Raw genomic sequence first — 56,994 nt, forward strand, 5'->3', positions numbered from 1 at the left:
ATTGTCGCGATCAACGATCTGGCCGACATGGCCAGCATCGAATACCTGACACGCTTTGACTCCACCCACGGCCGCTTCCCCGGCGAAGTGCGGGTCGATGGCGATTGTCTGCATATCAATGGCGACTGCGTAAAAGTCCTGCGCAGTGCCACCCCCGAGGGCATCGACTGGGCGGCGTTGGGCGTCGACCTGGTGTTGGAATGCTCCGGTGCCTACCACACCCGTGCCGATGGCCAGCGTTTTCTCGACGCCGGCGCACCGCGTGTGCTGTTTTCCCAGCCGATGGCCAGCGAGGCGGATGTGGACGCCACCATCGTCTACGGCATCAACCAGGATTGCCTGACCGGTGCTGAGCTGCTGGTGTCCAACGCCTCGTGCACCACCAACTGCAGCGTGCCGTTGTTGCGCCTGCTGGATCAGGCGATCGGCCTGGATTACGTGTCGATCACCACGATTCACTCGGCAATGAACGACCAGCCGGTAATCGACGCCTATCATCATGAAGACCTGCGCCGTACGCGTTCGGCATTCCAGTCGGTGATTCCGGTGTCCACCGGCCTGGCCCGCGGCATCGAGCGACTGTTGCCGGAACTTGCCGGACGAATCCAGGCCAAAGCCGTACGGGTGCCGACGGTGAATGTGTCTTGCCTGGATATCACCATGCAAACCGTCAGCGACACCGATGCGACGGAGGTCAACCGGATCCTGCGCGACGCCGCCAGCAGCGGCCCGCTCAAAGGCTTGCTGGCCTACACCGAATTGCCCCATGCCAGTTGCGATTTCAACCATGATCCGCATTCGGCGATTGTCGATGCCAGCCAGACCCGCGTTTCCGGCCCGAGGCTGGTGAACATACTGGCCTGGTTCGATAACGAATGGGGCTTTGCCAACCGAATGCTCGACGTTGCAGAACATTATCTGCAAGTGGCCTCCAAACAACCTCAACAGTAACTCAGGAACTGCGACCCATGACCGTGTTGAAGATGACCGACCTCGATCTGCAAGGTAAGCGCGTACTGATTCGCGAAGACCTCAACGTCCCAGTCAAGGACGGTGTTGTCACCAGCGATGCGCGAATCCTGGCCTCGCTGCCGACCATCAAGCTGGCCCTGGAAAAAGGCGCGGCCGTGATGGTCTGCTCCCACCTGGGCCGCCCGACCGAAGGTGAATTTTCCGCCGAAAACAGCCTCAAGCCGGTCGCCGAGTACCTGAGCAAGGCCCTGGGCCGTGACGTGCCGTTGGTCGCAGATTACCTGGGTGGCGTGGACGTGAAAGCTGGCGACATCGTGCTGTTCGAAAACGTGCGCTTCAACAAGGGCGAGAAAAAGAACAGCGACGAACTGGCCCAGCAGTACGCAGCCTTGTGCGACGTGTTCGTGATGGACGCTTTCGGCACCGCCCACCGCGCCGAAGGCTCGACCCACGGCGTGGCCAAGTTCGCCAAGGTCGCCGCGGCCGGCCCGCTGCTGGCCGCCGAGCTGGACGCGTTGGGCAAGGCCCTGGGCGCTCCGGCGCAACCGATGGCCGCCATCGTCGCGGGTTCCAAGGTCTCCACCAAGTTGGACGTGCTCAACAGCCTCAGCCAGATCTGCAACCAGTTGATCGTCGGCGGCGGCATTGCCAACACCTTCCTGGCTGCAGCGGGTCACCCGGTGGGCAAGTCGCTGTACGAGCCGGACCTGCTGGACACCGCCCGTGCCATCGCCGCCAAAGTCAGCGTGCCGCTGCCGGTGGACGTGGTGGTCGCCAAGGAATTCGCTGAAAGCGCTGAGGCGACCGTCAAGCTGATCGCTGACGTGGCCGACGACGACATGATCCTGGACATCGGCCCGCAAACCGCAGCCAACTTCGCTGAACTGTTGAAAGCATCCCAGACCATCCTGTGGAATGGCCCGGTCGGCGTATTCGAGTTCGATCAGTTTGGCAACGGTACCCAGGTGCTGGCCAAAGCCATCGCGCAAAGCTCCGCATTTTCCATCGCCGGCGGCGGCGATACCCTGGCGGCCATCGATAAATATGGCGTTGCTGAGCAGATCTCCTACATTTCTACCGGTGGCGGTGCGTTCCTCGAGTTCGTCGAGGGCAAGGTACTGCCGGCCGTGGAAGTGCTGGAAACCCGGGCCAAGGGTTAAGGCGCGCGTGATCAGGAAAAGGAGCGTTCCCATGGTCAAGTCGTTGGCACTGGTGATCGCAGCGGGCCTGTTGGCCGGCTGCGGCAGCACGCCAAGTGCGGCGCCGGAGGCGGATAAGGCCTCGGCACCGCTTAAAAAAAGCTGCTACCAGGCTGACTGGCAAGCCGAGACCATGCCGGTGATCAACAAGCGCATCGGCAACGAACGGCTGGAGAAATACGACTCCGCGCCCAACGGTCAGGAACAGGGTTGCCCTTAACGGGTCTGATCCACTAACCCACAGCCATGGTGGCCCCAGGTCGCCCTGCGAGGATTGGCAATGAAAGGCGTTTTCGCCCTGGTAACCCTGGCGCTGTTGGCCGGTTGCAGCAGCATGAGCATGTTCGACAAGGCAGAGCCTGCCGACACGTGGACCACCTGGACCTGCGACAGCAAGGCCGAGGTCAACTGGCGCTTTGCCAATGCGGCCCGTTCCGAAGTGGATGTACGCCTTGGCGGTTCGGATCAGGTCTACCGCCTCAAGCAGGACGTGGCGGCATCGGGCGTGCTGTACAGCGATGGCCAACTGGCCTTTCACACCAAGGGTGAGGAAGGCCTGGTGTACTGGGTGGCCACGGATGACCTGATTGGGCGCGGCTGCAAGGCCAACTGAGATCTGTCATGAGATGAGATCCAAATGTGGGAGGGGGCTTGCCCCCGATTGCGGTGTGTCAGTCAGCACTTGGGTGTCAGGCTGACCGCTATCGGGAGCAAGCCCCCTCCCACATTGATTCGGTTTCAACTTGGAATTTGAGTCGGCTACACCAGCAATAACGATTCAGCAGCACAAGGCTCAACCCCTTGATCTGCAATAACTTGAATAGCAGCCGCCGCTACGGCAGGCTTGCACGATTAACGACCCTCGACCGGGAGAGACAACACAATGGCACTTATCAGCATGCGTCAAATGCTGGACCACGCAGCCGAGTTCGGCTACGGCGTTCCAGCCTTTAACGTCAACAACCTTGAGCAGATGCGCGCCATCATGGAAGCCGCTGACAAGACCGACTCCCCCGTGATCGTCCAGGCTTCGGCCGGTGCCCGCAAATACGCTGGCGCGCCGTTCCTGCGCCACCTGATCCTTGCCGCCATCGAAGAATTCCCGCACATCCCGGTGTGCATGCACCAGGACCACGGCACCAGCCCTGACGTGTGCCAGCGCTCCATCCAACTGGGCTTCAGCTCGGTGATGATGGACGGCTCCCTGGGTGAAGACGGCAAGACCCCAACCGATTACGAGTACAACGTACGCGTGACCCAGCAAACCGTGGCCATGGCTCACGCCTGCGGCGTGTCGGTTGAAGGCGAACTGGGCTGCCTGGGCTCCCTGGAAACCGGCATGGCCGGTGAAGAAGACGGCATCGGCGCCGAAGGCGTGCTGGATCACAGCCAGATGCTGACCGACCCGGAAGAAGCGGCCGACTTCGTCAAGAAAACCCAGGTCGACGCCCTGGCCATCGCCATCGGCACCAGCCACGGCGCCTACAAGTTCACCAAGCCGCCTACCGGCGACGTGTTGGCGATTGATCGCATCAAGGAAATTCACAAACGCATCCCCAACACCCACCTGGTGATGCACGGCTCTTCCTCGGTACCGCAAGAGTGGCTGGCGATCATCAACCAGTACGGCGGCGACATCAAGGAAACCTACGGCGTACCGGTTGAAGAAATCGTCGAAGGCATCAAGTACGGCGTGCGCAAGGTCAACATCGACACCGACCTGCGCCTGGCCTCCACCGGTGCGATGCGTCGCCTGATGGCCACCAACCCGAGCGAATTTGACCCGCGTAAATTCTTCGGTGCCACCGTGACCGCCATGCGTGACGTATGTATTGCTCGCTACGAAGCGTTCGGTACTGCCGGTAATGCTTCGAAGATCAAACCGATCTCGTTGGAAGCGATGTACCAGCGGTATTTGAAAGGTGAGTTGAACGCCAAGGTCAACTGAGCCTCAGGCGTTTGAAAAGAAGCCCGCAGCGATGCGGGCTTTTTTTTGCCTTGGTTTTGATCAGGCGGCGTGGGGCGTATCGAAACCACGGTGTTCGATCACGCGGAACACATCACTGACATCCTGCACCAGAATGCGCGCGGTATTGGCCACATGGTTCAGGTCGCGCTCGGCGAAGTCCGGCAGGCTGGAGCAGGCCATGAGGTTGAGGTGTTCGAGGGCAGCGTTGAGGCGTTCGCGCAGGCAGGCGTGGAGGTCTAGCAGGGGGGCGTTGCTGTCGATCAAGAGAACGGGCGAATCGGTCGCGGACTCAGTGCAGGGATAAAAACGGCGGGGCGGAAGTTGGTTGTTCATGGCAAATCCTTAACTCGAAAGAAGAATAGCCACCGTTTGCTGCGAAACAAATTGGGTGGCAGCTGTACGCGGGTTCGCAGACCGAGGAGTTAAGACCCGGCAGACCCGAAGGTCTCCCACGCACAGCCGCCATAACAAAGACGACCTTCGGCTGGGAGCCTGGGCTGTTTTTGACGGGTGCGGAATTAACTCTGTAGGGCTGCGAAACCCTGTCACCGATCAATGCCAGCGACGGAGCGAACTATAAGCGGCCATCTGTCTGGCCGCAACGGTGCTGTAGGACGAACACCAGCCCCTAAGGCCAGGCAGGACAACTGTGGGAGGGGGCTTGCCCCCGATTGCGGTGTGTCAGCATGCACAGTCGGCGGCTGGCCCTCCGCTATCGGGGGCAAGCCCCCTCCCACAGGTGGACTGCAGTGGGTTCAAGGGCTGGGAACGGTCCCTGGGTTTATCGGACCTTGCCTACATAAGCTGGGCCGATCCGTTTTACTCGTGATCAATATCCAACTTGGCAAACGTCACCCGTGCGCCTTCCTTGCTATCCCCACTGTTGTCCTGCACATAGACCCCCGCCTTGAAGTACAGCGGTTTGTCGCCCCAGGCAGCGCCGATGCGATCATTCCACTCGCTGTCGGCCGCGTTCACGCTGAGCAACCCCGCCTTGTTGAGATTGATCACATAGGTAAAGCTCTTCTCCAGGGGTACGTTGGAGGCGACTGTGATAACCCTGCTTTCTGATTCATCCGGGCGCATGCGCACTTTGGCGACGATGTTGCCGGTCTGGGTTTTTTCCTTGAATTGGTACTCCAGCTTGATCAGTGGTTTCTGGCTGTCATAGGCATGGATCTGGCCGATCACGACCTTGCCGCTGGACGGCACCTGGTTGACGGTGAGCGTGGCGCGCAGGAAGTTGTCGGCCTCGGGGTAGGTCCAGTTGCGCAGGCGCCCGTCGGCGTAGGTTTCGCGCAGTTCGCTGCGCGGGTAGATGGCGTTTTCGGTGCGGGTGCCGGTAACGGGAGTCCAGAACTGCACATCGCTGCCTTCGGCCTGGAAGTACTGGTCATTGAAGCCGCTGAGCAGCTTCGGGGTTTCGATGGTCGTGGGCGGGGAGCCGACCGGAATGCTCAGGTTCCAGGTGGAAAGGTCGATCATGGTGTTGGCCTTTTGACGAGGGGTGAACGCTTTAGCCCGAGGGCTGCACAGGTTCTTTATAGGTGGTGTTAACCAAGTTGTTAAACACTGGCTGGCAATTTATTGGCGTCAGAGGAATGCCAAAAAGCCATGTTGCCCACGGTACGCGGGCTGCAGGGCCTTACCGTTAGTCGGCTTCCCGGGCTTTGGTGCGATGATGGCATCGACGTGACTTCTGCTTTTTTATAACCGGGGCTAGAGTGAGGCCTCATTATTTGTCCGGTTTTAAGTACCCGAAGTGACCGGTGCAGTTCCTTAAGGAAGAGACGTAGCATGGATTGCGCTCCAAACCTCGGCGACGGTCATTCAGTTCTCCTGGTGGTCGATGACTACCCGGAAAATCTTCTCAGCATCTGTGCCGTGTTGCAGCGCGAAGACTGGCAGGTGATTACCGCAACTTCCGGTTTGCAAGCCCTGGAATTGCTGCTGGTGCATGACGTCGATCTGGTGTTGCTGGACGTGCGGATGCCCGGTATGGATGGCTTCGAGGTGGCGCGCCTGATGCGCGGCAGCCAGCGCACGAGCATGACGCCGATCATCTTTCTGTCGGCCGATGCGCAGTCTCACGACGCGGTGCTCCAGGGCTATGCCAGCGGTGCGATCGACTACCTGTTCAAGCCCTTCGACCCGCATGTGCTCAAGCCCAAAGTGCAGGCGCTGCTGGAACATCAGCGTAATCGCCGTGCCCTGCAGCGCTTGAGCCATGACCTGGAGGTCGCCCGCGCCTTCAATGCCTCGGTATTGGACAACGCCGCCGAAGGGATTCTGGTGGTGGGCGAGGGCAGTGTGATCCAGTACGCCAACCCGGCTATCTCCAGGCTGCTCAATGCCACGATGGCCGAGTTGCAGGGCGAGAGTTTCCTGAGTTTCCTGCAAAAGCCCCATGTGCCGGCCTGGTTGGGGTTCCCGATGTACGAGGCCTATTGCAAAGGCCAAACGTGGCGCTTGCACGACGCCATTTTGCGCACCAGTCGCGGGCAACAGGTGCCGGTGGCGTTGTCCTGCGCACCCTTGCCCGCAGAGCAGAAGGCAATGGTCGTGACGGTGCTGGACATGTCCGAGGTGCGCCACCTGCACCAGCAGTTGGAGTTCCAGGCGGTGACTGACCCGTTGACCGGGCTGCTCAATCGTCGAGGCTTCTACCAGACGGTGGAGAACATGTTGTCGCGCAGCGAGCGCAATGAGCAGTCGCTGGTGTTGCTGTACCTGGACTTGGATGGCTTCAAGCGAGTCAACGACACCCTGGGCCACGACGCCGGTGATCGCGTGCTGCGCTGGGTTTCCGAGCAGATGCAGGCGTGCTTGCGCTCCTACGACATTCTTGGGCGCATGGGCGGGGATGAGTTCACGGCATTGCTGGAGCTGGAATTCCCGGAGCAGGCGGCGAAAATTGCGGAAAAACTGATCGAAAGGGTGTCTGTGTGCCAGCAGGTCGACGGTCTGGAAGTGATGCTCGGCGTCAGCATCGGTATCGCGACCTTCCCGGACTGCGGCTCGGACCTGAGCGGCCTGTTGCGCGCGGCGGACATCGCCATGTACGAAGCCAAGCGCGCTGGCCGTCAGCAATATCGCTATTACGACCAGGAAATGAACGGTCGAGCCCGCTCACGGCTGATGCTTGAAGACAGTGTGCGCACCGCGATTCAAAACAAGGATTTCGTCCTGGTGTACCAGCCTCAGGTGTCGCTGGTGGATGGGCGCTTGCGGGGTGTCGAGGCACTGCTGCGCTGGCAGCACCCGAGCGTCGGTGACGTGCCGCCGGGTTTGTTCCTGCCCTTGCTGGAAGAGGCGCGGCTGATCAGCCAGTTGAGCAGCTGGATTTACCAGCAGGTCGCCGCCCAGTGCCAGGTCTGGCAAGCGTCTTTCGATGATGAGCTGGTGTTGAGCGTGAGCCTGAGCAGCAGCCAGTTCAATACGCCTAACCTGGTCAGCCAACTGCGGCAGGTTCTCGAACGTCACGGTTTGCACGGGCGGCAACTGGAGGTGGAAATCAGTGAGGACTGCCTGATGAGTAACCTTGAGGAATCGACCAAGCAACTCAAATTGTTGCGTGAGCTTGGGGTGCGTATCGCCCTGGATGACTTTGGCGCGGGTCGCTGTTCCCTGGCCCATCTGCGCGACCTGGCGTTCGACACCCTCAAGCTTGACCCGCAATTGGTGGCCCGTTTGCCAGGCTCTGCGCGGGACGCTGCAATGGCGCGCAGCATCATCGAGCTGTGCGGGCATTTTGAGGTGCTGGTGATCGCCGAAGGCGTGGAAACCCTTGAGCAGGCGCAGTGGCTCAAGGCCAATGGTTGTTCATTCATCCAGGGCACCTGGGCGGCGGCGCCGCTGATGGCCGAGGACGTTGTCGGTTGGTCGCACCCTCACGCGCTGTGAATTCGCTACACTGGCGGCCGTCCGAATCACATTGCAGCCCCCATGACCGCGTTGAAATACCTTCAGGCCTATCCCGCCTTCCTTCAGGAACACGTGCGCCAATTGATCGCCAAGGACCAGTTGGGCGCCTACCTGGAGCAGCGGTACCCCGAGCGCCATGGCGTGCAGAGCGACAAGGCCCTGTACAGCTACGCCCTGGCCTTGAAGCAGGAACATCTGCGCAATGCACCGTCGATCGACAAGGTGCTGTTCGATAACCGCCTGGACCTGACCCACCGCGCCCTGGGTTTGCACACCACGATTTCCCGGGTGCAGGGCGGCAATCTGAAGTCCAAGAAAGAGATCCGCATCGCCTCGCTGTTCAAGGAGGCGGCCCCCGAGTTTCTGCGCATGATCGTGGTGCATGAACTGGCGCACTTCAAGGAATCGGACCACAACAAGGCGTTCTATAAACTCTGTGAACACATGATGCCGGGCTACCATCAGGTGGAATTCGACCTGCGGGTGTACCTCACCTGGCGCGATTTGCAGGGCAAGCCCCAAGCACAAGGCGATTGACCATGGATGTGAGCAAGACCAAGAGCAGCTTTTACCGTCGCCTGTATGTGGCGTACCTGATCGACAGCGGGCTGGCCAGCAGCGTCCCGGCGCTGACTGAAGCGACCGGTATGCCCCGGCGCACGGCGCAGGACACGATTGCGGCGTTGGCTGACCTGGATATTGTGTGTGAGTTCGAGCAGGAAGAGGGTGCGCGCAATCACGCCGGGGGTTATCGGATTCGTGAGTGGGGGGCGATTGATCGGGGGTGGATCGAGGCCAATCTTGCGGCGATCAAGCAGGTGTTGGGTTATCCCTGAGGCAGGGGCTGGCTGGACTGGCGCCATCGGGGGCAAGCCCCTCCCACATTTTGACGGTGTTCACCAATCAACAGTGTGGGAGGGGGCTTGCCCCCGATGAGGCCCTCAAGCCCGCCGCATACCAATATGTGGAATATCGTCCTCCAGATATTCCTCACCCTCCACCACAAACCCATACCGCCCGTAATACCCCTGCAAATGCGCCTGGGCCGACAAAAATACCGGCGTGTCCGGCCAAATTTTTTCAACCTGCCCAAGTGCCTCGATCATCATCAAATGCCCCAGCCCGGTGCCGCGCGCCGACGGCGCAACGATCACCCGGCCAATCACCACATCGCCGCCCTGTGACTCCGGGTCCAGCAGCCGCAGATAGGCCACCAGCTCATCCTCTTTCCAGGCCATCAGGTGGTGGGTATCGCCGGACAGGTCCTGCCCGTCGATGTCCTGGTAAACACACTGTTGCTCAACCACGAACACCTCGCTGCGCAGGCGCAGGATGGCGTACAGCTGTTCCTTGCCCAGATCGTCGTGATGCTTGCAGACCCAATCAACCGTCATGATGTGCGCTCTTGTCGAAGGCTTGGCAGGGATAGTAAGTGCGATGGGCGCGGCTGTCCAAAAGCGGCCATTTTGTGAATGGCGTCAATTTGCCATCATCCAGTGCATGCATGCCTGACTTCTTTGTGTAATAAGCAATGCAGGCTCATTGATGAGCTACTGTTATCAGGCCATCGCCTGCCCGCCAAGGATTTTAAGCATGCCGCGATTGTCTCGTGCCGTTGCTTTGATTGCAGTGTTGTTGCTGGCTCAACCGGTATTGGCGCAGCGTTTGCGCCTGGTGGCGGACGGTTGGCCGCCGTTTACCGATGTCACGCTGGTCAACGGTGGGCTGGCTACGGATATTGTCAGCACCGCGCTGGCTCGGGCCGGGTACGCGAGTGATTTTGAGCAGGTGCCTTGGGCGCGCGCGCTGAAGGGGATAGGCGATGGGCGCTACGATGTGCTGATCAACGCCTGGTACAACGATGACCGCACGCAGTTGGGTGAGTTTTCCGCGCAATATCTGGTCAACCGTGTGCGCTTTATCAAGCGCCGCGACGACCCTGTCGATTATCAGGACCTGCAACAGTTGCATGGCGAAAGCATCGCCGTGGTGCGTGGTTACGCCTATTCGGCGGCGTTCGACCAGGATGCGCAGTTACAGAAAGTGCCGGTGCATAACTTTGCCATGGCCGTGCGGATGCTGGCGGCAAAACGTGTGCGCCTGACCCTGGAGGATGAGTTCGTGGCGCGTTACTACCTGGCACGCGAGTCGCCGAGGGTGCGCAGCGCCGTGGAATTCGTGGGCGAGCCGCTGAGCGAGAACAGCCTGCATATCCTGGTCAGCCTGAAGAACCCCGAGCATGCGCAGATCGTGGCCGGCTTTGATCGGGAGATCGCCAGGATGAAGGCGGATGGTAGTTATGCGAAGTTGATGAGGGCCCATGGGATGTAGCGCCTGTGCGGGCCTCATCGGGGGCAAGCCCCCTCCCACACTTTTGATTTGTGAACACCGTCAAATGTGGGAGGGGGCTTGCCCCCGATAGCGGTTTAAGCGGCGCGGGTATCTTTGATCAGGTGCGTCGCCAACGTACGCAACGGCCCCAACTGCCGACAAATCAATGCCAATTGCGTCTGCACCAGGCGCTGCCCCTCGTCGATCTCATCCGGCATCTGCTCAAGCTGCGCGGCCATTGCTTCCTCGTCATCGCTCTGGATCGCAATCGGCTGTTTGTTCGCCAACCCCGTGGCGATCTCATCAATGCTCGCCGCCAGGCTGTTGCCCGCGCCTTCGATCAACTGCTCGCGCACGTCGGCCGGCAGTTGGGTGTCGCGATGCGCGCCAAGGCCCGACAGATAGCTGAGCAGGGTGTGCGACAGCACCAGGAAGCGGAAGCCTACGTCGGCCTCCTTCCGAAAGTGCCCAGGCTCCATCAGCATATTCGCCAGGGTGGTGGACAGCGCCGCATCGGCGTTGTGTGCGTTGCGACGGGCCAGGCGGTAAGCCAGGTCGTCGCTCTTGCCGGCGGCGTATTGCTGCATGATCTGGCGCAGGTAGATGCTGTTGCAGGTCAGGGTGTTGGCCAGCACTTTGTTCAGGCGTCGGCCTTGCCAGTCCGGCAGGAACAGGAACACCGCCAGGCCCGCGATCAGGCTGCCGAGCAAGGTATCGAACAGGCGTGGCAGGAACAGTCCGTAGCCATCGCCCACCTGGTTGAAGCAGAACAGCACCATCAGGGTGATCGCCGCCGTGGCCAGGGTGTAGCGCGTGGTGCGGTTGATAAAGAACACCAGGCCGGCGGCGATGGCGAACATTGACTGCACCACCGGGCTCGGGAACAGGTCGAACAGCGCCCAGGCCACGGTCAGGCCGATGGCGGTGCCGATGATCCGCTGGCCGAGCTTGCGGCGCGTCGCACCGTAGTTGGGTTGGCAGACAAACAGCGTGGTGAGGATGATCCAGTAACCCTGGGAGGCGTGGATGGCATGCAGGGTGGCGTAGCCGACGGTCAATGCCAGGGACAGGCGCAAGGCATGGCGAAACAGCAGCGAGGTGGGCGTGAGCTGGGTGCGCAGGCGCGTCCACATTTCCTTGAGGTTGCGTGGGGCGCGGTCCAGCAGGTTGCTGTCGGTGGCGTCGGCCAGGGCGTCGGGGTTGCTTGCGTCGCCGAGCAGACGGTCGAGGGTCGACAGGTTGGCGGCCAGGGCGCGCAACGAGCGCAGCAAGCCGCGCCAGGCCGGGTTGCTCTGGATGCGCAGGTGTTCCAGGGAGGCGTTCAAATCGCCCAGGGCTTCGGCAAAACTGTCGTCATAAATAAACGGCTGGCGCAGTTGGATCGACTCGGCCAGGGCCTGGCAGGCCTTGCCTTGCTGGCGCAGCAGGCGCTGGCAGCGGAACAGCACGTCGCTGTGGAAAAACGCTTCGGCCAGCGCGTTATAAGGGTAGTGGGAGGAACTGGCGCGCTCGTGGATGTCCTGGGCCAGGAAGTACAGCTTCAGGTAGCGGCTGACCTTCGAGCCCGGCCGGCCATTGCCGACGCGGTGCAGGATGATTTCCTTGGCCGCGTTCAACGCCGCGACCACCCGGCCATTCTGCTGGGCCAGCTCCAGGCGGCGTGCTTCCACATCCAGTTGGCGGATCGGCTCGAACAATGACGATTTGAGCTTGAGATAACGCCCCAGCTCGCGGAACAACCGCGCCAGGCTCTGCTGCACCGGCTGGTTGGAAAACAGCGCCTGCCACAGCACCGACAGCACGCCGTACCAGGCCGCGCCCGCTACCAGCAGCAACGGCTCGTGCCAGAAATCACTGACGGCACCGCCGCGCTGGTCCACGCCGATCATGGTGTAGACCGACAGGATCAAGGTCGCCGAGGCAATCGCGCCATAGCGTTCGCCGAGCGCGCCGAGCATGGTCAGGCCGAATGTGGCCAGGGCCAGGGAGGCCGCGAAAATCCAGGGGTAGGGAAACAACAGCTCCACCGACAGCGCGGCGATGCTGAAACACACCAGCGTCACCGCCAGGGCGTTGAGACGGCCTTGCCAACTGTCATCGGTCTCGGCCAGGGCGCTGGCGATAATCCCCAGGAACAGCGGGATCAACAATGTCATTTCATCCTGATACCAGCACAGCGCCATGCTGCCGGTCAGGGCGATGAACACCCGAATGCTGTAGCTGAATTTATCCAGTGCCCACAGGCGCCGCAGGGACTGCTTGAACGAGGTCGATGACATGAAGTCTGGAGTCTTCCGGGACGTTGTCGCTAAATTGAGCTATCAAGGACGCCACGGCAAGGGTGGTGATCACATCGAACAGAAAATTATTCCCGCACACCCATTCTCAATGTGGAATGCAGTCAATGTGGGAGGGGGCTTGCCCCCGATAGCAGTGTGTCAGCCAGCCCATCAGTTGACTGAGACACCGCCATCGGGGGCAAGCCCCCTCCCACATTTGACCGAGTACACCCTTCAAGCATATTGCGCGGCTGCGTAACCCGATGCCCACGCCCACTGAAAGTTGAACCCACCCAGGTGGCCGGTCACATCCAGCACTTCGCCGATAAAGTACAACCCTGGGCTTTTCAGCGATTCCATGGTCTTGGACGACACTTCCCGCGTATCGACCCCACCTAATGTTACCTCGGCCGTGCGATAGCCCTCGGTGCCCGCCGGTACCAGTTGCCAGTTGCCGAGCTTCTCGGCGATCTCGGCGATTTCGGCATGGGTGTACTGCTTCATCGGCTTGGACGCGAACCAGGTGTCCGCCAGCAGGTTGGCCATCTTCTTGGTGAAGATCTCGCCCAGCAGTGTCTTCAGCTCGCTGTTGGGGCGCTCGGCCTGTTGCTGTTGCAGCCACGCGTGGGCGTCGTGGTCGGGCAGCAGGTTGATGTGGACCGTGTCGCCGGGTTCCCAGTAGGAGGAAACCTGCAGGATCGCCGGCCCGCTCAGGCCACGGTGGGTGAACAGAATGTTCTCGCGAAAGCTCTGGCCGTTGCAGCTGACCAGGCAATCCACCGAGGTGCCGGACAGCTCGCCGCACAGGTCCTTGAGCTGGTCGGTGATGGTGAACGGCACCAACCCCGCGCGGGTCGGCAGCAGTTCATGGCCGAATTGCCTGGCCACTTGATAACCGAAACCGGTGGCGCCCAGGGTCGGTATCGACAAGCCGCCGGTGGCAATCACCAGTGACTCGCAGTGCAGCTCGCCCAAGGTGGTGTGCAACTGATAGCCGCTGTCGAGCCGGGCGATTGCCTGGATGGACGTGTCCAGGTGCAGGCTCACGCCGGTCTGGATGCATTCATCGAGGAGCATGCCGAGGATGTCGCTGGACTTGTTATCGCAGAACAGCTGGCCGAGTTTCTTTTCGTGGTACGGCACGCCGTGCTTGGCCACCAAGCCGATGAAATCCCACTGGGTGTAGCGCGCCAGGGCCGACTTGCAGAAGTGCGCGTTGTGCGAGAGGAAGTTGGCCGGCTCGGTGTACAGATTGGTGAAGTTGCAGCGGCCACCGCCGGACATCAGGATCTTTTTGCCGGCCTTGTTCGCATGGTCGATCAGCATCACCTTGCGCCCGCGCCCGGCGGCGGTCAGTGCGCACATCAAGCCGGCGGCGCCGGCGCCAATGATCACAACTTCGGTCGAGCGCAAAACCATGTCCTCATACAAATATTCAGCTGAAATGTCATCAAAACTGTGGGAGGGCGCTTGCCCCCGATGGCGGTGTATCAGTAACAGATGGACTGACTGACACACCGCCATCGGGGGCAAGCCCCCTCCCACATTCGATCTTCATTGGATCAACGGTCGTGTTACAGGATACGCACGCGCAACGAACGGCCTTTGATCTTGCCGTCGTTCAAACGCTGCAGCGCCTGCTTGGCGATACCGCGTTCCACGGCCACGAAGGCCTGGAAGTCAAAGATCGCGATCTTGCCGACCTGGGCACCCGGGATGCCGGCGTCACCCGTCAGGGCGCCGAGGATGTCGCCTGGGCGAACCTTGTCCTTGCGGCCGGCAGCGATGCACAGCGTGCTCATCACCGGCAGCAGCGGGCCACCGCTCTGCGGCTTGAGGTTGTCCAGTTGATCCCAGTTCAGCGGCGACTTCTGCAGTTGCTCGATGGCCTGGGCGCGGTGCGCTTCGGACGGCGCCACCAGGCTGATGGCGAGGCCGGTCTCACCCGCGCGACCGGTACGGCCAACACGGTGAATGTGGATTTCCGAGTCGCGGGCCAGTTCGACATTGATCACCATATCCAGCGAGTCGATGTCCAGGCCACGGGCGGCCACGTCGGTGGCCACCAGCACCGAAGTGCTGCGGTTGGCGAACATGGCCAGTACCTGGTCACGGTCGCGTTGCTCCAGGTCACCGTGCAGGCCGACGGCGGAAATGCCTTTGGCGGTCAGGTGATCCACGGTTTCCTGCACTTGCTGCTTGGTAAAGCAGAACGCCACGCACGACGCCGGGCGGAAATGCGCCAGCACCTTGGTCACGGCGTCCATGCGCTCTTCCGGGGAGATCTCGTAGAACCGCTGTTCGATCTGATCGTCGGAGTGGAACGCTTCGGCCTTCACTTGCTGCGGCGCGCGCATGAACTTGGAGGCCAGCTGCTTGATGCTCACCGGGTAAGTGGCCGAGAACAGCAGGGTCTGGCGGCGGGGCGGGGTCTTGCTGATGATATCTTCGATGGCGTCGTAGAAACCCATGTCGAGCATGCGGTCGGCTTCGTCGAGGATCAGCGTGTTCAAGCCGTCCAGTACCAGCGAACCTTTGCGCAGGTGCTGCTGGATGCGGCCCGGAGTACCGACGATCACGTGGGCACCGTGCTCAAGGGACGCGATCTGCGGGCCGAGGGAGACGCCGCCGCACAGGGTCAGCACCTTGATGTTGTCTTCGGCGCGGGCCAGGCGACGGATTTCCTTGGCCACCTGGTCGGCCAGCTCGCGGGTCGGGCACATCACCAGGGCCTGGCAACCGAAATAGCGCGGGTTGATCGGGTTCAGCAGGCCGATACCAAAGGCGGCAGTCTTGCCGCTGCCGGTCTTGGCCTGGGCAATCAGGTCCAGCCCCTTGAGGATCACCGGCAAGCTCTGCGCCTGGATCTGCGTCATCTCGACATAACCCAGCGAGTCGAGGTTAGCCAGCATGGCGGCGGACAGGGGCAAAGTATTAAAAGCGGTGGCGATGGTGGTCACGGGACTGGCTCTGCAAAACAAAATGTCGCGCAGTGTAGCAGGCCCCCTTGGGTTTCTTTGTATGTTCTCGACGAGGCGTAGGGGGCCAGCGGCAAGTTATCAGCCGCAAGCCGCAAGCTTGAAGCTTACAACGTGAAGCTTGCCACTGCTTCAATGCTCCAGGTCATGCTCGCGGCTGATCACGCGTTTACCGTCTTTTGGCGACAGTTGCAGGAAGATCGCCGCCGCCAGCATGGCCATGATGCCCACGGTGAGGAACGTCAGCTGGAACGCGCCGAGCACCGTGTTCACCCCATCGTTGCCGGCCTCCAGGGTGAACCCGCCGAGCAGGGCACCGGCGCAGGCCACGCCCAGGCTCAGGGACAGTTGTGCCACCACCGACAGCAAACTGTTGCCGCTGCTGGCCTGGGCGTCGTCGAGGTCGATCAGGGTGACGGTGTTCATCGCCGTGAATTGCAGGGAGTTGATTGCGCCGAGCACCGCCAGCATCCCCAGCAGCAGCGGATAAGGGGTTTGCTCGCTGACCAGGCCCATGCTCGCCAGCATGGCGCCCAGGGCCAGGGTGTTGCCGGTGAGCACCACGCGATAACCCAGGCGCTCGATCAACGGCCGGGCGATGGACTTGGCAAACATCGCCGCCGCCGCCAGCGGCAGCATGCTCATGCCGGCTTGTGATGGCGAATAACCCAGCGCCACCTGCAACAGCAGCGGCACCAGGAACGGCAGCGCACCGCTGCCCAGGCGGGCGAACAGGTTACCGAGGATGCCCACGGCAAAGGTGCGGGTCTTGAACAGCACCGGCGAGAACAGTGCGTTGTCGATATGCCCGGCGCGCAGCCAATACGCCGCCAGGCACGCCAGCCCGCCGAACAGCAGCAACATCACCCGCAGGTGCGGCAGGTGCAGTTCGCCCAGGCCCTCCATGGCGATGGTGATCAGCACCATCGCCGCGCCGAACAGCAGGAAGCCGAGGCTATCGAAGCGCGTGCGCTCGCTGCCGCGCAGGTCGGGGATGAACTTCCACACCGCGTAGCAGCCGATCATGCCCACCGGCAGGTTGATCAGGAAGATCCAGTGCCAGGTCAGGTATTGCACCATCCAGCCGCCCAGGGTCGGGCCGAGCAGCGGGCCGAGCAGTCCGGGGATGGTAATGAAACCCATGATGCGCACCAGCTCGGAACGCGGATAGGCGCGCAGTACCACCAGGCGCCCGACCGGCAGCATCAGCGCACCCCCCAGGCCCTGGATCACCCGTGCACCCACCAGCATGCTCAAGCTGCTGGACAAGGCGCACAACAATGAGCCGATGCTGAACAGCAGGATCGCGCCAAAGAAGATTTTCTTGGTGCCGAAGCGGTCGGCGATCCAGCCCGATGCGGGGATCAGCAAGGCGACGGTGAGCATGTAGGCAATCACCACGCCCTGCATGCGCAGCGGGTTTTCCGCCAGGTCCCGGGCCATGGCCGGCAGCGCCGTGTTGAGGATCGTCCCGTCCAGCGACTGCATGAAGAAGGCAATCGCGACCACCCAGGGCAGCCAGCGGGCGGTCTTGGCGTCGAGAGGGGCACGATTCGGCATGGGAACCCTTTTGTTAGCAGGCTATGTGTCGGCGATTATGCGCCATTCGTCGCCGTTTTTCCCACTAGCGGTTCGTCTATATCCGACAACGCGGCGTGCTCGCCCACCAGAAAATCCAGCAAGGCACGATGCACCGCCAGCGCCGCCTCGCGTGATTCCAGGTCGAGCAAATGGCCGGTGTGTTCGGCCACGGCGAAACTGCTACGCCCCACGTAATCGCCGAACAACCGGGCTTCGGCGGCAGGGGTGTATTCGTCCAGCGTACCGTTGATAAAGTGCACCGGCGTGTCAATTTGCCGGAGTGCGGGCAAATAGTTGCCATCGCCCAGTGCCAAGACCTGGTGGATATGAAAACGCGCCTGGCGATATTCGGTGGTGGCCATGGTCGACAGGTGGCGGTGGTTGTTGCGCTTGAGGCGCGGCGACAGGTATTTGCCGACTGTCTCGTTGAGCAGGTGGCCCACGGCGGATTTGTCATCGGCCTCGATCAGTACGCGTACACGCTCCACATACTCAAGCATCGCCTGGTTGAGGTTGGGCGCCAGGGCCATCACCACCGAGCTTTCGATGGACGGTGGGTTATGCGCCAGGGTCAGCAATGTGGAGATGCCACCCCAGGAGGCCGAGACCAGATGGTTGACCGCAAAACGCTCCACCAGCGCCCGCAATATCTGTACTTCGTCGTCCTTGGTCACCAGTTCCAGGTCGGTGTTGTATTCACGCGAGTAGCCGGAGAAAGGCAGGTCGAACAGCAGCACATTGAAATGCTCGGCCAGGCATTTGCTGGTGCGGGCAAAGGAGCGGGTGGTGGACAGTGCACCGTTGACCATCAACACGGTTTTTCTTTCCGGGTTGTTACCGAGCTGCTCTACGTGAACGTTGTAGTGCTTGAACGGCCTTTCAATGACAAAACTTCCATGGTTCATGTCAACGCTCCAGCTTGCCGTTTACCTGGCAAGGTCGTGCATTACGTGCGGGCACGCGGGTGGGGTGGCGGGATGCCATTAGTCCTTATAACGAGGTTTTTTGCACGCGACAACTAACGGGGCATTCAAAACGGTCAGTTGGGTATTGGCGGCAGGAAGAGGTGAAAAGCTTGGTTGGTAAAGCGCAATGCCCCAAGGAGCAGGGGCATTGGCTTTGGCAGCGTCTTTTTTTGGGGCAACGTGTGAAAAAAGCGGATGTTCAATCCAGGACCAATACGTCAGGTGCTTTTTCCCATGTTGAGCCAGCCAGCACCCTTTTGATACTCCACAGGTCTATATGAGCGTCGACGACAGCGACCGAATGGACGGAATCGGCAAGTGTACCTATCGCGCCGTTTTTCAATTCCTCAACAGTCCCCCTGCGCATATGGTTTTTTAGCCCCAGGCGGGTGAGTGCTTCGCCAGGATGCTCGCCGTCATTTAATGTACGCATGGCGGCTTCAAAACTTTGCTTGGCCCTGCCGTCATTGTTTTCGTTTTGCGCTCGCTTTGCACTGGCGGCATACAAAAAAATGGCATGTCGCAAGACCTTACCCTTGCCGGCGAAGCCTGCACTGTCCATGGCCTGCCCCAATTCTTCATGAGTGAGGAAGACCTTTACGCCGTCTCTCATGGTGATGTCGAATCCCTCATCTGATCGGATTATTTTCTTGTAAATACCTTCTGGGTGATTGCCGTATTTGGCCATCGTCGCTTTGATTGCAGAAACGGTGACGCAGTTGCCTTCGCTCACCTGAAAGAAATCCTTCCATATGTTTTTCGGTCGAATACCCGAAACAGTAGTGGAACGCACGTTTGGTGGCGGTTTTCCTTCCGTGTAGCCGGGATTGAATACACCGTTTTCTATATGGCGGTCGTTTATCCTGTGATTATCATAAGGTGTGGAGAAAGTTGCAGCAGGGTATAGAGCTGTTCCGATGTGCATAGGTAGGCCGTTCATCAGGTGATTATCATGGGGAAGAAACTATGGCGGTGGTGCGTTTGAGGTGCAGGATTATAACAATGCCGGGTCGTTGTTACACGAGTTGATAGCCTTGTTTTTGTGTGGCGCCATCCTCCGAGTGGTATTGACCTTCTTTGGCGAGTGCGCCGTCCTTGAATAGGCCGCCGGCATTACCGGCACTTAACAATACCATGCCATCGGCATCGCCGGCCCGTTCTACGTATTTGATAGAGTGGGTGACACCCATACCTTCCAAAACGCTTTTTACTGTTCGGCCCGTCAGGTTGCGTTCCAGCGCTGCCTCGAAACTAAGGCCAAAGCCGGGTTCTGGAGGTTGAAGTTGTTGGCGTTTAATGTACGCGGCAAAAATGAAATTTGCATCTTGGAGCAACCCATCATCATTGCCCGTGAATCGCGAGTTATCTTCTGCCAGCTCAAGTTCGTCCCGCGACAGTTTTACCTCAACGCCGTCTCTGAAGGTGATGGCGTAAACATTGTCTGCATGTTTTACGCTTGAAAAGACATCGGTAGGGCTTTGCCCGAACGTGTTCATTAATAGTTTTATGACATCTGCGTGAGTTGAGGTCTCACCTTCAAACATATAAGGTCTTGTCGTATAGAAGCCCAACATGGGGTCATCCGGTTTTTGTCCATTTCTTTTTTTGGACAGATCCGGGAGTTCGCCAAGTGCCTCAGGATTGCTGTTGGGGAGGGGCTCAAGCGTGAAGGTGCGGGGTTTCGGTGGGGAGCTTGGGGTCACAAGCGGAGGAGGCATAGAGGTATGCGGCTCCTTGAGGACAATAAAGCTTTCTATCCATTTCGGAGCGGATTTCTTCTGGCCGTAGCTGTCCATAAACCCTTCGCTTATCATGCCTCGTCTGTAGGGGAAGGGATTAGTTGCCGGCACGCCTACTTCGTTTTTAACGTCCTGAGACCATACCTGTTTCAATTGTGTGCCAAGCCCCAGGAGTTTCAAGGCTTGATGCCCCTGAATACCGTAATCAGAGGCTTGCAGCGTCGCGTTGAAGCTGCGTTTTCTGAGGTCATTGGAGTAGTCAATGTGTTGGACGTCATAGTGATAATCAATGTGACGGCGTTTATTCATGACGGCGAATAGAAAGCGTGCATCTTTTAGCATGCCTTCGTCAGTGCCGGAAAACTTGGCATAGTGAGTGGCCAGTGCCAGTTCCTTATCGGTGATATGAAGTTTGAAGTTGTCCTTCATGGTTATGTTGTATCCATTTTCAGTTCGGGCCACCTCATCAAAGATACCCAGCGGGCTTTGGCCGAGCCCCGACATGGCCGCTTTAATCGGCCCCGCCCAATCATCGTGGTGGTCCCAATGATAAGAGGCATAAAATCCCGTCCAAATATCGCGGGGCGGTTCGCCTTTGTCCTTGTTGGACAAAAAATCAATACGCGCTGTATTGTTTGTCTGGGCGTTGGCGATGTGCAACTTCGTAGGTGGAGGAGTGTGAACGTTTGAGTGTGTTGGTTTTGTCGCAGCGTTCCTGTGCTGGTAGCCGAACGCGATAGGTGAATGATGTCCAGCGTGTGAATTTATCGAATGCATTTCAACTGTCCCGGTATGAAAGTAAGCCGCTCTTTGTAGGGGCACTACCGTCAGTGGCAATGTCTGACTTTTCCGTTCCTGTCGTTTAGTGGGATGTCTGTGACAAGAGATAATCCTCAATTTTTTTGATGTAGGAGAATTCTCTGCGTAAGCGTTTTTTGCGTATTGTCGAAGATGGCCGATATCGCGAATGAACAATGGCAGCCGAAGCTGCCACTGTGTCTGGTCGGAGCAGGAGAAAACGTTTAAAGAGTTAAGGTCAGGCGTTTGACCAGAGCGCCGGGCAACAAATTGGAGGATGTATTGCGCTGCCCATAGGTGCTGGCCGACAGCAGCAGTTCCCGTTCAACCGTCAACGCTTCAAGCTGTGAGCCCAGCAGGCTGTACACACTGTCATCAAAGCGCATGGTGCTGACCGGTGCCTTGATCTCGCCGTCTTCCACCCAGAACGTGGCAAAGCGGGTCATGCCGGTCAGGCGCGCCGCCGGCAGGTCGGAATAGTTCAGGTACCACAGGTTGCTGATGTACAACCCGGTGCCCAATTGCTTGAGGATATCGGCCTGTGCCAGGTTACCGGCGGCCATCTGCAGGGCGCTGGGGGACTCGTCGCTGCCGGCACCGTTGGCACTGAGGCTATATTCGGCAGCGCTGCGCGAGTTGACCAGTTGACCGTCGGCGCGGCCCGTATTGATCAACCTGACATCGCTGCGTGGGTAGCCTTCCGGGGAAAAGGCCTGGCTCAGTGAGCCGCTGATCTGCTCGCTGACTGTCACCAGCGGGCTCAGGTGTTGTTCGCCGGCATACAGGCGTTGCAACGAGCTGCCTTTGCTGGCGATGGCCTGGGCGGAAAAACCGCCCCAGGTAACGATGCTGATGATCTCTTCGAGTGCCGCCGGAGCGAGGTAGGCGCGGTACTGTCCAGGCGCCAGGGGGTGCAGCGGTCGGCCCAGGAAATGGAGCTGGTCGCGGGCCTGTTGGACGCGCCGGGCGAACTCGGTACTGTCCCAGGTGTGCCCGGCGTAGCTGGCCTTGACCGCTTCGCCATTGGCGTGGAACAGGCTGAAGTCGAAGTTGAAGCTATTGGCCTGGTGCCAGCCGAACGCGCCGTCGGAGCTGGCGAAGCCACGGGTGATGGGACCGGCGGCATAGAACCCGACCAGGTCCACACCTTCGGCGGCCTGGCTGATGTCTTGCAGCACCTGGGCTAGCTCCGGCAGAGGCCGCAATTGTTCGTTGTGGCTGTGCCAGGCGTTGTGGTTCAGCAACAAATACGGGTCCGGTGGCAGCAACGGCAAGGTTTCACGCAGCTGCTGCAGGCCATCGGCCAGTCGCTGGCGATCCAGATCCGGTTCGCCGGACAGGGTGATGCCCAAGTCGGCGTGGCGACCATCGTTGATCAGCTTGAGGTTCAGGCTGGCCTGTTGCACCTGGCCGGCCTGGCGCACCTGTGCGTGGTTGAAACGCACGAATGCTGACGATTCATCCGCATAGCCGAGGTGAAATTGCTCCTTGTCGGTGATGGCCTGCTTGAGCCAGTCCACCAGTGCCTTGAAATTATTCATCAGGCGTCTCCCCCGAATACATCGACGTTACTGAATACACAGGCCGGTGAGGCATGGCCCACACGGATCACCTGATTGGGCTCGCCCTTGCCGCAGTTCGGCGTGCCCAATACCTTGAAGGTGCTGGCATCGCCGACCGCGCTGAGGTTGCGCCAGAACTGTGCGGAAATGGCGCGGTAGTTGGGGTTCTTCACCACACCCTTGAGTTCGCCGTTTTCAATCAACTGGCCCCACTCACACCCGAACTGGAACTTGTTGCGCGCATCGTCGATGGACCACGAACGGTTGGTGCTCATCAGGATGCCGTTTTCAATACCGCCCACCAGTTGCGCGAGGTTTTTATCGCCGGGCTCGATATTCAAGTTGGCCATGCGATCAATGGGCGGGCGGTTCCAGCCGCAAGCGCGGCTGTTGGCGACGCCTGGCAGGTTGGCGCGAAATTGCGACAATGCGCCGCCCAGCGGCTTGAGCAGCAGCCCTTCGCGGATCAGGAACTGCTTGCTGGCGCGGGTGCCGTCATCGTCATGGCTGTAGCTGGCAAGCTGTTCGGGGATGTCCGGGTCGAACGTCACGTTGAGCAGCGGTGAACCGTATTGCAGGTGGCCGAAGTCGCTGGCCTTCACAAAGCTGGTGCCGGCGTAGTTGCGTTCGTCGCCGAGGATGCGGTCCAGCTCCAGCGGATGGCCGATGGACTCGTGGATCTGCAGGATCATCTGGTCGGGCATCAGCAGCAGGTCACGCGGACCCTGGGGCGTGTTCGGTGCCAGCAGCAGTTGCAGGGCCTCGTCGGCCACGCGCGGCGCGGCGCCGATCAGGCCGAAGCGGCTGATCACGTCAAATCCGCCTTGCTGGCCGAAGTTGCTGCCGCCGAGGGTGCGGGTCTGGCTGTCGTTGCCATCGAAGGCGGTGACATTGACGCCGGGGAACACAAAACGCTGAGCCTGGCGCAATTGGGCGCCGGCCGTGTTGAGGTAGATCTGTTCGACAGTGGTCTGGCCCAGACTCACGTCCCAGCTCACCAGGCGCTCATCCCTGGGCACGGCAGCCGACTCATCGCCGAGCAGTTGGTAGCAGTCGCTCAGGGAGGGGAAGGGCCGGTCGAAGTCGGGCGAGAGGTAGTCGGCAACGTCACTGGAGACCGATTGCTCGCGCAGGTCGAGCAGGGCGTGGGGCAGGATCTGCCGGGCTTGCTGTTCGGCGCGCTCGAGAGCCGCCTGCAGGCCGGCCAGGGAAATATCGTTGGTCGCGGCGTAGGCTTCCACGCCGTTGAGGCGCACGGTGAGCATGGCGCCTTCGTCATGGCTCAGGTGGGGCGGTTCGGCGACGTTCTTGCGTACCGACAGGTACCGGCCGGATTCGCGGACATAGCGCAGGGAGAAGAATTGGGCGTTGGTGCGCAGGGCACTGAAGTGTTTCTTGAGCGTGGCGTGGTGTTCGAACATGGGGCCTTCCTTGTGGGCGGCTCAGCGCGGGCAGGCCAACAGAGTAGGCCGGGGCTGGGAGCTGATCAAGGGAGGTGGTTGTGTGTTGTTTGTTCGGGGCTCATCGGGGGCAAGCCCCCTCCCACATTTGACTGTATTTACATATCTGAATGTGTGAATACAGTCAGTGTGGGAGGGGGCTTGCCCCCGATGCAGGCACCGCGGTGTATCAGTTACTGCGCAGTCGGCCCGACTTCACGCATCGGCTTGCTACGCACCGGCGCATCGCCGGCCACGTAGTAGTCGGCGGTGCTGCGCGGCAGAGGCTGGCGGCCACGGATCTTGTCGGCGATTTTCTCGGCGATCATGATCGTTGGTGCGTTCAGGTTGCCGGTGGTGATGATCGGCATGATCGACGCATCCACCACACGTAGGCCCTGCATGCCATGCACACGGCCTTCGTTATCCACTACCGCCATCTCGTCGGTGCCCATCTTGCACGAGCAGGACGGGTGGAACGCGGTCTCGGCGTGCTCGCGGATGAACTTGTCCAGTTGCTCATCGGTTTGCACGTCGATACCCGGGCTGATTTCGCGGCCACGGTACGGGTCCAGCGCCGGCTGTTGCATGATTTCGCGGGTCAGGCGGATGCCGTCACGGAATTCCTGCCAGTCCTGTTCGGTGGCCATGTAGTTGAAGAGGATGCTCGGGTAGTCCCGTGGGTTCTTCGACTTCAGGTGCACGCGGCCACGGCTCGGCGAACGCATGGAACCCATGTGCGCCTGGAAGCCGTGCTCTTTCACGCCGTTGCTGCCGTTGTAGTTAATGGCGACCGGCAGAAAGTGGTACTGGATGTTCGGCCATTCGAATTCCGGGCGCGAACGGATAAAACCGCCGGCCTCGAACTGGTTGCTGGCGCCGATACCGGTGCCGTTGAACAGCCACTCGGCACCAATGGCCGGCTGGTTGTACCAGAGCAGCGAGGGGTACAGCGACACCGGCTGGGTGCAGGCGTATTGCAGGTACAGCTCAAGGTGATCCTGCAGGTTTTCGCCGACGCCTGGCAGGTCATGGACCACCGGGATGTCGAGGCTTTCCAGCAGCCTGGCCGGGCCGACGCCGGAGCGTTGCAGCAGTTGCGGCGACGCGATTGCGCCGCTGCACACCAGTACTTCTTTACGTGCACGGGCTTCAACACGCTCTTCAGCGGCGCCGATCAGGTAACGCACGCCGACCGCACGCTTGCCTTCAAACAGCACTTTGTCGGTGAGGGCGTGGGTGACGATGGTCAGGGTCGAACGCTTTTTAGCCGTGTCCAGGTAACCGCGCGCGGTGCTGGCGCGACGGCCATTGGGCGTGACGGTACGGTCCATCGGGCCGAAGCCTTCCTGCTGGTAGCCGTTCAAGTCTTCGGTACGCGGGTAACCGGCTTGTACGCCAGCCTCAACCATCGCGTGGAACAGCGGGTTGTTGCCGGCTTTGGGCGTGGTCACGCTGACCGGGCCGTCGCCGCCGTGGTAGTCGTTGGGGCCGATGTCGCGGGTTTCGGCCTTGCGGAAATACGGCAGGCAGTCCAGGTACGTCCAGTCTTCCAGACCTGGCAGTTTCGACCAGTTGTCGTAGTCCATGGCGTTACCACGGATGTAGCACATGCCGTTGATCAGGGAAGAACCCCCCAGGCCCTTGCCGCGACCGCACTCCATGCGGCGACCGTCCATGTGTGGCTCTGGATCGGTCTCGTAGGCCCAGTTGTAGCGGCGGCCTTGCAGCGGGAAGGCCAGGGCGGCCGGCATCTGGGTACGGAAGTCGAGGCGGTAGTCCGGGCCACCGGCTTCCAGCAGCAGGACGGTGACGCCTTCGTCTTCGGTCAGACGGGTGGCAAGGGTGTTGCCTGCTGATCCTGCGCCAACAATGATGTAGTCGTATTCTTGAGTCATCTGTACTCCGGGGGAGCTGCACGCTCCAAGCTTCAAGCTGCAAGAAAAAGCAGCGAGCGGTGTGGATGAGAGATGCGGCAAACGCCAACTGCTTTTACTTGCAGCTTGAAGCTTGCCGCTAAAGGCTCATCAGAAGACTGATGCGTACTCACCCAGTTCGACTTGCACGGACTTGATGCGCGTGAAGTTGTTCAGCGAGCTGATCCCGTTCTCACGGCCCACGCCCGATTGCTTGTAGCCGCCGACCGGCATCTTGGCGTCGGACTCGCCCCAGGCGTTGATCCAGCAGATACCCGCTTCCAGTTGATGAATCACGCGGTGGGCGCGGTTCAGGTCCTTGGTAACCAGGCCGGCTGCCAGGCCGAAGTCGGTGTCGTTGGCGCGACGGATCACTTCTTCTTCGGTTTCATAGGTGAGGATGCTCATCACCGGGCCAAAGATTTCTTCACGCACGATGGTCATGTCATCGGTGCAGTCGGTGAACACCGTCGGGGCCACGAAAGCGCCTTTGGCCAGGTCGCCGTCGGTCAGGCGATCGCCGCCGCACAGCAGGCGTGCGCCTTGCTCTTTGCCCTTGGCGATGTAGCCCAGCACGCTTTCCATGTGGGCGAAGCTGACCAGCGGGCCGAAGTTGGTGTTGTCGTCCTGCGGGTCGCCCACACGGATGCGCGCAACACGTTCAAGAATCTTGGCTTCGAACGCCGCTTGCAGGTGCTTGGGCACGAACACGCGAGTGCCGTTGGTGCAGACCTGGCCGGAGCTGTAGAAGTTGGCCATCATCGCGATGTCGGCGGCACGATCCAGGTCGGCGTCTTCGAACACGATCAGCGGGGACTTGCCGCCCAGTTCCATGGTCACTTCCTTGAGCGAGGAGCTCGAAGCGCTGGCCATGACTTTCTTGCCGGTGTCGGTGCCGCCGGTGAACGAGACTTTCTCGATGCGCGGGTGCTCGGTCAGCCAGGTGCCGACTTCACGGCCGCTGCCGGTCAGTACGTTGAACACACCGGCCGGGACGCCGGCTTCGGTGTAGATCTCGGCCAGTTTCAGGGTGGTCAGCGAGGTGACTTCGCTGGGCTTGAAGATCATCGCGTTACCGGCGGCCAGGGCCGGTGCGGATTTCCACAGGGCGATCTGGATCGGGTAGTTCCACGCGCCGATACCGGCGACCACACCCAGCGGCTCGCGGCGGGTGTAGACGAAGGAGGTATCGCGCAGCGGAATCTGCTCGCCTTCGATGGCCGGCACCAGGCCTGCGTAGTATTCCAGCACGTCGGCGCCGGTGACGATGTCGACGTACTTGGTTTCGGAGAAGGATTTGCCGGTGTCCAGGGTTTCCAGGGCGGCCAGCTCATCGTTGCGCTCGCGCAGGATGTCGACGGCGCGGCGCAGGATGCGCGAACGCTCCATGGCGGTCATCGCAGCCCAGATCTTCTGGCCTTTTTCGGCGCTGACCACGGCACGTTCAACGTCATCGAACGTGGCGCGTTGCACTTGGGCGAGAACTTCACCGTTAGCCGGGTTGATGGCTTCGAAGGTGGCATCGCTGCCAGCGTCGCTGTAACCGCCGTCAATGTAGAGTTTTTGCAGTTCGAAACGGGCCATAAAGTCCTCGCAAGTGCATAAGTGGTTGGCGTTAACCGCCGAAAAGTGAGCCATATGGTTGTGGCAACACTCTGCGGCAGCAGTTCAGGGGTTGAGCGGTTATGTGTGCTCTAACTCACCTGCTTGGCCAATTGGAAATCCATGTATTCGTAAGCGATCCGCTGCGCCTGTTCCGTGTCGAAAGCGTCTCCCGACAGGGCACCGCGCAACCACAAACCGTCGATCAGGGCTGCCAGGCCTCTGGCTGCTTTGCGTGCGTGCGGCAGCGGCAGCACTCGGCGGAACTGGCAGCACAGGTTGGAATACAGACGTTGATCGTTGATCCGCTGCAACCTGTGCAATGACGGGTGATGCATGCTGGTGGCCCAGAAGGCCAGCCAGGTTTTCATTGCCGGTCCGTTGACCTGGCTGGCGTCGAAGTTGCCCTCGATGATCACCCGAAGGTGCGCCCGTGGGCTGTCGTCCTTCAACGCAAGCCTGCGTTCGTGGACGTTCTCGATCAGCACATTCATCAAGTACCGCATCGTTGCGGCGATCAGGCCGTTCTTGTCCTGAAAGTAGTGACTGATGATGCCGTTCGAGACGCCGGCCAAACGGGCGATCAGCGCAATGCTCGCATCGCCCATTCCGACCTGATCGATCGCCGTCAGCGTGGCTTCGATCAACTGCTGGCGGCGTATGGGTTGCATACCGACCTTGGGCATGTAGCACCTCTCCTTTGGCCTGCCGACAGGCGATCCACGTCCGTCGGCTTGAGGGCCAGTCTATTTTGTTTTGATTGAACGTTCAATCAACAAAGAATAAGCTCTGCGACAAATGGTCGCTGCCTACAGATATTTCCTACCTGGGAGCCGCGACCTCTGACACCTGCTAAAACCCCTGAAACAGGCCGTATCAGGGCCTGGGCCCCGCTTTGGCGGGGTTCGGGATTTTCGGGATGTCTTTATAACACCCGTCCGTCGACTGCCGAAAAATCGATGTTCCGGGATAACCGTTGCCTTGTGTTTCTCTCTCGCACTGCCCGGAGCATCTGCGCCATGAGTTCTGCCTCTCTTATAAAGACCCCGCCGCAAAAGGTGCGGGTCAACGGTTGGGTGTTTTACACCTCCACCGCGCTGATTCTGTTGTTGACCGCCATTCTGATCATCGCTCCGCAGGAGGCCGGGCGCATGCTCGGCGTCGCCCAGGCCTGGCTGTCGAAAAGCTTCGGCTGGTACTACATGGTGGTCATCGCCGCCTACCTGGTGTTTGTGGTCGGTCTGGCGTTTTCGTCCTATGGCAAGTTGAAACTGGGCAGCAAGGACGACACGCCGGACTTCAGCTACGGCGCCTGGGCCGGGATGCTGTTCTCGTCGGGCATCGGCATTTCGCTGCTGTACTTCGGCGCCTCCGAGCCCCTGGATCATTACTTCAACCCGCCCGAAGGCGCGGCCGCCAGCAATGGCGCGGCACGTCAGGCCTTGCAACTGACCTTCCTGCACTGGGGCCTGCATGGCTGGGCGATCTATGCGCTGGTCGGCCTGGCCGTGGCGTACTTCGCGTACCGCCATAATCAGCCGCTGGCCTTGCGTTCGGCGCTGTACCCGCTGGTGGGCGAGCGCTGGGTAAAAGGCGCGGCCGGCCACGCGGTGGACGGTTTCGGCATGTTCGTGACCTTGCTCGGCCTGGTGACCAACCTGGGGATTGGCTCGATGCAGGTGTCGTCGGGGCTGGAAAACCTGTTCGGCATGGCGCACAGCAACACCAACCTGTTGATCGTGATCATCGTGATGAGCACCGTGGCGACCATCGCTGCGGTGTCGGGCGTGGAGAACGGCATTCGTCGCCTGTCCAACCTCAACATCGTCTTGTTCAGTGGGTTGCTGATCTTCGTGCTGCTGTTCGGCCCCACCCTGCACTTGCTCAACGGCCTGGTGCAGAACACCGGTGATTACCTCAACGGTATCGTGCTCAAGACCTTCGACCTGTATGTGTATGAAGGCGACGGTGCCAAGACCGAGCGCTGGATGGGCCTGTGGACCCTGTTCTACTGGGCCTGGTGGATTTCCTGGGCACCCTTCGTGGGCATGTTCATTGCGCGTATTTCCCGTGGGCGGACCGTGCGTGAACTGGTGGCCGGCGTGCTGCTGATCCCGCTGGGCTTCACCCTGGCGTGGTTGTCGATCTTCGGCAACTCGGCGTTGGACCTGGTGCTGAACCATGGCGCGGTGGAGCTGGGCAAGACCGCGCTGGAGCAGCCGTCCATGGCGATCTACCAGTTGCTTGAGCATTACCCGGCGTCGAAGATCGTCATCGGGGTATCGATCTTCGTGGGCTTCGTGCTGTTCCTGACGCCGGCGGATTCCGGCGCGGTGATGATGGCCAACCTGTCGTGCACCGGCGGCAACGTGGATGAAGATGCGCCGCACTGGCTGCGCATCTTCTGGTCGGCGGTGATCACCCTGGTGACCATCGGCCTGCTGTTCGCCGGCAACTTCGAAGCCATGCAGACCATGGTGGTGCTGGCGGGGCTGCCGTTCTCGGTGGTGCTGATCTTCTTTATGTTCGGTTTGCACAAGGCCATGCGCCAGGACGTGGCGATCGAACAGGAGCAGGCGCAACTGGCTGAACGCGGGCGTCGCGGCTTCAGCGAGCGTTTGACCGCGTTGGACCTGCAACCGAGCCAGGGCACCGTGCAACGCTTCATGGACAAGCACGTAACGCCGGCACTGGAAGAGGCCGCGACGGCGTTGCGTGAGCAGGGGCTGGAAGTGCAGACGCTGCTGGGCAAATCCAAGCGCTGCATCGGTGTGCGGATCGAGATGGAGGAGGGCAACCCGTTTGTCTACGAAGTCAGCCTGGATGCATATTCTTCGGCGCCCAATGATCTGCCTGAAGAAGAACGCACGCGTTACTACCGTGCCGAGGTCTACCTGCACAACGGGCCTCAGGAATACGACCTGATGGGCTTCACCCAGGAGCAGATCACCCGGGATGTGCTCGATCAGTTTGAAAGCCATCGGCAGCTCCTTGGCCGGGTCTATAGCTGATCGTTGAAACGAGCGGCGCCCTCACTGGCACCGCTTTCTTATGTCGTACATAGATCAAAATGTGGGAGCGGGCTTGCTCGCGAATGCGGTGTATCAGTGGCAGATGTGCTGACTGACACACCGCATTCGCGAGCAAGCCCGCTCCCACATTTGCTTTGCGGTGTGGCTTAACCCAGGTTTTTGCCTAAGAGCGCGTGATACAACTCACTGTCCCCCAGAATCCCCACCACCTTGTCATTGTCCTGCAACACCAACTTATTCCCCGTGTGATAGCGAATCTGCAGTGCATCACGCATGCCGATATTCGAGTCCACCAACGTCGGCACCCGGCCCAAACCTTCCACCGGTTGCCCCGGCGCCCAGTTCTGCAGGTTCAACGGCGTGCCATTCTGGCGAGCGCCCTTGATGACGTTGCCCTCAGTCAGGTCAAGCCACGAGTCACCGCCCGGGTCCAGGCTGATCGAGCCGTTGACGTGGGTGCAGTTATCCACAGTGCGCATCAGGCTGCGGCCGCACAGCACGTTCAGCGGGTTGGTGTGGGCAACGAAGGTACGCACATAGTCATCCGCCGGGTTCAGCACGATCTCTTCGGGCACGCTGTACTGGATGATCTTGCCGTCTTTCATGATCGCGATGCGGCTGCCCAGCTTGAGGGCTTCGTCGAGGTCGTGGCTGACGAACACGATGGTCTTGCTCAGCTTGCGCTGCAGTTCCAGCAGTTCATCCTGCAGGCCTTGGCGAATCAAAGGATCGAGGGCGGAGAAGGGTTCGTCCATCAGCAGGATATCGGCGTCCATCGCCAACGCACGGGCCAGGCCGACGCGCTGTTGCATGCCGCCGGACAGCTCGTCCGGCTTCTTGTTGCGCCATTGGGTCAGGCCCACCAGTTCGAGTTTTTCATCGACCAGCGTGCGCCGCTCCTTTTCCGGGCGGCCCTGCATTTCCAGGCCGAAGCTGATGTTCTCGCGCACCGTCAGCCAGGGCATCAGGGCGAACTTCTGGAACACCATGGCGATGCGTTTGGTGCGCATCATTTTCAGCTCGGCCGGCGTGCAGGAGGCGATGTCGATCTGGCGACCTTCATGCTCCACAAACAGTTGGCCACGGCTGACCGTGTTGAGGCCGTTGATGCAGCGCAGCAGGCTCGATTTGCCGGAGCCCGACAGGCCCATCAGTACACAGATCTCGCCTTTCTCGATATCCAGGCTGGCGTTTTCAACGCCGACAATCTGCCCGGTCTTTTTCAGGATTTCGTTACGGCTCATGCCCTGGTCCAGCAGCTTGAGCGCTTCGCGTGGGTCTTTGGAGAAGATCACGTCGACTTTGTCGAATCGGATAATGCTCATGCATCACCCCCTACTTTGGCGTCGGGTTGTTTGCAGATACGGTCGAGCATGATGGCCAGCAACACGATTGCCAGGCCCGCTTCAAAACCCAGGGCGATATCGGCCGTGTTCAGTGCGTTGACCACCGGCTTGCCGAGGCCGTCGGCACCCACCAGCGCCGCGATCACCACCATCGACAACGACAGCATGATGCATTGGGTAATGCCGGCGGCAATGCTCGGCATGGCGTGGGGCAGTTCAATGCGCGAGAGCAACTGGCGGCGCGAGCAGCCGAAGGCCTTGCCGGCGTCCATCAACTCCTGCGGTACGTCGCGGATACCCAGGTAGGTCAGGCGGATCGGCGCGGCAATCGCGAACACCACCGTGGAAATCAGCCCGGGCACCACACCCAGCCCGAAGAGGGTCAGGGTAGGGATGAGGTAGACGAAGGTCGGCACGGTCTGCATCAGATCGAGTACCGGCCGCATCATGGTGTAGAACATCGGCTTGTGCGCGGCAACAATGCCCAGCGGCACGCCGATGACCACGCAGACCAGGGTGGCGAACAGCACCTGGGCGAGGGTTTCCATGGTTTCCTGCCAGTACCCCAGGTTGAGGATCAGCAGGAAGGAGGCGATGACAAACACCGTCAGGCCCCATTTGCGTTGAATAAAGTGAGCCAGCAGCGCAATCAGACCGATCAATGCCAGCGGATTGAACCAGGTCAGCGCAAACGTCACGCCGTGGATCATCGTTTCCAGTGTCGATGCGATTGCGTCGAAGTAGTTGGCACCGTGTTGGGTCAACCAGTCGACGAAGGCAGCGATGTACTGGCCTAGTGGGATTTTCTGTTCAGTCAGCATGGTAGTGAATGTCCACATGCGAAGAGGGAAACATCCCGGGGCAGCGCACCGCCCCGGGGTCAGCGGGTGCTATTTGGCGAGGTAAGCCTTGACGGCGTCGAGTCCTGGTTTGCCATCGACCGTGGTGACACCGGCCAGCCAGGTGTCGAGCACTTGCGGGTTCTTCTGCAGCCAGGCCCTGGCGGCGGCGTCGGCCTTCATCTTGTCGTCCAGGACGTTACCCATCAGGGTGCTTTCCATGTCCAGCGTGAACACCAGGTTTTTCAGCAACTGGCCAACGTTGCTGCATTCCTGGGTGTAGCCCTTGCGGGTGTTGGTGTAGATGGTGGCCTGGCCGTAGTTGGGGCCGAACGAATCGTCACCCCCGGTCAGGTACTTCATCTTGAAGCGAGTGTTCATCGGGTGCGGTTCCCAGCCGAGGAACACGATGGCCTGGTTGCGCTTGGAGGCGCGTTCAACCTGGGAGAGCATCCCGGCTTCACTGGATTCGACCACTTTGAAACCGGCGGTCTTGAGGCCGAAGGCGTCTTTGTCGATCAACGTCTGGATGGTGCGGTTGCCGTCGTTGCCCGGCTCGATGCCGTAGATCTTGCCGCCCAGCTCGTCCTTGAATTTGGCGATATCGGCGAAGTCTTTCAGGCCCTTGTCATACAGCGCCTCGGGCACCGCCAGGGTGTACTTGGCGTTCTCCAGGTTGGCGCGTACGGTTTCCACGGTGCCGGCTTCGCGGTACTGCTTGATGTCGTTTTCCATGGTCGGCATCCAGTTGCCGAGGAAGATGTCCATGTTCTTGCCGTCGGCCAGGGACTTGTAGGTCACTGGGACCGAAATCATCGTGGTGCGTGGCTTGTAGCCCAGGCCCTTGAGGATTTCGCTGGTGGTCGCGGTGGTGACGGTGATGTCGGTCCAGCCGACATCGGAGAAGTTGACGGTCTTGCACTGTTCCGGTTCTGCGGCGTGCGCCATGACCGGCAGACTCAGCATGGCGGCCAACAACAACGAGGGTGAACCTTTCATCGGGGTAGACTCCTGTGTTTTTTCTGGCGGCATTCGCCGCGCTTTATAAGTGCTGCTATTGGAGTGTGCGTCGGGCAGCTCTGGCACGGTGCCTTGCAAACGAGTCGAGACTGATCATGTACCAGTGAAAATCTGACGCCTACAGGGGGCGTCGTATCCAGTACAGGGAGGGTCGCATCCAGTGTCGGTGACGTCGCTTACAGATTTTTCCAAAGGTAAAACCGCTGTTTTTACCCTTCTGCACCGCAAAAAACGCCCAAAACAGGCCATTACACGCGAGCGACGCTGGTGAGCATGGGTGCGTCGGTGTGAGACGCCGTGAGCGGCAACAAAAGCTTGATGATGCCGCCATCTGGGCGATCTGAGCGTAGCACCTCGTTCAAGCCCGGCCCGTGCTTATCGAGGAGTTCCACGTTAATGGCTATCAGCGTTTTCGACCTGTTCAAGATCGGCATCGGGCCTTCGAGTTCTCACACCGTCGGCCCCATGCGCGCCGCGGCGTTGTTCGTTCAAGCATTGCGTGAACGCGACCTGTTGGAACAGGTCAGGCGGGTCGAAGTTCAGCTGTACGGCTCCTTGTCGGCCACCGGCATCGGCCATGGCAGCGACACCGCCACCATCATGGGCCTGATGGGCGAGTGGCCGGACGCGATCGACCCGTCGCAGATCGGCGTGCGCATTCACACGCTGCGCGAAACCGACACCTTGCTGCTCGACGGCCGTTTGCCGGTGCCGTTCGTATGGTCGCGGGACATGCGCCTGCTCGACGAAAACCTGCCGTTCCATCCCAACGCCATGACCCTGGTGGTGTGGGGGGATGACGGCGAGTTGCACCGCGACACCTACTACTCGGTAGGCGGCGGTTTTGTGGTGGATGAAGCCCAGGCCCGCAGCGGTGTGGCCGACATGGACAGCACCGAGCTGCCCTATGATTTTTCCAGCGCCGCAGAGCTGTTGCAGCTGTGCAAGATCCACAACCTGCGGGTCGCGGAGTTGATGTTGGCGAACGAGAAGGTCTGGCGCTGCGAAGAAGAAATCCGCAGCGGCCTGATGAAACTCTGGCGCGCCATGCAGGACTGTGTGGAGCAGGGTCTCAAGCACGAGGGCATCCTGCCCGGCGGTCTCAATGTGCGCCGTCGCGCTGCCAAGTTGCACCGCAGCCTGCAGGAGCTGGGCAAGCCGAATGTGATCGGTTCGACCTTGAGTGCCATGGAGTGGGTCAACCTGTTCGCCCTGGCGGTCAACGAAGAAAATGCCGCCGGTGGGCGCATGGTCACCGCACCCACCAATGGCGCAGCGGGGATCATTCCGGCCGTGCTGCACTATTTCATGAAGTTCAGTGAGGAAGTGACTGAGGCCAACGTGGTCGACTACCTGCTCGGCGCGGCGGCAGTGGGCATTCTGTGCAAGAAGAACGCCTCGATCTCCGGTGCCGAAGTCGGCTGCCAGGGCGAAGTGGGTTCCGCCTGCGCCATGGCCGCAGCGGGCCTGGCCGAAATTCTCGGCGCCACACCGGAGCAACTGTGCAACGCCGCGGAAATCGGCCTGGAACATAACCTGGGCCTGACCTGCGACCCGGTGGGCGGCCTGGTGCAAGTGCCGTGCATCGAGCGCAACGCGATTGCGGCGGTGAAGGCGATCAATGCGGCGCAGATGGCCTTGCGCGGCGACGGCCAGCACTTTATCTCCCTGGACCGGGTGATCCGCACCATGCGTGATACCGGGGCGGATATGCATGACAAGTACAAAGAGACCTCGCGGGGCGGGTTGGCGGTCAGTGCTGTCGAGTGCTGAGACCGCGTCGCCTGCTATCGGGGGCGAGCCCCCTCCCACATTTGAAATGCGTTGCCCTGTGGGAGGGGGCTTGCCCCCGATAGCGGTAGTCCGCTCAATATTGCTCACAAAGTGAACACCCCAACGAAAACCGCCACCTTTTAGCGCGTCGCAAATAGATAAGTAGCCTGCGAACGATTTACCCCACCGCCAGCCGTCCCCCGCGCTTTGGGTGACAGACTCCTCCTACACCCGCAAAGCGCCTTCCCACAAGTGCTACCGTTCTGCTCACAGCCCTTGAACACCCATCCCCGTGCGTTATATCCCGCGTTTAATGCGCGGGCTCATATAGACGCATCAACAGGTCGTTTTCAGGATTTGTTGAATGGCCATTCAATTTTAGGCATGGCATTTGCTCTATCAATTCAAAGCCTCTCTCCCTTGCAAGGGGGGAGCGCAATAACAAGAGCCTCGCCTGAGGCCATCACCTGCTTTGTGTGAGGAGATACTGTGATGACGTCGTCCAACTCCGGGGCTCAACCCCAGAACCGTGCGCCTCAATCCATCGGCTTTTTGCTGCTGGACAATTTCACGCTGATTTCCCTGGCGTCGGCCGTGGAACCCCTGCGCATGGCCAATCAGCTGTCCGGTCGCGAGTTGTATCGCTGGACAACCCTGAGTGTCGACGGCAACCAGGTGTGGGCCAGCGACGGTCTGCAGATCACGCCCGATGCCGCCATGCACAAGGCCCCGGTCCTGGACACTGTCATCGTGTGCGGTGGCGTGGGCATCCAGCGCACCGTCACCCGCGAACACGTGTCGTGGCTGCAAAGCCAGGCGCGTCAATCCCGTCGTCTCGGTGCGGTGTGCACCGGCAGTTGGGCCCTGGCCTGCGCGGGTCTGCTTGACGGTTTCGATTGCAGCGTGCACTGGGAATGCCTGGCATCGATGCAGGAAGCCTTCCCCCGCGTGGCCATGAGCACCCGCCTGTTCACCCTCGACCGCAACCGCTTCACCAGCTCCGGCGGCACCGCGCCGTTGGACATGATGCTGCACCTGATCAGCCGCGACCACGGCCGTGAACTGTCGGCCGCCATCTCCGAGATGTTTGTGTACGAACGCATCCGCAACGAACAGGATCACCAGCGCGTGCCGCTCAAGCACATGCTCGGCACCAACCAGCCCAAGCTGCAGGAAATCGTTGCGCTGATGGAGGCCAATCTGGAAGAGCCCATCGACCTGGACGAACTGGCGGTGTACGTCGCTGTGTCGCGTCGCCAGCTGGAGCGGCTGTTCCAGAAATACCTGCACTGTTCGCCCTCGCGCTATTACCTCAAGCTGCGCTTGATCCGTGCGCGGCAGTTGCTCAAGCAGACGCCGATGTCGATCATCGAAGTGGCGTCGGTGTGCGGCTTTGTGTCCACGCCGCATTTTTCCAAGTGCTACCGCGAATACTTCGGCATTCCGCCACGGGACGAGCGCGTAGGCTCCAACACCACCCAGCAAGTGGCGATGATGCCTATTCCGCAGGCACTGGTGCTGTCACCGCTGTCGGGGCCGATGTCGGCGCTGAGCCAGGCCAGGAACGAGTCGACTTTCGCGAGTGTACGGCTTTAAACCGAGTTGCCTGCATCGGGGGCAAGCCCCCTCCCACATTTGACCGTATTCACAGTTCAAAAGGTGGGAGGGGGCTTGCCCCCGATAGCGATCTATCAGGCGCCGGAGTTCTGCTTGAACTGCATCAAAGCCGGCAACAACTGCTTATCGATTGCCTGCCGCACCGCCGGCAAAATCGTCGCCTTGCCGGTGTACATCTGTTCCACCATGCCTTTGAGCGCCTTGGCCCGCGCTTCGCTCAAACCGCGTACCGCACACTCGCATGCCTGCTCGGCAGTGGCACCGCTGGACACTTCAAAACCCAACGAGCGCAGCTGGCCCAGCAGGTCATCCTGGTCAATCAAATCCGCGTGCATCATGACGTTTTTCCTGGTGTAGGGAACGGTGATTGAGCTGGATTCTGGTAGGCCCCCGGCCGGTGGGCAAGCGCAGAATCGAGCAATGGCTCGGATGGCTATGAACAGGTCGTTTTCGGGTCACTCGGCCGTGCAAGTAATAGGCACACTGGCGCCAGGCACGCAGCTTGACGGTTTGGTCACCCTCGGGATGCACGGCTCACACAAGGCACCTCTGCCCCGATCCAGTCACGGCTGGATCGGGGCTTTTTTTGCTGGCAGACCGATGACCCGGCCGAGCAGGGCGGGCCGTGGCAGCTCGGCCTGTGCAGCGCTGATTGCGGTGAGCTTGTGCAGCGTGGCCTCAGTGAACGGCGTTGCCTGCGGACCGGCCAGGTCGACATGCAGCAGCATCTGTTCGTTGCCGGCCAGCTCCTTTTCATCACCCAGCAGATGCAGGCTGTGATAGAGGTGCAGGCGCTTGGCATCAAAGGCGATCAGTTGGGTGCGAACCTCGACCTCGGCCCCCAGCTTCACCTCGTGCAGGTAGTTCAAATGCAGCTCCAGCGTGAACAGCGAGTGGCCGCTGGCTTCGCGGTTGTCGCTATCGAGACCCAGTTTGTCCATCAGCGCATCGGTGGCGTAGCTGAAGATCAGCAAATAGAACGCATCGCGCAGGTGGCCGTTGTAGTCCACCCAGTCGGGCTGGATTCTAGTTGTGTAGGTTTTTAATGCGGGCATGGGGCAGTACTCGGTAAAGAATGTGGGAGGGGGCTTGCCCCCGATGGCGGTTCGTCAGTGGCAGATGGGCTGGCTGACCCACCGCTATCGGGGGCAAGCCCCCTCCCACATTTTGTTATTCGGCGAAGGTCATGCCGTGCCTGGCCTTGGTGGTTTTCACCGCCTCCAGCACCGCCAGCAGGCAATCATCACGATAGCGCTCCAGCGCCGAAATGCTGTGGCTACCCAGTTGGTTGCTTGTGCCGGCCACCACATCGTCAATCAACGTGTCGGTCAATTCGGGCGCTGGAAGATACGTCCACGGCAACTGCAATGCCGGACCGAACTGCGCCATGAAGTGGCGCATGCCCGCGTCGCCTCCCGCCAGTGTGTAGGTGAGGAAGGTGCCCATGAACGACCAGCGCAGGCCGGCGCCAAAACGAATCGCATCGTCGATTTCACCCGTGGTCGCCACGCCATCGTTGACCAGATGCAGCGCCTCGCGCCACAGCGCTTCCAGGAGTCGGTCAGCGATAAACCCAGGCACTTCCTTGCGCACGTGCAGTGGGCGCATGCCGAGGGATTCATACACCTTGATCGCGGCCTGGATCGCCTCGGGCGCGGTGCGCTTGCCGCCCACCACTTCCACCAGGGGCAGCAGGTACACCGGGTTGAACGGGTGGCCGACCACGCAGCGCTCGGGGTGGGTCGAGCTTGCATAGAATTCGCTTGGCAACAGCCCTGACGTACTCGACCCAATCAACGCATCCGGCTTGGCTGCTGCGCTGATCTGGCTGTGCAATTGCAGTTTCAACGCCAGGCGTTCAGGGGCACTTTCCTGGATGAAGTCAGCGTCTTTCACGCACTCTTCGATGGTGGCGACAAAGCGCAGGCGGTCCTGGGAAGCGCCCGGGGCCAGGCCTTGTTTCTCCAGGGCGCTCCAGGCATTGGCGACGCGTTTGCGCAACGCCGCTTCGGCACCGGGCGCCGGGTCCCAGGCCACGACATCCAGGCCGTGGGCGAGGGCGCGGGATACCCAGCCGCTGCCGATAACACCGCTGCCCAGGGCGGCGAAGGTTTTGATTTCCGTGATAAAGCGCATGGGTGCATTCCTAAAGAGTTTGGTGATCCCCTGTGGGAGGGGGCAAGCCCCCTCCCACATTGTTTATCCGCGCTTGGTCAGGCCCATCTTGATACGGCCCTCGGCCGGGGTCATGACCCGTGCGCCCAGGCGGCTGAGGATTTCGCTGGCGCGTTCAACCAGTTGGCCATTGGTGGCGAGCACGCCCTTGTCCAGCCACAGGTTGTCTTCCAGGCCGACCCGCACGTTGCCGCCCAGCAACACCGCCTGGGCGGCCATCGGCATCTGCATGCGGCCAATGCCGAAGCCGGCCCATACCGCGTCGGCGGGCAGGTTGTCGACCATGGCTTTCATGGTGGTGGTGTCGGCCGGCGCGCCCCACGGGATGCCCAGGCACAGCTGAAACAGTGGGTCGTCGAGCAAACCTTCCTTGATCATCTGCTTGGCGAACCACAGGTGGCCGGTGTCGAAAATTTCCAGCTCGGCCTTCACGCCCAGTTCTTGGATACGCTTGGCGCCCGCCCGCAGTTGCGCGGGGGTGGACACGTAAATGGTGTCGCCATCGCCAAAATTCAGCGTGCCGCAGTCCAGCGTGCAGATTTCCGGCAGCAATGCTTCGACATGCGCCAGGCGGGTCAGCGGGCCGACCAGGTCGGTGTTGGGGCCGAACTCCATAGGGGTCTCGCCGCCACCGATCTCCAGGTCGCCGCCCATGCCGGCGGTGAGGTTGACGATGATGTCGATGTCGGCCTCGCGAATGCGCTCCATCACTTCACGGTACAGCGCCACGTCGCGGCTGAACGTGCCGGTATGCGGGTCACGCACATGGCAGTGCACCACGGTCGCGCCGGCCTTGGCGGCTTCCACGGCGGCGGCCGCGATTTGTTTGGGAGTGACCGGCACATGCGGGCTTCTGGCGGTCGTGTCGCCAGCACCGGTGAGTGCGCAGGTGATGATGACGTCATGGTTCATGGGGCAGGTTCCTTACAGGCGTGGGGGTGCCATTCGCAGCCGGTCGGGGCCGCGAAGCGGTGTTCTGGAAAAGGTTATTGACGGGTCAGTTGAAGGTTGGCCGCAGCCGGCTTGCCATCGAAAGTGGTCACGCCGTCCAGCCAACGCGCCTGGTCTTGCGGGTGATCCTTGAGCCACTGCCTGGCCGACTCGATAGGGTCTTTGTGATCCAGCAAAGGCTGCATCATCCGGCTCTCGTCGGCGGCGGTGAAGGTCAGGTTGGTCAGCAGTGTGTGCACGTTGGGGCATTGCTCTGCGTAGGCCGGCGCGGTGACTGTCCACACAGTGGCCATGCCTTCGTTCGGGCCCAGGGCGTCGTCGCTGCCGGTGAGGTAAGTCATGGCGACGTTGACGTTCATCGGGTGCGGCGCCCAGCCGAAGAACACCACGGCTTCCTTGCGGCGTACTGCACGGTCGACGGCAGAGAGCATGGCCGCTTCACTGGATTCAACCAGTTGGAATTTGCCCAGGCCGAACTGGTTCTTGGCGATCATCGCCTTGATCTGGGTATTGGCGCCCGAGCCCGGCTCGATGCCATAGATCTTGCCGCCCAGCTCTTTTTCGAACCGGGCGATATCGGCAAAGGTCTTCAGGCCCTTGTCCGCCAGGTAAGTCGGTACGGCGAGAGTGGCGCGGGCGTCTTCCAGGCTGGGTTTATCGAGCACCTTGACTTGCTTGGCGTCGACGAACGGCGTGATGGTCTGGGTCATCAGCGGGTTCCAGTAGCCCAGGAACAGATCCAGGCGCTGGTCGCGGATGCCGGCAAAGATAATCTGTTGGGAAGCGCTGGTCTGTTTGGTCTTGTAGCCAAGGCCGTCGAGCAGCACCTGGGCCATGGCACTGGTGGCGATCACGTCGGTCCAGTTCACCACGCCCAGGCGTACGTTCTGACATGAAGCGGCATCCGCTGCCATGGCGTGGGTGCTCAAAAGGGCGCTGGCGCTGAATGCGAGCACGCAACGGCTGATCAGTCGGTTCATGGTGGAGCCCTCGGCAGGTCGTTATTGTGGGGTCCGGCGTCTTTGTGCGCCGTGCAGCCAAGTTACGTCCCTTGGGCAGCGCCGAAACGCACAGCGGCGACCGGCTCTTGCACTGCAGCGACCTGCGCGCTTGAATCCGCCCTTGAACGGGAGTATCACAGTGCCACGCTGGTCGTCCCACGAGAGCGTCATCATGTCCCAGGATTTTTATTTTTTGCTGATGCCGGGGTTCTCGGCCATTGGCTTTATCTCTGCCCTTGAGCCGTTGCGCGTGGCCAATCGCTTTCGTGGCGAGTTGTACCGCTGGCACATATTGAGCGCCGACGGCGGTGCAGTGCTGGCGAGCAACGGCATGTCGGTCAACGCCGATGCCGCGCTGGAGCCGCTGAAAAAAGGCGCGACCTTATTGGTGGTGGCCGGCTTCGAGCCGCTGCAGTTCGCCACGCCTGCGCTGGAACACTGGCTACGCCGTCTTGACCACGAAGGCGTAACCCTCGGCGCGATCGACACCGGCGCCTGCGTGCTGGCCGAAGCGGGCCTGCTCGACGGCCATCGTCTGACCTTGCACTGGGAAGCCATCGATGCGTTCAAGGAATCGTATCCGCAGCTGAGCGTCACCCAGGAGCTGTTCGAGATCGACCGCCGCCGCATCACCTGCGCCGGCGGCACCGCCTCCATCGACCTGATGCTCGACCTGATCGCCCAGGCCTATGGCCCTGAGTTGGCGATCCAGGTCTCTGAACAATTCGTGCTGGGCCGCATCCGCCCGCGCAAAGACCACCAGCGCATGCAGATCGCCACGCGCTACGGCATCACCAACAAGAAACTGGTGCAGGTGATCGGCGAGATGGAGCAGCACACCGAGCCGCCCCTAAGCACCCTGGCCTTGGCCGAGGCGATCAAGGTCACCCGGCGCCAACTGGAGCGGCTGTTTCGCCTGCACCTGAACGACACACCGAGCAACTTCTACCTGGGCCTGCGCCTGGAAAAAGCCCGAAAACTGCTGCGCCAGAGCGACATGAGCGTGCTGGAGGTGAGCATAGCCTGCGGGTTTGAGTCGCCGTCGTATTTCACTCGCAGCTATCGGGCAAGGTTTGCCAAATGTCCGAGGGAGGATCGGCGACGGGAGGTGGTTTGATCGTTTTTTAGTCAATTATAGGCGCGACTATAATTTATAGTCGTTTCTATAATTAGGTATAAAAGCGGCCGGCACCGCGGATCAATGTGGGAGGGGGCTTGCCCCCGATAGCGGTGGGTCAGCAGCACATAAGTGACTGACCCACCGCCATCGGGTGCAAGCCCCCTCCCACAGTAGATTTTGGTGTGGCTTATTTTTTCAGCAGGGCCGAACACGCCGCCTTGTAAGCTTCATGCTGATACTTGTTCAGCGTGGCAGGCAGGTCAACGTTGTGCTTTTTGTTCTGCGCATTGATGGTTTGCGGTGACAGCAGAGTCACTTCAACCCCGTCCAGCAATTGAAACACCCCTTCAATCTTGAACGTCGTCGGGCCTCCGGCGAATTCGCCTTTCTTGCTGCGCTTCTTGATCGCGATACGGGTGATGGCGTTTGCCTGCACGAACGCCTTCACCTGCGCGGCGAAGGCTTTGACGTTGGCGGCCTCATCATCGTCTTCAAGGGCGATTTTCTTGGTGGTCAGGGCGACGTGGGTCAGCGCCTGGTTATCCAGCGAAGCGACGGCAATGATGGCTTCGCTGCCTTTGATTTCAATGCCGCAGATAGTCATGAAGAGCCTATGTTCAGAAGAAAAGTGGCGCGATTGTCGCTTATTCCTGCCCAATCGACTCCAAAAACTCCGACCGCTCATCACTCATCCGCGCCAGGCAGTCGTTGTGCGCAATCGCGTATGCCTTGGTGCCGGTCACCGCCGGGAAGGTATCCACCGCGCAATCGGCGTCGCGCAGTTTTTCCCATTTTTGCTGGGCGTCCTTCAGACGGGCGGTAATGTCCGCCAGTTTGGTCTTGTCGCTGCCGTAGGTCGAACCCATGCGTTCCAGCAGCCCCTGATAGTTGTCCTTGAGCAATTGCTCGGCGGTGGTTTTGTTGTAGGTGGCGCATTCCAGGGTTTGCTGGTCGTTCTCGATGCCGTCACACGGCGTGCTGTCGGTGTCTTCGGCCGCGTGGACGCCGGTTGCGATGAGTGCCAAAGCCAGGAAAATCGATTTCATTGCGCCGTCTCATATCAGGTGATGCGGGAATTCTGGCTCAAGCGTAAGACAAAGAACAGCCGCCAGTCAGACCACTCTTAACAGCCTTTGTCGTGGATTGACGCTTTCGGCAATTCCCCTGTCGTTTTTGCACCCGGCTCCGTCGGTCCCTGGGCATATGCTGGCCCCAAAGCGCCGGCAGACGATTCGGCGCATGAATCGCCAATAAGGGGACGCCTGATGAGCCCAGCCGAGTTGCACGCCGACAGCATCGTTATCGACGGTCTGATTATTGCCAAGTGGAACCGCGACCTGTTCGAAGACATGCGCAAAGGTGGCCTGACCGCCGCCAACTGCACGGTGTCGGTGTGGGAAGGCTTCCAGGCCACGATCAATAACATCGTTGCCAGCCAGACCCTGATCCGCGAGAACAGCGACCTGGTGATCCCGGTGAAAACCACCGCCGATATTCGCAAGGCCAAGGAGCAGGGCAAGACCGGCATCATCTTCGGTTTCCAGAATGCCCACGCGTTCGAAGACCAGCTCGGCTACGTCGAGATCTTCAAGCAGCTCGGCGTCGGGGTGGTGCAGATGTGCTACAACACCCAGAACCTGGTCGGTACCGGCTGCTACGAGCGTGACGGCGGCCTGTCGGGGTTCGGGCGCGAAATCGTCGCCGAGATGAACCGTGTCGGCATCATGTGCGACCTGTCCCACGTCGGTTCCAAGACCAGCGAAGAAGTCATCCTCGAATCGAAAAAGCCGGTGTGCTATTCCCACTGCCTGCCATCGGGCCTCAAAGAGCACCCGCGCAACAAGTCTGATGAAGAACTCAAGTTCATCGCCGACCATGGCGGTTTTGTCGGCGTGACCATGTTCGCGCCGTTCCTGGCCAAGGGCATTGATTCGACCATCGACGACTACGCCGAAGCCATCGAATACACCATGAACATCGTCGGCGAAGACGCCATCGGCATCGGCACCGACTTCACCCAGGGCCATGGCCAGGATTTCTTTGAAATGCTGACCCATGACAAGGGCTACGCCCGCCGCCTGACCAGCTTCGGCAAGATCATCAACCCGCTGGGCATCCGCACCGTGGGCGAGTTTCCCAACCTGACCGAGACCCTGCTCAAGCGTGGCCACCCCGAGCGCGTGGTACGCAAGATCATGGGCGAGAACTGGGTCAACGTCTTGAAGGACGTCTGGGGCGAATAAGCCAGGCACCTATCGGCAACACCACAACGAATTTTTCTGGAGTTAAGTTTCCATGGACAAGATCGCCCCGCAATTACCTATCGAAGTCGACAGCGAAACCGGTGTCTGGACCTCCGACGCCCTGCCCATGCTGTACGTGCCGCGCCATTTCTTCGTCAACAACCACATGGGCATCGAGGAAGTACTGGGCGCCGACGCCTACGCCGAAATCCTCTACAAGGCCGGCTACAAATCCGCCTGGCACTGGTGTGAAAAAGAAGCCGAATGCCACGGCCTGGAAGGCGTCGCGGTGTTCGAGCATTACATGAAGCGCCTGTCGCAACGCGGCTGGGGCCTGTTCAAGATCCAGGACATTGACCTGGACACAGGCACCGCCAGCGTCAAGCTTGAGCACTCGGCGTTTGTCTACGTGTACGGCAAGGTCGGGCGCAAGGTCGACTACATGTTCACCGGCTGGTTTGCCGGCGCCATGGACCAGATTCTGCAGGCGCGTGGCAGCCAGATTCGCACTGTTGCAGAGCAAGTCTACGGAGGCTCCGAAGAGGGCCACGATGACGGCCTGTTCACCGTCAAGCCGTTGTAAGCCGAGGACCGTGCCATGGCTTTCGAAGCAATGTTTGCGCCGATCCAGATCGGCAAACTGACCATCCGCAACCGCGTGCTCAGTACCGCCCACGCCGAGGTGTATGCCACCGACGGCGGCATGACCACCGACCGCTATGTGAAGTACTACGAAGAGAAAGCCAAGGGCGGTATCGGCCTGGCGATCTGCGGCGGCTCGTCGGTGGTGGCCATCGACAGCCCCCAGGAATGGTGGAGTTCGGTGAACCTGTCCACCGACCGCATCATCCCGCATTTTCAGAACCTGGCCGACGCCATGCACAAGCATGGCGCCAAGATCATGATCCAGATTACCCACATGGGCCGTCGCTCGCGTTGGGACGGCTTCAACTGGCCGACCCTGATGTCGCCGTCCGGCGTACGTGAACCGGTGCACCGCGCCACCTGCAAGACCATCGAGCCGGAAGAAATCTGGCGCGTGATCGGCAACTACGCCAGCGCCGCCAAGCGCGCCAAGGCCGGCGGCCTTGACGGTGTGGAACTGTCCGCCGTGCACCAGCACATGATCGACCAGTTCTGGAGCCCGCGGGTCAACAAGCGCACCGACGAATGGGGCGGCAGTTTCGAGGGCCGCATGAAGTTCGGCCTGGAAGTGCTCAAGGCCGTACGTGCCGAAGTGGGTGACGACTTCTGTGTGGGCATGCGCCTGTGCGGTGACGAGTTCCACCCGGACGGCTTGTCCCACGAAGACATGAAGCAGATCGCCAAGTATTACGATGACACCGGCATGCTCGATTTCATCGGCGTGGTGGGCTCGGGTTGCGACACGCACAACACCCTGGCCAACGTGATCCCCAACATGAGTTATCCACCGGAGCCGTTCCTGCACCTGGCCGCCGGTATCAAGGAAGTGGTCAAGGTCCCGGTGCTGCACGCGCAGAACATCAAGGACCCGAACCAGGCCACGCGCATCCTCGAAGGCGGCTATGTGGACATGGTCGGCATGACCCGTGCCCATATCGCCGACCCGCACCTGATCGCCAAGATCAAGATGGGCCAGATCGACCAGATCAAACAGTGCGTCGGCGCCAACTACTGCATCGACCGCCAGTACCAGGGCCTGGATGTGCTGTGTATCCAGAACGCCGCGACCTCCCGTGAATACATGGGCGTGCCGCATATCATCGAGAAGTCCACCGGGCCCAGGCGCAAAGTGGTCGTGGTGGGGGCAGGACCTGCCGGTATGGAGGCTGCACGTGTCGCCGCCGAACGTGGCCACGACGTAACCCTGTTGGAGAAGAAAGAGTTTATCGGCGGGCAGATCACCACTGCATCGAAAGCGCCGCAACGTGACCAGATTGCCGGTATTACGCGCTGGTTCCAGTTGGAACTGGCGCGCTTGAAAGTCGACCTGCGCCTGGGCGTGGCGGCCGATGCCGAAACCATCCTGGACCTGCGCCCGGACGTGGTGGTGCTGGCCGTCGGTGGGCATCCGTTCATCGAGCAGAACGAACACTGGGGCGCTGCCGAAGGGTTGGTGGTGAGCAGTTGGGATGTGCTCGACGGCAAAGTCGCACCGGGCAAGAACGTGCTGGTGTACGACACCATCTGCGAATTCACCGGCATGTCGGTGGCGGATTTCCTGGCGGACAAAGGTGGCCAGGTCGAGATCGTCACCGACGATATCAAGCCAGGCGTGGCCATCGGCGGTACGTCGTTCCCGACTTACTACCGCAGCATGTACCCCAAGGAAGTGATCATGACCGGCGACATGATGCTGGAAAAGGTCTACCGCGAAGGCGACAAGCTGGTGGCGGTGCTGGAGAACGAATACACCGGGGCCAAGGAGGAACGGGTGGTGGACCAGGTGGTGGTGGAGAACGGCGTGCGTCCGGACGAAGCCCTTTACTACGGGCTCAAGGAAGGTTCGCGCAACAAGGGCCAGATCGACGTCGAAGCGCTGTTCGCGATCAAGCCGCAGCCGTGCCTGAGCGAAGCGGGTGAGGGTTACTTGCTGTTTCGCATCGGTGACTGTGTGGCCCAGCGTAATACCCACGCCGCCATCTATGACGCCCTGCGCCTGTGCAAAGACTTTTGATGAGGTGAACTCGGTCAAATGTGGGAGGGGGCTTGCCCCCGATAGCGGTGGTTCAGCTACAGCTGTATCAACTGACACTCCGCCATCGGGAGCAAGCCCCCTCCCACATTCAAGGCCAGTTTCACAGTAGGCCTGTGTGGTCTTTGGGAGCTTCACCATGTTGAACACCTTGCTGCCTATTCTCCTGTTTGCCGCTTTGGGGCTCGCCGTGCTTGGCGCTTTGCGCCGGGCGAACATGTGGCGCCGTGGGCGCGCCTCCAAAGTCGACCTGCTTGGCGGCCTCTTGGCGATGCCCAAGCGCTACATGGTCGATTTGCACCACGTGGTCGCCCGCGACAAATACATCGCCAACACCCATGTCGCTACCGCATTGGGCTTTGTGCTGTCGGCGCTGCTGGCGATTCTGGTGCATGGTTTCGGCCTGCAAAACCGTATCCTCGGCTACGCCTTGCTGCTGGCCTCGACCTTGATGTTTGTAGGCGCCATCTTCATGTACCTGCGCCGCCGCAACCCACCCGCACGCCTGTCCAAAGGCCCGTGGATGCGCCTGCCGAAAAGCCTGATGGCGTTCTCGGTGAGCTTTTTCCTGGTGACCCTGCCGGTGGCCGGCATTCTGCCCGCCGATTTTGGCGGATGGCTGCTGGCCGCGTTGTTGAGCGTGGGCGTGCTGTGGGGCGTGTCCGAAATGTTCTTCGGCATGACCTGGGGCGGCCCGATGAAACACGCTTTCGCCGGTGCCCTGCACCTGGCCTGGCACCGCCGCGCCGAGCGCTTCGGGGGCGGCCGCTCCACCGGTTTGAAACCGCTGGATCTGAGCGACAAGACCGCGCCACTGGGCGTGGAAAAACCCAAGGATTTTACCTGGAACCAATTGCTCGGTTTCGACGCCTGCGTGCAGTGCGGCAAGTGCGAAGCGGCGTGCCCGGCGTTCGCGGCCGGCCAGCCGTTGAATCCGAAAAAACTCATCCAGGACATGGTGGTCGGCCTGGCCGGCGGCACCGATGCCAAGTTCGCCGGCAGCCCGTATCCAGGCAAACCGATTGGTGAACACGCCGGCAACCCGCACCAGCCGATCGTCAACGGCCTGGTGGACGCCGAGACGTTGTGGTCGTGCACCACCTGCCGCGCCTGCGTGGAAGAGTGCCCGATGATGATCGAGCACGTCGACGCCATCGTCGACATGCGTCGCCATCTCACCCTGGAAAAGGGTGCCACGCCGAACAAGGGCGCCGAAGTCCTGGAAAACCTGATCGCCACCGACAACCCCGGCGGCTTCGCTCCGGGCGGTCGCCTGAACTGGGCGGCGGACCTGAACCTGCCGCTGCTCAGCGACAAGGGCAACTGCGAGGTGCTGTTCTGGGTCGGTGACGGTGCCTTCGACATGCGTAACCAACGCACCCTGCGTGCGTTCGTCAAGGTGCTCAAAGCGGCAGGTGTGGACTTCGCGGTACTCGGTCTTGAAGAGCGCGACAGCGGCGACGTGGCGCGGCGCCTGGGCGATGAAGCGACGTTCCAACTGTTGGCCTCGCGCAACATCCAGACGTTGGCCAGGTACAGCTTCAAACGCATCGTCACCTGCGACCCGCACAGTTTTCACGTGCTGAAAAACGAGTACGGCGCCTTCAACGGCAACTATCTCGTGCAGCACCACAGCACCTTCATGGCCGAGTTGATCGGCGACGGCGCGCTGAACCTGGGCCAGCACAAAGGCACCAGCGTGACCTACCACGACCCGTGCTACCTGGGCCGCTACAACGGTGAATACGAGGCACCGCGCCAAGTGCTGCGTGCGCTGGGCATCGAGGTCAAGGAGATGCAACGCTCGGGCTTTCGATCGCGCTGCTGCGGCGGCGGCGGCGGAGCACCGATCACTGACATCCCCGGCAAGCAGCGTATCCCGGATATGCGCATGGACGATATCCGCGAAACCGGCGCCGAACTGGTGGCCGTGGGTTGCCCGCAGTGCACCGCAATGCTCGAGGGTGTGGTCGAACCGCGCCCGCTGATCAAGGACATCGCCGAGCTGGTGGCCGACGCGTTGCTTGAAGACGCCGCGCCGGCCAAAGCTCCCCCCAAACGTGAACCTGCGGAGGTGCATTGATGAGCGACATTATCCGCCGCGACCCACGGGCCGAATGGATCGCCCGTAATCGCCTGCACCCGCTGCACGCGGCGATGCAGCCGGTGCAACAGAGTTGGATGGGGCCCAACGGCGTCATCCGCAAGAATGTGCACGGTGTGGGTTTTATCGGCCCCAACGGCATCAAGCGCATCGACCGCAGCGGCGCGCAACAGGGCGGTGCGGCCAAGCGTACGGCGGCGGTCGAGGTGCAGTTGCCGCTGCACCAGGTCCCGGCCCCGGCGTTCTACATCAATGTGGTGCCGGATATGGTCGGCGGCCGCCTGAGCAGCCACGACCGCGATGTGCTCGGCCTGGCGCGGCAACTGGCCGGCAGCGACGGCGCGGTACTGGCGGTGGTGTTTGGTGAACACAAGGAAAGTGCGTTTGCGACAGCGGGCGTAGACCGCCTGCTGGTGCTGGAAGGCCACGAATTCGACGGTTATTCACCGGAACAACGCGTCCAGGGCCTGCGGGCTGTGGATAACCAATTCAACCCGCGTCACTGGTTGCTGCCCGACAGCCGCAGCGGTGGCGGTGAACTGGGCCGACGTTTTGCCGCCAGTCTCAAGGAACGTCCGGCCACGCGGGTGTGGCAGATCAAGGGCGAGTCGTGTATCGGTCGCGCCGGCGCGGGCCAGGAAGATCTGGCGCGGCCGCTGCCACGCCTGATTCTCGCCGCCGCCGAATGCGCCGACCCGGTCAGCGAGACGCGCCATGAAGTGTTGCCCGTGGAGTTATCCACAAGCCTGGCGCGCAGCCTGCCGCGTATCGAAGACCTCGGCGCGGTGGCAGTGGACCCGGCGGCGATTCCGATGGCCGAAGCCGAATTCATTTTCTCCGGCGGTAACGGCGTGAAGGATTGGGCGTTGTTCCACCAGACCGCTGCCGCCCTGGGCGCCACCGAAGGCGCTTCACGGGTCGCGGTGGACGATGGCTTCATGGCGCGTGATCGCCAGGTCGGCGCCAGCGGCACCTGGGTCACGGCGCGGGTATACGTGGCCGTGGGCATTTCCGGGGCGATCCAGCACCTGCAAGGCATCGGTGCCTGCGACAAGGTGGTGGCGATCAACCTCGATCCCGGCTGCGACATGATCAAGCGTGCCGACCTGTCGGTGATCGGCGAAAGCGCCGCGATTCTGCACGCCTTGATCGCTGCGGTCGAGGCCTACCGCAACGGCGCCAAGCGCGATGCAGCCTAGGGACATGACCATGACAACCAATGTAATCAGCCTGGTATCCATCGGCGCCCATCCCACTTCCGGGCGCCCGCGCCGTGCCGAACAGGATGCGCGTGCCGTCGAGCTGGGCCTGCAGATGGCTGGGGATAAGTTGCAGGTGCTGCACGCCGGCGACATCAGCGAGCCGACCCTGCGCAGCTACCTGGGTATGGGCTTGGCGCAACTGCATGTGCTGGAGCAGCCGGCCGGCGCCGATGCGTTGCCGGTGTTGAGTGACTATCTGCGCGAAGCCGGCGCCCAGGTGGTGCTCACCGGCAGCCAGGCGGAAACCGGTGAGGGCTCGGGCATGCTGCCGTTCCTGTTGGCGGAGCAACTGGGCTGGCCGCTGATTGTGGGGCTGGCTCAGGTTGAGTCCATCGAGGCCGGCGTGGCCCATGTGCTGCAGGCGTTGCCACGCGGCCAGCGACGGCGCTTGAAGGTCCGCTTGCCGTTTCTGGCGACGGTGGATAACGCTGCGCCCAAGCCACGCCAGAGTGCGTACGGCCCGGCGCAACGTGGCGAGCTTGCCGCCCACGACGTCGAGATTGAACAGGATGAGTTATTCACAGGCGCGCTGCTGCAACCGGCCAAGCCTCGGCCCAAGCGTCTCAAGGTGATCAAGGCCAAGAGCGGCGCTGATCGTATGAAGGCTGCGACGGCCAAGGCCAGCGGGGGCGGTGGGCAAGTGCTCAAGGGCGTAAGTCCTGAAGAGGGCGCGCAAGCCATACTCAAATTGCTCATAGAAGAAGGCGTCGTACGCTGATCCCCTGGTGGGAGGGGGTTTGCCCCCGATTGCAGTGTGCCAGTCAGTACATCTGGTACTGATACACAGCGATCGGGAGCAAACCCCCTCCCACAGAGTTATGGCGTTTACCCACAATCGCTGTTGATCTGCCTGTGGATAACCTGTTCGCGGTTGTCTGTACCCCCTGTATATCAAGCCCTGCAGCCCACTGTACGAAAAATAACCAACCTAACTTGTGGTTTTTATTCGGTTTTTTCCTGGGCTGACGCCTGGACTTGCCCCCAAAGTCTGTTGGCGCTTCTGTGGATAAGATGTTCGCTGTCGGCTGAGAGCCTTATAAATAAAGGCTTTGCTCGATACGATCAAAATATGATCAATTATCGCGTATACGCCGCTGAATACCCCTGTATGCCCCGAGATATGCAGCCTTGAGGTGGTTTTCCACAGCGCGGGCAAAGTTGCCCCCAAAGTCTGTTGGTGCTTCTGTGGATAAGGTGTTCGCGTACCGCTACAGGTCACGTATTCTGGGGCTTTCAGTGGGTTGATCAAAAAACGATCAGGCGCTTGTCAGATGCATGATTCTGAATAAGTCACGGATTTTCTTGATTTAATTTTGGTGGTAGCCGGCAGTTGCCCACAATTGCTGTGGGTGGCTCTGTGGATAAGTTGTTGGGTAAAGGCTGGAGCGGCCAGCCGCTGGGGGCTTGACTATTGTTGCTCAAATTTTGAACAGCTCAGATTCTTAATATGGGAGGGGGCTTGCCCCCGATAGCGGTGCATCAGCCAATAAAGTTGCTGGCTGAACCACTGCAATCGGGGGCAAGCCCACTCCCACATTTGATCCACGGTGTGTCAGTTACTCGTGCGCAGCCACGCCCTTGAGGTAAGGCGCTGGCGCCGCGCCGAGGTTGTTGAGCATGCGCTCGCTGTACCAATCCACAAAATTCACCACACCGAATTCATAGGTCTTGGAGTACGGCCCCGGCTGGTAAGCGGTGGAGTTGATGCCGCGCTGATTCTCTTCGGCCAGGCGCCGGTCCTGGTCGTTGGTGGCGTCCCATACCTGGCGCATGCGCTCCACGTCGTAGTCCACGCCTTCCACCGCGTCCTTGTGCACGATCCACTTGGTGGTAACCATGGTTTCCTGTGCGCTGATCGGCCACACGGTGAACACGATGATGTGGTCGCCCATGCAGTGGTTCCACGAGTGGGGCAGGTGCAGGATACGCATCGAGCCCAGATCGGGGTTTTTGATCCGGCCCATCAACTTGGCGCAGCCCTGCTTGCCGTCCAGGGTCATCGACACGGTGCCCTTGAGCAGCGGCATGCGCACGATGCGGTTACGCAGGCCAAAGCTGGCGTGGGCGTAAGGGATCTTCTCGGCATCCCAGGCGGCCGCGGAGGCGGCTACATGATCCTTGAACGCCTGGTCGGCACGCGGGTCGGTGACGTCATCCCATTCCAGCAGGGTTTTCAGCAGTTCCGGGTGCGACGCGTTGCAGTGGTAGCACTCGCGGTTGTTTTCCAGCACCAGCTTCCAGTTGGCTTTCTCGAACAAGGTGGTCTGGATCGCCACCTTGGTGTTCTCCATGTCGTAGGGTTCCATGTAATGGCTCAGGGTCGACAGGAAGTCATCGATGGCCGGCGGGTTCTCGGCCAGGCTGATGAAGATATAGCCGCCGGCGGTTTTCACGTTCACCGGTTTCAGGCCGTACTGCTTCATGTCGAAGTCGGCGCCCATCTCGGTGCCGGCGAACAACAGGCGGCCGTCCAGCTCGTAGGTCCACTGGTGGTAGTGGCACACGAGCTTGGCAACCTTGCCCTTGTCGCTGGTGCACAAGCGCGAACCACGGTGACGGCACACGTTGTGAAACGCATGCACCACACCGTCGGCGCCACGGATCACGATGATCGGGTTCTTGCCCACCTGCAGGGTCAGGTAGTTGCCCTTGGTGGGGATTTCGCAGGTCATGCCGGCGATCAGCCACTCTTTCTGGAAGATTTCCTGCATGTCGATATCGAACAGCCGCTCATCAGAGTAAAACGGCTGCGGCAGCGAAAAGGTGCGCTCGCGCTCTTGCAGCATGTGCGCGGTGGCCTTGCGTGCGGGTTCCAGCGGATCGCCCAAGCTTAAGGTTGCGGTGACGTCCATCGTGTATGTCCTCATGGCCATTCGGTGTGGCCGGCGAATAGTGGCTGATCAGGTGTGCAGCAAGGCGTAAAGAACGCGTCTTTGTTGGGAGCGAGTGTGGGCCCGGCGTTGGGTCGAACCTTATCCATGGGCGACATGGCCCAATCTGATCCCGACGCGCAAGCCCCTGTCGTTGGGGGCTGGTCGCGGTAAGTATGTGAATGTCGCAGATAGGTAAATGGGCGATTCGCGCGTTACGCAGAATCGCCACCATAAGGCCGAGCCTCGGCGGTGGAGAACAGTATGTCCAACAGCTTCCTGAACCCGGTAACCACCCAGACCTGGGCCAATGGTCGGCACATCGTCCGTTGCGTCAAAGTCATCCAGGAAACCTGGGACGTGCGCACCTTCTGCTTCATGGCCGACCAGCCGATCCTGTTCTTTTTCAAACCGGGGCAGTTCGTCACCCTGGAGCTGGAGATCGAAGGCCAGCCGATCATGCGTTCGTACACCATTTCCAGCTCGCCGTCGGTGCCGTACAGCTTCTCGGTGACCATCAAGCGCGTGCCGGGCGGCCGCGTTTCCAACTGGTTGCACGATACGCTGCATGAAGGCCAGGAACTGGCGGTGCACGGGCCGGTCGGGCTGTTCAATGCAATCGACTTCCCGAGCCCCAAAGTGCTGTATCTGAGCGGCGGCGTCGGCATCACGCCGGTGATGTCCATGGCGCGCTGGTTCTACGACACCAACGCCAATGTCGACATGACATTCGTGCACAGCGCCCGTTCACCCAAAGACATCATCTACCACCGCGAGCTGGAACACATGGCGTCGCGGATCGACAACTTCAGCCTGCACCTGATCTGCGAGAAGCACGGGTTGGGTGAGCCGTGGGCAGGTTATCGCGGTTACTTGAACCACAAGATGCTCGAACTGATGGTGCCGGATTTCCTTGAGCGCGAAGTGTTCTGCTGCGGGCCTACGCCCTACATGAGCGCGGTGAAGCGCCTGCTGGAAGCCGCCGGTTTTGACATGGCCCGCTACCACGAAGAATCCTTCGGTGCCACGCCGCCCGAAGCCCGTGCCGATGCGGTGGAGCAAGCCGAACAAGCTGCCGACGCACCGGAAATTGATCTGGCGGATCTGCACCAAGTGGAGTTCATTGCGTCGGGCAAGAGCATTCGCGTAGCACCGGGCGAAACCGTACATGCGGCGGCGGCCAAGCTCGGCCTGTTGATCCCGAAAGCCTGCGGCATGGGGATTTGCGGCACGTGCAAGGTGATGAAGCTGGGCGGCGAGGTCGAGATGGAGCACAACGGCGGGATCACCGAAGAGGATGAAGCCGAGGGTTATATCCTGTCGTGCTGCAGTGTGCCGAAGGGTGATGTGCGCATCGAGTTCTGACAGCCGCTCATTAACGCCTGCCAGGACGCTCCGCGTCCCGCTTGAGTGGTATGGCTGCATTCCCACGCGGAGCGTGGGAATGCTCGGTGTGAAGGGTTACTGGGCGTAGATATGTACTACGAAATGCTGGCCTGAGGCTGTCAGTTCATAGACTTTGTCGTAGACCCTCAGCGTCCTCGATGGCTCGCGGATGGTGTCGCCGACCTTTGCGTATTTCCTGAACTCATCCCAGTCGATAATGGTGGTGCTGACGGTGTTGTCACCTTGCACCAGGGTATTGACGTTGCTTTGATATTCCATGATTGAACTCTCCATTGGATTTGCAGCCGACTATTCGGCAGGCAATAAACCCGGAAGGTGGCAGGTATCGCTGCGTTTTCCTTCCAGGTTCCAAGAGGCTAGCCAATGAAATTGGAGTGCGCTGCTGTCAGAAATATCAAAAAACAGACTCGGCAATCGGCCAGCACGGACCTGTCTGATTTCTACTTCAAGCGTTCATCACTTCCCTGATGTCGGCCGCCAATTCTCTTACACGCTCTTCTTCGGTGTCCCACGCACACATGAAGCGTGCGCCGCCTTTGCCGATGAAGGTATAGAAGCGCCAGCCCTTGGCCGTCAGGGCTGCGATAGCGGGTTCCGAGAGCTGCAGGAACACGCCATTGGCCTGCACCGGGAACATCAGTTCCACGCCGGGAATGTCCGCCACCAGGCTGCTGAGCAACTGCGCGCAGTGGTTGGCGTGGCGTGCATGTTTGAGCCAGGCGTCGTTTTCGAGCAAGCCCACCCAGGGCGCGGACAGGAAACGCATCTTCGACGCGAGCTGGCCGGCCTGTTTGCAGCGGTAGTCGAAGTCTTCGGCCAGCTTATGGTTGAAAAACAGGATCGCTTCACCCACGGCCATGCCGTTCTTGGTGCCACCGAAGCACAGCACGTCCACCCCGGCCTTCCAGGTCAGGTCGGCCGGCGAGCAGCCCAGAAACGCACAGGCGTTGGAGAAGCGCGCGCCGTCCATATGCAGGTTCAGGCCCAGCTCCTTGCAGGTGACGCTGATGGCGCGGATTTCTTCCGGGGTGTAGACGCTGCCGACTTCGGTGGCCTGGGTGAGGGTGACTACGCGCGGTTTCGGGTAGTGAATGTCCTGGCGCTTGAGGGCGATTTCGCGGATCGACTCCGGCGTCAGCTTGCCGTTTTCGGTGCGCGCAGTCAGTAGCTTGGAGCCATTGGAGAAAAACTCAGGCGCGCCGCACTCATCGGTCTCGACGTGGGCGGTTTCCGAGCAAATCACGCTATGGTAGCTCTGGCACAGCGAAGACAGCGCCAGGGAGTTGGCGGCGGTACCGTTGAAGGCGAAGAACACTTCGCAGTCGGTTTCGAACAGATTGCGGAAACCGTCGGCGGCGCGGTGGGTCCACTCATCATCACCGTAGGCGCGTTGATGGCCCTGGTTGGCTTGTTCCATGGCGGCCCAGGCTTCCGGGCAGATGCCGGAATAGTTGTCGCTGGCGAATTGTTGGCTCTTGTCAGTCATGGCCCATTCCTGTGGTCGATGTTGGTGCGCACTTTAACCAAGATTGGGAGGGCGGCGCACGCACTGTAAATGCAAAGTCGGTGGGGAATTATGCACGGTACTGACACCTTGCCTGTCGGACGTTTCCGAGATGGCGCTTTGGACCTGCTCAAGTGGCTGGCGCTGCTGAGCATGGTGCTGGATCACCTGCGCTACGTGGGCTTGAGCCTCGATGGCCTGTATGTACCGGGGCGCCTGGCGTTCCCGTGGTTTTGCCTGGCGATTGCGGCGAATCTGCACCGGACTCGAAATACTCCAGTGACCGGCCAGTGGCGCTACCTGGCCTGGTTGCTGCTGTTCAGTGTGATCAGCGAAGTGCCGTATCGGATGTTCATCGAAGATGCCGATACCTTGAATGTATTGCCGACCCTGGCGCTGGGCCTGCTGGTTGCCCGAGGTTTGCGGCAGAAGGCGCTGGTTGATCGAGGATTGGCGCTGATCGCTGTCACAGTGGCGGCCGTATTTTCAACCCAGTTGATGTTCGGTTTATTTGGCGTATTGCTGCCGCTGGCGATGCTGCTGGTGTTTCGCCGGCCCTGGTATTTCAGCGTGCTGCCGGGTTTGGTCTGCGTCGCCGCCAATCAATGGCAGATTCTGCTCAATAGCGGCACGTTTGTGGCGTTGTCGGGGTTGGCTGCATGCCTGATTGCGCCGCTGGCAGGGTTGGTCTTATTGCGACACGCCAGAAACGTCTCGCCACCGGCCATGCGCCGTTGGGCATATGCCCTCTATCCAATGCACTTCCTTGTGCTGCTGCTCGTGCGCAAGATCATCGCCT

Annotated in this window: 49 protein-coding genes (2 of these 49 cut by a window edge); 21 read left to right on the plus strand and 28 right to left on the minus strand. The window is 60.7% G+C overall.

The window, feature by feature from the left end; genetic code table 11:
- From epd to fba, 5 genes are all read left to right on the plus strand, one after another.
- Positions 1-951 carry the 3' portion of an erythrose-4-phosphate dehydrogenase gene (gene epd, locus PspCFBP13528_RS02675; protein WP_065949463.1) on the plus strand. The gene continues 105 nt to the left of window position 1, outside the view, so the window shows 951 of its 1,056 coding nt (coding positions 106-1,056); the start codon falls outside the window, past its left edge; the stop codon is at positions 949-951.
- 17 nt (positions 952-968) lie between these two features.
- Positions 969-2,132: a phosphoglycerate kinase gene (locus PspCFBP13528_RS02680; RefSeq protein WP_137199591.1), complete on the plus strand. Its 1,164-nt coding sequence runs from the start codon at positions 969-971 to the stop codon at positions 2,130-2,132.
- 31 nt (positions 2,133-2,163) lie between these two features.
- On the plus strand, positions 2,164-2,391 hold the full coding sequence (locus tag PspCFBP13528_RS02685) for a hypothetical protein (RefSeq protein ID WP_065949465.1): 228 nt from the start codon (positions 2,164-2,166) through the stop codon (positions 2,389-2,391).
- A 60-nt stretch (positions 2,392-2,451) separates the two neighbouring features.
- Positions 2,452-2,784 carry an MliC family protein gene (locus tag PspCFBP13528_RS02690; protein ID WP_065949466.1) on the plus strand — a complete coding sequence of 111 codons (333 nt, stop codon included), beginning with the start codon at positions 2,452-2,454 and terminating at the stop codon, positions 2,782-2,784.
- A 270-nt stretch (positions 2,785-3,054) separates the two neighbouring features.
- On the plus strand, positions 3,055-4,119 hold the full coding sequence (gene fba, locus PspCFBP13528_RS02695; protein WP_003177554.1) for a class II fructose-bisphosphate aldolase: 1,065 nt from the start codon (positions 3,055-3,057) through the stop codon (positions 4,117-4,119).
- A gap of 60 nt (positions 4,120-4,179) precedes the next feature.
- Here fba and PspCFBP13528_RS02700 read toward each other — a convergent pair whose 3' ends face one another.
- Together PspCFBP13528_RS02700 and PspCFBP13528_RS02710 are read right to left on the minus strand one after the other, a co-directional pair.
- Positions 4,180-4,473 (minus strand): fructose-bisphosphate aldolase, encoded by a 294-nt coding sequence (locus PspCFBP13528_RS02700; protein ID WP_065949467.1) that lies wholly within the window; start codon positions 4,471-4,473, stop codon positions 4,180-4,182.
- Positions 4,474-4,959: 486 nt separating this feature from the next.
- Positions 4,960-5,625, minus strand: a complete 666-nt coding sequence (locus PspCFBP13528_RS02710; protein ID WP_065885408.1) for a polysaccharide lyase family 7 protein — start codon at positions 5,623-5,625, stop codon at positions 4,960-4,962.
- 312 nt (positions 5,626-5,937) lie between these two features.
- Between PspCFBP13528_RS02710 and PspCFBP13528_RS02715 the strand changes: the two genes are divergently transcribed.
- From PspCFBP13528_RS02715 to PspCFBP13528_RS02725, 3 genes are read left to right on the plus strand one after another with little or no spacing between them, the layout of a single operon-like run.
- On the plus strand, positions 5,938-8,043 hold the full coding sequence (locus PspCFBP13528_RS02715; RefSeq protein WP_101219849.1) for an EAL domain-containing protein: 2,106 nt from the start codon (positions 5,938-5,940) through the stop codon (positions 8,041-8,043).
- A 42-nt stretch (positions 8,044-8,085) separates the two neighbouring features.
- Complete coding sequence (locus PspCFBP13528_RS02720) at positions 8,086-8,601, plus strand: M48 family metallopeptidase (protein ID WP_065949469.1); 516 nt, start codon at positions 8,086-8,088, stop codon at positions 8,599-8,601.
- 2 nt (positions 8,602-8,603) lie between these two features.
- Complete coding sequence (locus PspCFBP13528_RS02725) at positions 8,604-8,900, plus strand: winged helix-turn-helix domain-containing protein (protein ID WP_065949470.1); 297 nt, start codon at positions 8,604-8,606, stop codon at positions 8,898-8,900.
- 105 nt (positions 8,901-9,005) lie between these two features.
- Here PspCFBP13528_RS02725 and PspCFBP13528_RS02730 read toward each other — a convergent pair whose 3' ends face one another.
- Positions 9,006-9,458, minus strand: a complete 453-nt coding sequence (locus tag PspCFBP13528_RS02730; protein WP_137199593.1) for a GNAT family N-acetyltransferase — start codon at positions 9,456-9,458, stop codon at positions 9,006-9,008.
- Between the two features lie 199 nt (positions 9,459-9,657).
- Here PspCFBP13528_RS02730 and PspCFBP13528_RS02735 point away from each other — a divergent pair, with 199 nt between their 5' ends.
- Positions 9,658-10,395 (plus strand): transporter substrate-binding domain-containing protein, encoded by a 738-nt coding sequence (locus tag PspCFBP13528_RS02735; protein WP_101219852.1) that lies wholly within the window; start codon positions 9,658-9,660, stop codon positions 10,393-10,395.
- 95 nt (positions 10,396-10,490) lie between these two features.
- On the opposite strand, the gene yccS is transcribed toward PspCFBP13528_RS02735, so the two are convergent.
- The 12 genes from yccS to betI form a co-directional block, all read right to left on the minus strand.
- The gene (yccS, locus tag PspCFBP13528_RS02740) at positions 10,491-12,674 is read right to left on the minus strand and encodes a YccS family putative transporter (RefSeq protein ID WP_101219853.1); all 2,184 of its coding nucleotides are present in this window, start codon (positions 12,672-12,674) and stop codon (positions 10,491-10,493) included.
- 234 nt (positions 12,675-12,908) lie between these two features.
- Entirely contained in the window at positions 12,909-14,087 is a 1,179-nt protein-coding gene (locus tag PspCFBP13528_RS02745; RefSeq protein WP_137199594.1) for an NAD(P)/FAD-dependent oxidoreductase, read from the minus strand.
- 161 nt (positions 14,088-14,248) lie between these two features.
- Entirely contained in the window at positions 14,249-15,586 is a 1,338-nt protein-coding gene (gene dbpA / locus PspCFBP13528_RS02750; RefSeq protein WP_241669062.1) for an ATP-dependent RNA helicase DbpA, read from the minus strand.
- Positions 15,587-15,784: 198 nt separating this feature from the next.
- Positions 15,785-17,212 carry a multidrug transporter subunit MdtD gene (gene mdtD, locus PspCFBP13528_RS02755; protein WP_137199596.1) on the minus strand — a complete coding sequence of 476 codons (1,428 nt, stop codon included), beginning with the start codon at positions 17,210-17,212 and terminating at the stop codon, positions 15,785-15,787.
- A gap of 35 nt (positions 17,213-17,247) precedes the next feature.
- Positions 17,248-18,138: an alpha/beta hydrolase gene (locus tag PspCFBP13528_RS02760; RefSeq protein WP_065949475.1), complete on the minus strand. Its 891-nt coding sequence runs from the start codon at positions 18,136-18,138 to the stop codon at positions 17,248-17,250.
- Between the two features lie 259 nt (positions 18,139-18,397).
- Positions 18,398-19,138 (minus strand): hypothetical protein, encoded by a 741-nt coding sequence (locus PspCFBP13528_RS02765; RefSeq protein ID WP_137199597.1) that lies wholly within the window; start codon positions 19,136-19,138, stop codon positions 18,398-18,400.
- Positions 19,139-19,214: 76 nt separating this feature from the next.
- Positions 19,215-20,714 (minus strand): hypothetical protein, encoded by a 1,500-nt coding sequence (locus tag PspCFBP13528_RS02770; RefSeq protein ID WP_137199598.1) that lies wholly within the window; start codon positions 20,712-20,714, stop codon positions 19,215-19,217.
- A gap of 245 nt (positions 20,715-20,959) precedes the next feature.
- Complete coding sequence (locus PspCFBP13528_RS02775; protein ID WP_065949478.1) at positions 20,960-22,276, minus strand: TldD/PmbA family protein; 1,317 nt, start codon at positions 22,274-22,276, stop codon at positions 20,960-20,962.
- Complete coding sequence (locus PspCFBP13528_RS02780; RefSeq protein WP_065949479.1) at positions 22,276-23,718, minus strand: TldD/PmbA family protein; 1,443 nt, start codon at positions 23,716-23,718, stop codon at positions 22,276-22,278. The genes PspCFBP13528_RS02775 and PspCFBP13528_RS02780 overlap by 1 nt, the downstream gene beginning before the upstream one ends.
- A 212-nt stretch (positions 23,719-23,930) precedes the next feature.
- Positions 23,931-25,634 carry a choline dehydrogenase gene (betA, locus tag PspCFBP13528_RS02785; RefSeq protein WP_137199599.1) on the minus strand — a complete coding sequence of 568 codons (1,704 nt, stop codon included), beginning with the start codon at positions 25,632-25,634 and terminating at the stop codon, positions 23,931-23,933.
- Between the two features lie 129 nt (positions 25,635-25,763).
- Positions 25,764-27,236, minus strand: a complete 1,473-nt coding sequence (betB, locus tag PspCFBP13528_RS02790) for a betaine-aldehyde dehydrogenase (protein WP_065949481.1) — start codon at positions 27,234-27,236, stop codon at positions 25,764-25,766.
- A 110-nt stretch (positions 27,237-27,346) separates the two neighbouring features.
- On the minus strand, positions 27,347-27,940 hold the full coding sequence (gene betI, locus PspCFBP13528_RS02795; RefSeq protein ID WP_010207128.1) for a transcriptional regulator BetI: 594 nt from the start codon (positions 27,938-27,940) through the stop codon (positions 27,347-27,349).
- Between the two features lie 390 nt (positions 27,941-28,330).
- Here betI and PspCFBP13528_RS02800 point away from each other — a divergent pair, with 390 nt between their 5' ends.
- Positions 28,331-30,265: a BCCT family transporter gene (locus PspCFBP13528_RS02800; protein WP_232790546.1), complete on the plus strand. Its 1,935-nt coding sequence runs from the start codon at positions 28,331-28,333 to the stop codon at positions 30,263-30,265.
- 167 nt (positions 30,266-30,432) lie between these two features.
- Here the strand turns inward: PspCFBP13528_RS02800 and choV are convergent, their stop codons facing one another.
- The 3 genes from choV to PspCFBP13528_RS02815 all read right to left on the minus strand — a co-directional run bounded on the left by choV (position 30,433) and on the right by PspCFBP13528_RS02815 (position 33,470).
- Positions 30,433-31,611 carry a choline ABC transporter ATP-binding protein gene (gene choV, locus PspCFBP13528_RS02805; RefSeq protein WP_137199600.1) on the minus strand — a complete coding sequence of 393 codons (1,179 nt, stop codon included), beginning with the start codon at positions 31,609-31,611 and terminating at the stop codon, positions 30,433-30,435.
- Positions 31,608-32,453, minus strand: coding sequence for a choline ABC transporter permease subunit (gene choW / locus PspCFBP13528_RS02810; protein ID WP_003194913.1), 846 nt, complete (start codon positions 32,451-32,453; stop codon positions 31,608-31,610). The genes choV and choW overlap by 4 nt, the downstream gene beginning before the upstream one ends.
- A 69-nt stretch (positions 32,454-32,522) precedes the next feature.
- The gene (locus PspCFBP13528_RS02815; protein ID WP_065949484.1) at positions 32,523-33,470 is read right to left on the minus strand and encodes a choline ABC transporter substrate-binding protein; all 948 of its coding nucleotides are present in this window, start codon (positions 33,468-33,470) and stop codon (positions 32,523-32,525) included.
- Positions 33,471-33,887: 417 nt separating this feature from the next.
- Here PspCFBP13528_RS02815 and PspCFBP13528_RS02820 point away from each other — a divergent pair, with 417 nt between their 5' ends.
- Together PspCFBP13528_RS02820 and PspCFBP13528_RS02825 are read left to right on the plus strand one after the other, a co-directional pair.
- Positions 33,888-35,264 carry an L-serine ammonia-lyase gene (locus PspCFBP13528_RS02820; protein ID WP_137199601.1) on the plus strand — a complete coding sequence of 459 codons (1,377 nt, stop codon included), beginning with the start codon at positions 33,888-33,890 and terminating at the stop codon, positions 35,262-35,264.
- 492 nt (positions 35,265-35,756) lie between these two features.
- Positions 35,757-36,860 (plus strand): GlxA family transcriptional regulator, encoded by a 1,104-nt coding sequence (locus PspCFBP13528_RS02825; RefSeq protein WP_065949486.1) that lies wholly within the window; start codon positions 35,757-35,759, stop codon positions 36,858-36,860.
- Between the two features lie 95 nt (positions 36,861-36,955).
- On the opposite strand, the gene PspCFBP13528_RS02830 is transcribed toward PspCFBP13528_RS02825, so the two are convergent.
- From PspCFBP13528_RS02830 to PspCFBP13528_RS02850, 5 genes are all read right to left on the minus strand, one after another.
- Positions 36,956-37,219, minus strand: a complete 264-nt coding sequence (locus tag PspCFBP13528_RS02830) for a hypothetical protein (protein WP_065949487.1) — start codon at positions 37,217-37,219, stop codon at positions 36,956-36,958.
- Positions 37,220-37,444: 225 nt separating this feature from the next.
- On the minus strand, positions 37,445-37,936 hold the full coding sequence (locus PspCFBP13528_RS02835; RefSeq protein ID WP_065949488.1) for a thioesterase family protein: 492 nt from the start codon (positions 37,934-37,936) through the stop codon (positions 37,445-37,447).
- 115 nt (positions 37,937-38,051) lie between these two features.
- Positions 38,052-39,017 carry an L-carnitine dehydrogenase gene (locus PspCFBP13528_RS02840; protein ID WP_101219862.1) on the minus strand — a complete coding sequence of 322 codons (966 nt, stop codon included), beginning with the start codon at positions 39,015-39,017 and terminating at the stop codon, positions 38,052-38,054.
- Positions 39,018-39,080: 63 nt separating this feature from the next.
- Entirely contained in the window at positions 39,081-39,968 is an 888-nt protein-coding gene (locus PspCFBP13528_RS02845) for a 3-keto-5-aminohexanoate cleavage protein (RefSeq protein ID WP_065949490.1), read from the minus strand.
- 74 nt (positions 39,969-40,042) lie between these two features.
- Positions 40,043-40,987 (minus strand): choline ABC transporter substrate-binding protein, encoded by a 945-nt coding sequence (locus PspCFBP13528_RS02850; RefSeq protein ID WP_065949491.1) that lies wholly within the window; start codon positions 40,985-40,987, stop codon positions 40,043-40,045.
- A gap of 193 nt (positions 40,988-41,180) precedes the next feature.
- On the opposite strand from PspCFBP13528_RS02850, the gene PspCFBP13528_RS02855 reads away from it, so the two are divergent.
- The gene (locus PspCFBP13528_RS02855; RefSeq protein WP_065949525.1) at positions 41,181-42,125 is read left to right on the plus strand and encodes a GlxA family transcriptional regulator; all 945 of its coding nucleotides are present in this window, start codon (positions 41,181-41,183) and stop codon (positions 42,123-42,125) included.
- 190 nt (positions 42,126-42,315) lie between these two features.
- On the opposite strand, the gene PspCFBP13528_RS02860 is transcribed toward PspCFBP13528_RS02855, so the two are convergent.
- Entirely contained in the window at positions 42,316-42,732 is a 417-nt protein-coding gene (locus PspCFBP13528_RS02860; RefSeq protein WP_065949492.1) for a DUF3010 family protein, read from the minus strand.
- Between the two features lie 40 nt (positions 42,733-42,772).
- Positions 42,773-43,174, minus strand: coding sequence for a lysozyme inhibitor LprI family protein (locus PspCFBP13528_RS02865; RefSeq protein WP_065885435.1), 402 nt, complete (start codon positions 43,172-43,174; stop codon positions 42,773-42,775).
- 219 nt (positions 43,175-43,393) lie between these two features.
- On the opposite strand from PspCFBP13528_RS02865, the gene PspCFBP13528_RS02870 reads away from it, so the two are divergent.
- The 6 genes from PspCFBP13528_RS02870 (at position 43,394) to PspCFBP13528_RS02895 (ending at position 51,132) form a co-directional block, all read left to right on the plus strand.
- Positions 43,394-44,371, plus strand: a complete 978-nt coding sequence (locus PspCFBP13528_RS02870) for a dipeptidase (RefSeq protein WP_010207105.1) — start codon at positions 43,394-43,396, stop codon at positions 44,369-44,371.
- A 52-nt stretch (positions 44,372-44,423) separates the two neighbouring features.
- Positions 44,424-44,954, plus strand: coding sequence for a DUF5943 domain-containing protein (locus PspCFBP13528_RS02875; protein WP_137199603.1), 531 nt, complete (start codon positions 44,424-44,426; stop codon positions 44,952-44,954).
- Between the two features lie 15 nt (positions 44,955-44,969).
- Positions 44,970-47,030: a dimethylglycine demethylation protein DgcA gene (dgcA, locus tag PspCFBP13528_RS02880; protein WP_137199604.1), complete on the plus strand. Its 2,061-nt coding sequence runs from the start codon at positions 44,970-44,972 to the stop codon at positions 47,028-47,030.
- A 157-nt stretch (positions 47,031-47,187) separates the two neighbouring features.
- Complete coding sequence (dgcB, locus tag PspCFBP13528_RS02885; RefSeq protein WP_137199605.1) at positions 47,188-49,131, plus strand: dimethylglycine demethylation protein DgcB; 1,944 nt, start codon at positions 47,188-47,190, stop codon at positions 49,129-49,131.
- Entirely contained in the window at positions 49,131-50,351 is a 1,221-nt protein-coding gene (locus PspCFBP13528_RS02890; RefSeq protein ID WP_137199606.1) for an electron transfer flavoprotein subunit alpha/FixB family protein, read from the plus strand. Before dgcB ends, PspCFBP13528_RS02890 begins: the two co-directional genes overlap by 1 nt.
- Positions 50,352-50,361: 10 nt before the next feature.
- Positions 50,362-51,132 (plus strand): electron transfer flavoprotein subunit beta, encoded by a 771-nt coding sequence (locus tag PspCFBP13528_RS02895; RefSeq protein ID WP_137199607.1) that lies wholly within the window; start codon positions 50,362-50,364, stop codon positions 51,130-51,132.
- 838 nt (positions 51,133-51,970) lie between these two features.
- On the opposite strand, the gene gbcA is transcribed toward PspCFBP13528_RS02895, so the two are convergent.
- Positions 51,971-53,266 (minus strand): glycine-betaine demethylase subunit GbcA, encoded by a 1,296-nt coding sequence (gene gbcA / locus PspCFBP13528_RS02900; RefSeq protein WP_065949497.1) that lies wholly within the window; start codon positions 53,264-53,266, stop codon positions 51,971-51,973.
- 282 nt (positions 53,267-53,548) lie between these two features.
- Between gbcA and gbcB the strand changes: the two genes are divergently transcribed.
- A complete protein-coding gene (gene gbcB, locus PspCFBP13528_RS02910) occupies positions 53,549-54,649 on the plus strand; it encodes a glycine-betaine demethylase subunit GbcB (RefSeq protein ID WP_065949498.1) in 1,101 nt (366 codons plus the stop codon).
- 96 nt (positions 54,650-54,745) lie between these two features.
- On the opposite strand, the gene PspCFBP13528_RS02915 is transcribed toward gbcB, so the two are convergent.
- Positions 54,746-54,949 carry a hypothetical protein gene (locus PspCFBP13528_RS02915; RefSeq protein WP_137199608.1) on the minus strand — a complete coding sequence of 68 codons (204 nt, stop codon included), beginning with the start codon at positions 54,947-54,949 and terminating at the stop codon, positions 54,746-54,748.
- A gap of 187 nt (positions 54,950-55,136) precedes the next feature.
- Positions 55,137-56,177: a low specificity L-threonine aldolase gene (locus tag PspCFBP13528_RS02920; protein ID WP_065929441.1), complete on the minus strand. Its 1,041-nt coding sequence runs from the start codon at positions 56,175-56,177 to the stop codon at positions 55,137-55,139.
- Positions 56,178-56,267: 90 nt separating this feature from the next.
- Between PspCFBP13528_RS02920 and PspCFBP13528_RS02925 the strand changes: the two genes are divergently transcribed.
- Positions 56,268-56,994, plus strand: the 5' portion of a protein-coding gene (locus PspCFBP13528_RS02925; protein ID WP_065949500.1) for a TraX family protein. It continues 2 nt past the right edge of the window; the window shows 727 of its 729 coding nt (coding positions 1-727); its start codon is at positions 56,268-56,270; the stop codon is cut by the window's right edge — 1 of its three bases falls inside, at position 56,994.

It is taken from the genome of Pseudomonas sp. CFBP13528 (assembly GCF_005233615.1).
Lineage (GTDB): Bacteria > Pseudomonadota > Gammaproteobacteria > Pseudomonadales > Pseudomonadaceae > Aquipseudomonas > Aquipseudomonas fluorescens_AM.

Bases quoted from the DNA above. Each gene is read 5' to 3' on its own strand.
- PspCFBP13528_RS02680 (WP_137199591.1), top strand. From the start codon at position 969: ATGACCGTGTTGAAGATGACCGACCTCGATCTGCAAGGTAAGCGCGTA.
- PspCFBP13528_RS02685 (WP_065949465.1), top strand. From the start codon at position 2,164: ATGGTCAAGTCGTTGGCACTGGTGATCGCAGCGGGCCTGTTGGCCGGC.
- PspCFBP13528_RS02690 (WP_065949466.1), top strand. From the start codon at position 2,452: ATGAAAGGCGTTTTCGCCCTGGTAACCCTGGCGCTGTTGGCCGGTTGC.
- fba (WP_003177554.1), top strand. From the start codon at position 3,055: ATGGCACTTATCAGCATGCGTCAAATGCTGGACCACGCAGCCGAGTTC.
- PspCFBP13528_RS02700 (WP_065949467.1), bottom strand. From the start codon at position 4,473: ATGAACAACCAACTTCCGCCCCGCCGTTTTTATCCCTGCACTGAGTCC.
- PspCFBP13528_RS02710 (WP_065885408.1), bottom strand. From the start codon at position 5,625: ATGATCGACCTTTCCACCTGGAACCTGAGCATTCCGGTCGGCTCCCCG.
- PspCFBP13528_RS02715 (WP_101219849.1), top strand. From the start codon at position 5,938: ATGGATTGCGCTCCAAACCTCGGCGACGGTCATTCAGTTCTCCTGGTG.
- PspCFBP13528_RS02720 (WP_065949469.1), top strand. From the start codon at position 8,086: ATGACCGCGTTGAAATACCTTCAGGCCTATCCCGCCTTCCTTCAGGAA.
- PspCFBP13528_RS02725 (WP_065949470.1), top strand. From the start codon at position 8,604: ATGGATGTGAGCAAGACCAAGAGCAGCTTTTACCGTCGCCTGTATGTG.
- PspCFBP13528_RS02730 (WP_137199593.1), bottom strand. From the start codon at position 9,458: ATGACGGTTGATTGGGTCTGCAAGCATCACGACGATCTGGGCAAGGAA.
- PspCFBP13528_RS02735 (WP_101219852.1), top strand. From the start codon at position 9,658: ATGCCGCGATTGTCTCGTGCCGTTGCTTTGATTGCAGTGTTGTTGCTG.
- yccS (WP_101219853.1), bottom strand. From the start codon at position 12,674: ATGTCATCGACCTCGTTCAAGCAGTCCCTGCGGCGCCTGTGGGCACTG.
- dbpA (WP_241669062.1), bottom strand. From the start codon at position 15,586: ATGCTGGCTAACCTCGACTCGCTGGGTTATGTCGAGATGACGCAGATC.
- mdtD (WP_137199596.1), bottom strand. From the start codon at position 17,212: ATGCCGAATCGTGCCCCTCTCGACGCCAAGACCGCCCGCTGGCTGCCC.
- PspCFBP13528_RS02760 (WP_065949475.1), bottom strand. From the start codon at position 18,138: ATGAACCATGGAAGTTTTGTCATTGAAAGGCCGTTCAAGCACTACAAC.
- PspCFBP13528_RS02765 (WP_137199597.1), bottom strand. From the start codon at position 19,138: ATGAACGGCCTACCTATGCACATCGGAACAGCTCTATACCCTGCTGCA.
- PspCFBP13528_RS02770 (WP_137199598.1), bottom strand. From the start codon at position 20,714: ATGCATTCGATAAATTCACACGCTGGACATCATTCACCTATCGCGTTC.
- PspCFBP13528_RS02775 (WP_065949478.1), bottom strand. From the start codon at position 22,276: ATGAATAATTTCAAGGCACTGGTGGACTGGCTCAAGCAGGCCATCACC.
- PspCFBP13528_RS02780 (WP_065949479.1), bottom strand. From the start codon at position 23,718: ATGTTCGAACACCACGCCACGCTCAAGAAACACTTCAGTGCCCTGCGC.
- betA (WP_137199599.1), bottom strand. From the start codon at position 25,634: ATGACTCAAGAATACGACTACATCATTGTTGGCGCAGGATCAGCAGGC.
- betB (WP_065949481.1), bottom strand. From the start codon at position 27,236: ATGGCCCGTTTCGAACTGCAAAAACTCTACATTGACGGCGGTTACAGC.
- betI (WP_010207128.1), bottom strand. From the start codon at position 27,940: ATGCCCAAGGTCGGTATGCAACCCATACGCCGCCAGCAGTTGATCGAA.
- choV (WP_137199600.1), bottom strand. From the start codon at position 31,611: ATGAGCATTATCCGATTCGACAAAGTCGACGTGATCTTCTCCAAAGAC.
- choW (WP_003194913.1), bottom strand. From the start codon at position 32,453: ATGCTGACTGAACAGAAAATCCCACTAGGCCAGTACATCGCTGCCTTC.
- PspCFBP13528_RS02815 (WP_065949484.1), bottom strand. From the start codon at position 33,470: ATGAAAGGTTCACCCTCGTTGTTGTTGGCCGCCATGCTGAGTCTGCCG.
- PspCFBP13528_RS02820 (WP_137199601.1), top strand. From the start codon at position 33,888: ATGGCTATCAGCGTTTTCGACCTGTTCAAGATCGGCATCGGGCCTTCG.
- PspCFBP13528_RS02825 (WP_065949486.1), top strand. From the start codon at position 35,757: ATGACGTCGTCCAACTCCGGGGCTCAACCCCAGAACCGTGCGCCTCAA.
- PspCFBP13528_RS02830 (WP_065949487.1), bottom strand. From the start codon at position 37,219: ATGATGCACGCGGATTTGATTGACCAGGATGACCTGCTGGGCCAGCTG.
- PspCFBP13528_RS02835 (WP_065949488.1), bottom strand. From the start codon at position 37,936: ATGCCCGCATTAAAAACCTACACAACTAGAATCCAGCCCGACTGGGTG.
- PspCFBP13528_RS02840 (WP_101219862.1), bottom strand. From the start codon at position 39,017: ATGCGCTTTATCACGGAAATCAAAACCTTCGCCGCCCTGGGCAGCGGT.
- PspCFBP13528_RS02845 (WP_065949490.1), bottom strand. From the start codon at position 39,968: ATGAACCATGACGTCATCATCACCTGCGCACTCACCGGTGCTGGCGAC.
- PspCFBP13528_RS02850 (WP_065949491.1), bottom strand. From the start codon at position 40,987: ATGAACCGACTGATCAGCCGTTGCGTGCTCGCATTCAGCGCCAGCGCC.
- PspCFBP13528_RS02855 (WP_065949525.1), top strand. From the start codon at position 41,181: ATGTCCCAGGATTTTTATTTTTTGCTGATGCCGGGGTTCTCGGCCATT.
- PspCFBP13528_RS02860 (WP_065949492.1), bottom strand. From the start codon at position 42,732: ATGACTATCTGCGGCATTGAAATCAAAGGCAGCGAAGCCATCATTGCC.
- PspCFBP13528_RS02865 (WP_065885435.1), bottom strand. From the start codon at position 43,174: ATGAAATCGATTTTCCTGGCTTTGGCACTCATCGCAACCGGCGTCCAC.
- PspCFBP13528_RS02870 (WP_010207105.1), top strand. From the start codon at position 43,394: ATGAGCCCAGCCGAGTTGCACGCCGACAGCATCGTTATCGACGGTCTG.
- PspCFBP13528_RS02875 (WP_137199603.1), top strand. From the start codon at position 44,424: ATGGACAAGATCGCCCCGCAATTACCTATCGAAGTCGACAGCGAAACC.
- dgcA (WP_137199604.1), top strand. From the start codon at position 44,970: ATGGCTTTCGAAGCAATGTTTGCGCCGATCCAGATCGGCAAACTGACC.
- dgcB (WP_137199605.1), top strand. From the start codon at position 47,188: ATGTTGAACACCTTGCTGCCTATTCTCCTGTTTGCCGCTTTGGGGCTC.
- PspCFBP13528_RS02890 (WP_137199606.1), top strand. From the start codon at position 49,131: ATGAGCGACATTATCCGCCGCGACCCACGGGCCGAATGGATCGCCCGT.
- PspCFBP13528_RS02895 (WP_137199607.1), top strand. From the start codon at position 50,362: ATGACAACCAATGTAATCAGCCTGGTATCCATCGGCGCCCATCCCACT.
- gbcA (WP_065949497.1), bottom strand. From the start codon at position 53,266: ATGGACGTCACCGCAACCTTAAGCTTGGGCGATCCGCTGGAACCCGCA.
- gbcB (WP_065949498.1), top strand. From the start codon at position 53,549: ATGTCCAACAGCTTCCTGAACCCGGTAACCACCCAGACCTGGGCCAAT.
- PspCFBP13528_RS02915 (WP_137199608.1), bottom strand. From the start codon at position 54,949: ATGGAATATCAAAGCAACGTCAATACCCTGGTGCAAGGTGACAACACC.
- PspCFBP13528_RS02920 (WP_065929441.1), bottom strand. From the start codon at position 56,177: ATGACTGACAAGAGCCAACAATTCGCCAGCGACAACTATTCCGGCATC.